The sequence below is a fragment of the Pedobacter soli genome, assembly GCF_900101435.1.
In the GTDB taxonomy this organism is placed as follows: Bacteria; Bacteroidota; Bacteroidia; order Sphingobacteriales; family Sphingobacteriaceae; genus Pedobacter; species Pedobacter soli.
In genome coordinates this window covers 1-57,671 of sequence record NZ_FMZH01000002.1, presented here as the reverse complement: position 1 = coordinate 57,671, position 57,671 = coordinate 1, and the positions used below count along the sequence as shown (strand labels likewise).

The window sequence follows — 57,671 nt, the reverse complement described above, 5'->3', positions numbered from 1 at the left end:
CTAACGGGTTCATGTGCTAAATTGGGCGCAAGTTAACCTTTCTTTAGATTTATTCCAAATAACAACGCTTTTACATTCAGAAAATAATTGATGGTTTTACGGTATCATGATTAATTTCTTTGACGGCCTCCACCAAAGCCACCACCGCCACCACGGTTTCTACCGCCGCCGCCTTCTTCGTTACCACGTATCCGGTTTCTGCCACCCATCCGGTTAAGCGAATAGGTAAACGAAAACATGAAATAACGTTGCAAAACATTGTAGCTTTCATCGCGAATGGTATTGTTGTTAGCCGTCCGGCTTACCCCCTGGTTTTCGTTCAGCAAATCGTTTACCGAAGCTTTGAAAGTACCACGGTTTTTGAAAAACTGCTTGCTTAAATACGAGTTTACCAGCGTAAAATGCGTATCGAATCCCTCGCCTCTGCCCGTATTCTGGTTGTAATCAGCATCAACAGACCAGCGGATATCGCCCGGAAACATATAACTTACACTGATATTGGGGCTGAAGGTATAATAGCGGGTATTGGAATTGGGCTGAACCGAATAGGTAGCCCGGTTAACCGAACCATTAACCCCGGCGGTTAAATCGAGTTTATCCAGGTTAGAAACCAACCTGTAGCCATTGCTGATTGACCAACTGTTGGTTATATTTTTTAAGCTGTTGGTAAAGTTTACATCGCGGTTATAACTTCCGCCAACATTGATGTGAAAATTAAGCTTATTATCGGCCATAAGTGGTAAACTTAACGATGACGACAGTGAACCTGAATAAACACCATTAACATTTACCGGTGTTACGGCCAGTTTACCCTGATCTTTTCCACTTTGAATTAGGCTGGTACTGTTTGCAATCTGGTTAGCGGTTTGCGCAAGATTAAGGTTAACAAACAGCGACCTGTTTTTACCTACGGTAAAGGTATTGTAGGCAATACGTAAGGTGTTGTTAAATTCAGGCTTTAAATCGGGGTTACCCACCGGAATACTTTGTGTATTGGTATTGTTCTGGATGGGTTGCAACTGCTGTATGGTAGGCTGGGTGGTACTACCACGGTAATTGAGCACCAAACGTTTGCTATTGCTAAAATTATACCTGAACATGGCAGAAGGCGTATAGTTGAAAACGTTTTGTTTTAATGTAAATCCTTGCGTAATGTTGTTGTTTTTACGGTCGGTATTTTGAACGGCCATCCCAACATTCCAGTTATATTTTTTAGCCATCTTGTTAAAGCTAAAACCAGCCGCATTGGTTAAAATGGTATTTTCATACGAATTACTAAAGGTTTGATCCAATAAATCGTACTGAAGCGTAGCGGGATTAAAATTATAGGTAAAACGGTCGGAAGTATTGTGATTATACCCATTCTGATAGTGAAACTCTAAACTAAGCGTCTTATCTAAGGGCTCGGTATATACCAACCGGGTGTTCTGATTAAGCGATTCACTTTCCTGATCGTTAAACTGGTTAATTACTTTTTGTGTAATTATCCCACCTTCATCACGGTTCTCGGGGTTATTGTTGTAATTATTAGCATCGTTATTGTTAATGCTGGTATTGAAATTTAGCGATAAAGTTCGCCCCCTGCGCATAAACTTCTTACGTAGTAAAATATTATTGCTGATAGACGGCGCAGTATTGTGGTTACTTAATGTCTGCGATCCATTTGTTTTGTAAGTATTGTAATCGCGATTGTAAAAACTACTGTTTAAGCTCTCATTATCGGTATAGCTTAAATTGGGCTCTATCTTAAGTGAGGTTAATGAATCGAGCTTGGTATCGACCATAAAATTTAAACGGTGATTTAAACGATCGGAAGTATTGGTTTGGTTATTATTGAAAACCGTTGTTACATTACCTAAAAGATTTTGGGTAACGCTGTTTCTTAAAATCAGATTGTCAGATTTATTGACAAAATAGCTCATGCTGATTTCGGTTTGATCGGCATATTCATCAGAGAAGTTAAATCCGCCGGCCTTGGTATCAGTAATTCCACTGCGGCCACCATTTCCTCCGCTGTTACCACCACCTAAACCACCGCCAAAGTTTTGTTTATTTACGTTGTTAAACTGGGCAATCACACTTAATCTTTTATCCTGCTTAAAATGGTTGATATTGGTATTTACATCATAACGGTCGTTAGAGCCGTAACCTGCAGAAGTGTTGCCAAAATAGCCGTTCTTTCGATCTTTTTTGGTGGTGATGTTGATGATTTTGGTCCTCGATCCGTCATCAATTCCGGTAAACTGCGCCTGATCTGAAAGCTCGTCGATAATCTGAATTTTTTCGACCATATCTGCCGGCAGGTTTTTGGTTGCCAGTAAGGGATCGTTTCCAAAAAACAGCTTTCCATCTACTTTAACTTTAGTAATGGTTTCGCCCTGGGCTTTTACTGTACCCGATTTATCGACCTCTACCCCAGGTAATTTTTTTAATAAATCTTCTACTACAGCATTTTCCACTACTTTAAAAGAGCCTGCATTAAACTCAAGGGTATCTTTTTTCACTACAATTGGTGGCACTTCTGCTTTGATATCAACAGTTTGAAGCTCGATTGCACCACCTTCTAAAACAATATCGCCTAAGCTCACATCTGGTTTTTCGGCCGTAATGGTAAAATCTTTTGTGGTATTTTTTAATCCTAAAAATGCGGCATATACCCGGTACTGACCTGGTTTCAGGTCTTTGAAAAGAAACTTTCCATCTTCGGTAGTACTCATAGCACCAACCATACTCGAATCGCTTAAATTCTTTACCGCCAATGAGGCATAATCAATTGGTTTTTTATCTTTTGACTGGAGTACCCTGCCGCTCACCGAGCCGGTTTTCTGTGCGTAAATAAAGGAAGAACATAGTAAAAGAAGTAGCGTAAAGATTAGTCTCATTCGGTTAGTTTGGTTTTTATAACATAGAGACTGACAGTGGGTTTAAAGGTTTATTTTAGTTTAAGTAACAAATGGAATACACATTAAAGTGCGCTAATAATTATATAAGCGTAACCTGAGCCAGATCAACACCCAGCCCCTTCAAAGAAGCATGGGTAAGCTTATCCATCGATGCACCGCCAAAGTGAATTGTTTTAATGGCACGATAATATTTATTGGTAAGTGCGAAGGTTGACCGGAAAGAACAATTAATTAATGTTGCTCCTTTGAAACTGGTTTCATTAAGCGCAGCATTGTGGAACAGCACATTTGCGAAAGTCTGATCATCGAGACAGAGCCCACGCAGATCAGAATAATCAAAATCTACTCCCTCAAAGCCGCAGTTCTGAAATATTGTTTCGCGAAGGTCGGTTTTGCTGAATTTTACATTTGAGAGTTTAGTGTTACTGAATTTTGCCTTAGCCAGGTCTAATGCATAAAACCTGGTATTGATTAAAATTGTGCTGCTGAATTCTGCGTTCTGTAGATTTGTTGCAGATAGATTGCAATCAGTTAGGTTTGCTCTCAGAAATACAGCCTCGTGTGCATTGCTACCCTTAAATGTACTGCCCGTAATGTCGGCATCAGTAAAATCTGATCCTGCCAGATTACTTCCATTAAAGATTAGCCCATGAGCATTAATACCTGAAAAGTCGGTTTTGGCAAGTTCTGTTCCACTAAAATTGGTTAAAAGCTGGGCTTGCCAGGCTCCAGGAATGTTTTCTTCCAAAGCTACCTTTTCCTCAATTGGCGTACTGCTTTCAGTAAAGGAAAAGTTTTCTGAAAAATAGTTGAGGTCTACCTCCAAAATCTTGGCAAGCTGATTTAAAGTTATAACATCTGGAAGAGATTCACCACGCTCCCATTTTCCAACTGCCTGAGGGCTTACAAACACCTGCGCTGCAAGTCCGGCTTGCGAGATATTAACTTTCTTTCTTGCTGAGGCAATTTTACTGCCAATCATTTTTGTATCCATAGTATTGTCTTTTATCTTTTTCGACATGACAAAGTTAGCCGGACTAACAGCAATACTCCTAATATCGAACCCCTACCAATCGTTGTAATTTAGCTACTTTTAGTTGCTATTTGACAATCGAAGGTTGTATTGAGTTTAACGGCGGCCAAACCGACAGATCTTCCCGGCACAAAAAAGGCCCGGAAAAACCAGGCCTTTAAATTATGATTTGAAATGCTCTACATTCTCATGCGTCGGCCTTCGCCACCCTGACCAGGCATTTGCATATCGCCACTCATGGTACGACCGCCAATACGGGTTAACGAATAAGTAAACGAGAACATGTAGTAACGTTTTAAAACATTATAATTTAAATCGGTAATTGAAGTGCCCGAAGTAGTTCTGGAAATACCTGTATTTTGATTCAATGCATCATTTACAGAGAATTTAAAGGTGGCCCTGTTTTTAAAGAACTGACGGCTGATATATGGGTTAAGAATAGTGTATTCCTGATTATACAAATCGCCGCCACCAAAATTCCTGAAATAATCAATATCCATAGCCAGCCTGATATTTGCCGGCAACACATAACTTACATTAAAGCTTGGGTTAATGGTATAATATTGGGTATTTGCCGATTGCTGTGCCGAAAAGGTTGAGTTGGTATAGCTACCGGTTATACCACCGGTTAAATCAAACTTATCTACATTGGTAACCAGTTTATAGCCATTAGATATGGTATAGCTATTGGTAACGTTTTTAACCAGTTGGGTACTTGCATTAGGCGCAATAAAGTTTACATTTCTACTATACGAACCATTACCCGAAATATTTAAGGTAAGCTTACGCTCAGGCATTAAAGGTAAAGACCAGGTAGCATTGGCATTACCGGAATAAACACCATTAACGTTAATATAACTCACCTGCTGAAGACCGCCAGCTATTGGAACAACTGTATTACCAATACTGTTAAAAGTTTGCGTAAGGTTTAAACCTGCAAAGAAGAAACGGCCACTTTCGATATTGAAATTATTGAAGTTAATTCTTAACTGGTTATTAAAAGATGGCTTCAATTCCGGATTACCTACATAACGGGTTTGCGAATTGGTATTATCTGGTATGGGCTGAATCTGATCAATACTTGGCTGAGTAGTAGAACCACGATAATTGATAAATAATCGTTTACGGTTACTGAAATTATACCTGAACTGTGCCGAAGGTGTAATGTTAATGAAATTCTGTGTACGTTTTAAACCTGTTGTTAAATTGGTATTTATCCTGTTGGTTTGCTGTGCTGCTACACCGATATTCCAATTGTATTTTTTCTCTGTTGTAGTAAAGCTAAAACCAGCTGCATTGGTTAAAGTACGGTTGTTATAAATATTCGAAAATGTATTATCTACCAAATCGAACTGCTGGGTAAGAGGATTAAAGTTATATACGTCACGCTGCGAATCGCTGTTCGAATAACCGTTCTGATAATTAAACTCTACGCTTAAGGTTTTGTTTAAAGGCTCGGTATATACCAACCTCGTGGTATTATTTATAGCATGGCTATTGGTATTGTTTAACTGGTTGGTTAACGAATCTCGCTTTACACCGTTTTCAGTAATATGGTCTAATCTATAGTTTTGGTTGGTACCATCATTATCATTAATACTGGTATTTACATTAAGCGATAAGGTACGGCCCCTACGTTTAAAACTCTTACGGATTAACAAATTGTTGGTAACGGCAGGAGTAGCAGCAGTAGTTGTATTTTCCTGACTACCGTCTGTTATACTCGTTACATAATTTCTGTAATACTTGGTTAAACTGTTGCCATCAGTTTCAGTATAGGTTACGTTTGGTTGAATTTTAATAGATAATGAAGGATCTATCTTCGTATCAACCATAAAATTAAACCGGTGATTGGTACGATCCGTTGTATTATTTAAATTCTGTGTAACGTCAGTCGTAACCCCTCCAAAAAGATTTTGAATGTGTGAATCCTGGATAATATCGGCAGTCGATTTATTGAAGAAATAACTGGCCTGGAATTGTGTTCCATCTTTGTAAGTATCGGCAAAGTTTAAACCTGCAGCATTGGTTGTGGTAATACCACCGCCGCCACCGCCAGAGTTACCTCCTCCTCCACCGCCACCAAAACCGCCACGGCCGCCACCTCCACCAAATCCATTACCTAAACCTCCGCCCTGGCCAAAGTTCTGTTTATTTACGTTGTTAAACTGACCAATAAAACTAATCTGACGGTCATCATCAAACTTGTTTACATTTAAACTGGCATCATAACGGTCGTTAGAACCGTAACCTATTGTACTGTTACCAAAATAGCCATGTTTCATGCCGTTTTTAGTGGTAATGTTCAGAATCTTATTTCGGGTTCCATCGTCAATACCGGTAAACTGTGCCTGCTCTGAAAGCTCGTCAATTACCTGGATTTTATCAACCATATCTGCTGGTAAATTTTTGGTAGCCAATAAGGGATCGTTACCAAAAAACTCTTTTCCATCAACCTTTACTTTGGTAACGGTTTCACCTTGTGCCTTGATGCTTCCGTCTTTTGCAACCTCAACACCCGGTACTTTTTGCAATAAATCTTCAACTACCGCATTTTCACGTACTTTGATTGATTTGGCATCAAATTCTAAAGTATCCTTTTTTACGACAATCGGAATGGTAGCGGTAACATTAACGTCTTTTAAATCAACGCCATCATCACTCATGGCAATTTCGCCGGCGTTTACTGCCGCTTTAGCCACTTCTACGTCTTTGGTTGCCGTTTTTAAACCTAAAAAGGCTGCATAAATCCGGTATTTTCCCGGAGCAATAGCTTTGAAGCTAAATGATCCATCGGGATTGGTTTGGCCAGAGGCTACCACACTCGAATCTTTTAAACTCTTAATTGCTATGGTAGCAAAGTCGACAGGCTTTTTATCTTTTGCGTTAACTACTTTACCACTTATGGCACCGGTATTTTGGGCCTGAGCAAGATATCCACAAAATAGGAGAACAATAAAAATTGCCCTCTGAACGTTCTTTTTCATCAAAAAAATTTAGGTCTTAAATACAAAACTAAGCTATCAGACTAGGTAAAAGCTTAAAGGTTTGTTAAGGAGTGTTAAAAGCTTGGTAACATTTTAAATACAGCAAATATACTGTACATCAAATCTAAAAAGGGGAAGGCGATTTGATAATGTTATTTTTGATGCGAAGGGTAACTTCTATAGTATACTTTAGGGCAGTTACAATTCTTTTTAAAAATGCCACAGCCGCTTAAACCGATGGTTAAAATAATGCAGATAATACTAACTTTCGTGTTTTTCATTGAAATTTAATTTATGGAGCAGTACATAACTGAAAACGGCCATTAACGAACCTAATATATCACAGGCAAAATCCCACCATTCGGCAGAGCGATAGGTAAAAACTTTCCATTGCAACATTTCTATTGCGCCACCAATAAGGGCATTAATCAGGAGTATTTTAAAAATTGTTAATGTTCTGAAAGCGAAAGTATGCTGATATCTTATTTTCCCATAAAAGAGCAGCACCGATAAAACAAAGAAAAAACCCAGGTGGGTCATTTTATCAAAGCCTTCAAAGAAAAATCCCGAACCTGAGGAGTCGGGCATCCTGATATTACAAAGCACTAAAATAACAACGGTCCAGATAATGGCCCATATTTGTCTTTTTAGTGCTTTGTACAAAATATGACGAATTAAGCGCCTACTAATTCCTGGTAAGCAGCAGCAGTAAGCAAGCCTTCTACTTCTGAAGCATCTGCTAAAGATACTTTTACCATCCAGCCATCACCATAAGGATCAGAGTTAACCAGCTCCGGATTATCATTTAATTCGGCATTAACTTCCAATACTGTTCCGGTAACCGGCATATATAAATCAGATACAGTTTTAACGGCCTCAACAGTACCGAAAACTTCTTCTTTAGCTACTTCATTACCTACAGTGTTGATATCAACATAAACGATATCGCCCAATTCGCGTTGTGCAAAATCAGTTACGCCAATATAAGCTTCGTTACCTTCAACTCTAACCCACTCGTGGTCTTTAGTGTACTTTAATTCTGATGGAAAATTCATTATTCTATATGTTTTGAAAATAAGTTATTTATTTTTTAATCTCCGTAAGCCAACATACCAAAGCAAATATTTAAATATTTGGTACTGTTTGCGCTTCAAAAATACAATTTAGTTTATCCATTCGCAATGGCTGAAAAATTAACTTATCAGAAAAGTTGAATGTTGCCGTTAGTGCAGCCGATTAATATTAAACTCAGAAATAATACGTATATTGAAATGTAAATTAACCCTCAATATGAAACCTTCCATTATTTATACCCTAAAAGTATGCCTCGGCACCTTGCTCGTTGCTGTTCCGCTTACTATGGCTATCGGATTTACCTATATCGGCTTGATCATGCTGATCAAACCAGCAAATTACAATTTCACGTTTAACATTCCTTTTAATCATGTATTTATCTTTGTGGGGATTATTGCGATATTTATTACACTTAGTAGCTACCTGACAGAAAAATTGGGTTATAAAAGATTTATTAACGACAGGCCTATAGCGCATTCTATTGTGATCTTTCTATTTTATCTGGTTGCAAGCAAAAGTATCTTCTTCATGGATTTCGACCATATTTTATTCAGTTACACTCCAATGTTCATCACTGCCTATGTGTTTAGCAAAATATCATCTGTACCAGTTAAGCATTATTTTTGGAACCTGTCAAATGAAAAGCACGATAATCACTTAAAGCCTTCAAGTGATCAATAGCATTTCGCCATCTGCAGCTAATCTAACTGCCAAAAAAGCCTCAGTTATCAAAAAGTAACTGAGGCTTTTTGATGTAATGGAAATAGATTAATTCAATGTAAACCTTAAACTAAAACCAAAATTACTGAACGAAGTATTAAAGGTTTGCGAGGTATAAGGTTTGGTAATGTTCGAATCGTAAAACAACTTGATATTAAACTTCTGGTTTAACACATAATCTACACTTGGCCTAAGCGTAATATTTTTCGCTCCTGATGAAACTTCAGCTTCGGTAATATCGGCGCGGTAAATAACCGTTTTATTATCGCGAATGGATACATCGAGTTTAAAATCCATGTTGTTATCCATTTTTAAACTCTTAAACCAGCCAAACGGGAAACGGAATTTATTGGTCCGGTAACCCAGGCCTAACACCATATTGTTTTCTGATAGCTGGGCCAACTGGCTGTTCGATAAACTTAAGCCTAACAAACGTGAGCGGTTTAACTCAAAAGAAGCTGTCAGGTTATTTTTAAACCTGGTATCAACCCCAACCAGTGGTGCAAAATATTCGGAGATGGTTACCTGTGCAAACTGATATTGTGGCAAAAAGTTATTGTTTACATCCCTGCTGCTCACAGCACCATTAGTTTCCTGATAACGCAATAATGAGTTATAGCCATTAATGTTGTAAGCAGAGCGGTATCCATGTCTGATATCAACCGACGAAAATTTATCGGCAATAAAAGGAATGCGCGTTAAACCGCTGTAGGTTAAGTTCCAGTTTGGAAGCGGAATTTTAGGGAAAGAATTCATTTTAACCTTACCGGCATCTTTACCAGCGTAAGCAGCCATAAAGGCTGAAATAATTACATCCTGGCTCTCTTTGCTATAACCATCGGCAAAGCCTCCGTTATTACCAGAAGAATTTGGATTTTGTGCACCCAATCTTCTCGAAATCACACTGCGGTTATTCATAAACTGCTGGAACAGGCCAGAAACCCTGGTGGCATTATTTTCTTTAAATGCAGTACCCAAAGCAATGTAAGAAATGCTGTAATCGCCGGTAGTAATTGCGCTCAGATTTTCGAACGATGATACGCTGGCAACATACCTGAAATTGGTCGAGAAATTGCGGGTTTGTGCCTTGTTTGCTTTCAAGGTAATCCGTAAATCTTTAAATGGTTCTACCTGACCGGTTAACTGTAAATCTTCGCGAAGCGTATTTACATATAACTGGGTTTGCAAAGTATCGGTAGTTAACCAACCATTGTTTAAAGCCATTTCGCGTATATCGCGCTGACTACCAAAAGCAAAGCCTAAACCAGGTGCTCCTGTGGCATTATCGATACCAAAATATCTGGTGGTTGGCAAATAACCAGGCAAGAAAATACCCTTGGTTTGCACAAAGCTGGCATTAACATTTTTTACACTGGTTAAAAGGTTGATGAAAAAATTCTTCGCCTTATTTCCGTTATCATCGTTACCGGCATTACGGATAAAGCCAAATTTATTGTACAGCGTAGTTAAGTTTAATGTTGGATTAACCTGTACGGTACGGCTGTTTTGTACGGTATTACCTAAATTGATATTTGGATCGCGCAGGGTTGCCAAAGGCTCGGTTTGCCAGTTAAAGTTGGTTCCGTAACGGGTTTTAACGGTAATCCAGTTTAAGCCCGGAATCTTGTCAATCGGCAAGTTATAGGTAACGTTTAAATTGTGGTTATAATCGGTTGTACGGCCTAAACGTTTTAAGTTTTCCCAAACGGTATCGCGTTTTAAACCTTCAATTCTACCGTCCGGTTCATCAATAATTGAGTAGTTGGTGGCATTAAAATCTAACTGTAATGAACGGGTAAGGTTCCAGGCAATACCATAAACCCTGCTCATGGTAAAGTTTTTATTAAAAGTGGTTCCGTAGCCGGTTTGGTAAACACCCAAAGTATTGTTCGGGTCGTTATTTCTTAATGTATTTTCAGCATATAAACGGTCTACGTCAATCCTGAAGTTAATGGCACTTGGGAAAATACTGAAATTAAAATCTTTCAATAATGCCAGCATGTTCGATTTTATAATCTTTTCGAATGGCGCTATGGTTTTGGCTTCTCTCGAATAACTGTATTGCAATGACGCCCTGTAAGTATTCTGAATACTGCTCTGATTAATAAAATCGCGGTGATTATACTGGGTATAAGCATAACTCGCCGAGAAGTTTTCGATATCCCATAACCTTACAGGCTTGCTGTTATTGGTACGCTCTTTTCGAACATTGGTAAAGTTAATCCCCCTTCTGATGGTATAATCCTGGGCAAAATTTAAAATCGAATCTTTTTGCTCTTTAGTCGACCGGTCTAAAGCATTTTTAAGTTCAATATCCGGCGTTCTTGGATTATACTGCGGTGTTGATACCTGTTTAGAATAACTTACAAACATGGGGATTTTAACACCCGATTTTTGTGGCAGGAATTTTCCGAGTTCCATCGCCGACGATACATCAAGCAATACATTATCGGCACGGTTACGCTCGCTTACTTTCGAATCAATTGAACCGAAACCAATAGTAGATTTGCTACCTGAAATATTTACGTCGGCAAAATCGGCCAGTTTCAGGTTTAACCTTCCGGTAGCTGCCCATCCACCTTTTTCATCAAATTCGGTTAACCGTAGCTCATTAAACCAAACCAGGGCATTTTTATCCTGTCCGTCGTCATTACCTACATCGTTAGCCAAACGCAAAGGATTTTTAATACCCACCATGTAAACGCGAACTTTACTCATATCGGGCTGTCCTTTAACCACAATGGTTCTCGCACCATCAGTATAAGTAAATGGTACGTTTATTGGCCACGGTTGTCCGTTAGCTTGTTTAGCCACGTTACGGGCAAGTTTAGCATTTTGGAAAAGTGTTAAATCGATATCCATCCTATTGGCTTCAGGCCAAATGGCATCCGGATCGCTGGTGCCTGGTGTGGTTACCTTTAATGGCATAACATATTCGTAATAGTTATCCTGATTATCAGTTCCGATCCTTAAAAAGGCAGCCACATCACCATCATTTAACAACTGATTGTTAACAGCCTCGGCATGCACAAACATTTCTAAGTGTTTATAAGACCTGAAATCGCTATAAGCAGTTTTAAATGCTGCACGGCCATAACCATCTCTTAACGATTTTACGGTTACCGACAATGATTGTTCATTTAGTCGGGTATCGCCGCGGTAGTTGCTGTAATCGCGCTCGCGCAGAATGCCCGGAGGGGTAACATAAGGAATAGGTGAACGTTTACCGTTTTCTTCGATGTTTACAGTGGATACCTCAATTGTTGAATTATCAGGGGTTAAAGCTGGTAATGCCGGATCGACAATTACCTGAGCAGCCTGGTTGGATGCATTATATTCGCGCCATTCGCCACGGATTAACTGCAATTTTGCAAAACGCATTACCGCTGTATCGGCGAAGTTAGTCATAAACATCCTGAAGAAACGAATGGATTTAAAATCCTGAATACCGCCAACTTTTTGCTGGTACTGCCCAATTGGAATCCGGAACTGGTACCAGGTTACTGCCTGGGTATTACCATTCGCCAATCTAACCTGCGAGGTTACTTTATCGGTAATAAAATTCTGGCCTACATTTAAATCGCCCGGACGTATAGAAACTTTGTACTGGAAATACTCATCACTTTGCGTCATGTTATTATCGCGGTTGATATCCTCACCATCAGGCAAAGAGGTCGAAGCCGAATTTTCCAATCCAAGTTCGGCCTGCGATTGCTGCGAAGTTTTTGAGTTGCCTTCAGTACCGTTATATCTTTCGTAGCGCTTTAAAATTCCGGCATTAATCTGATCTAAAGCCGGACCTCTGAAATAAGCATAGTTATCTGAAGCCGGGTCGGCATCTAATGTGGCGGCTGCGTTAGCATTTAATTGCGATTTAATTTGATTAATTTCGGCAGCGAATTTTGTTTTCTCATCTGCATCTGATAAACCATCTAAACCAACATCCTGTGCTTTACGCGAATCGGGATTGTTATCAAAAGCCTGCACCACGGGTTGTAGTTTGGGTACACGACCCCAAACGGTTTCATCATATTTAGTCGGATCGTTCGTAGCAGGCAAACCGTTCTCTAACGATTTTCTGCCATCTTTCAGAATATCTTCCGAAATGTTTCCAAGGTTGAAATAGATATCACCCCCGCTTGAATTTGGTTTGTAGATAAAAGGATCCATCATCCAAAGCTCAATAAAGCCCACGTTTAAGGCTTCGAAATCGTTGGTTTCGATTTTCCGCTGAAAACCTGCCCAGTTATTTTGTGGTTGCAGTAATGATCCATCAGGTTTAAAGCCAGTAGTACGGAAGTTGTACGGCCCCCTAACGGTTGGATAGTAGGCCACATCGAAGGTGGTAATATTCAATGCCTGTCCGGTTGCCGTTTCTTTGAATGGAAAAACCTCCTGCTCGATTACTTCCCTAACATAGTGGTTAGAAAGTTCGGCCCGGTTATTTCTGATATTAGCAGGCGTTGTTGAAGCAGCAGAATTGTAAAAAGTCGGGTCGATATTATAAAAGGCTACCCTTGCCCGGTTGTAACCATACGAAAGATCGTTAGACCGGTCGTACTCCTGGAATAACTGCGGCGTACCGGACAATTGCCACGCAATGGCGCTTTTTAAATCGATAACCGAACGCGATGCTTCAAAATCATCCAGATAACTCACCCCGTTTTTACTACCGGCAAAATTCAGCGCCCTCGGGTGACCCGGAATTAGTTGCGCGAACTCGCCATAAAAAGTAACACTTGATGGTGCTTTGGTAGAGATAAGCGGAATTTTATCAACCAGTTTGGTTAAAAACCGTGACGGTGAACTATAGTTGATATCGGCCCCCCAAATGGTATTCGAAATGGGTTCTTCGCCTATATTTACCTTTTGCGTAAGCGGCTTTTCGGTCAGGTTCATAATGGTACCACCCAAATTCAGTTTGTTGTTTACGCGATAATCTAAACGCGTACCAAAAAGCGAACGTTGCTGTAAACCAAAGAGCTCATTATTCTCAGTTGTAATGCGAATAGGCTGTCCGGAAATCAAAAGTGCCTGGTTAATTACGCTCACGCGACCACCCTGATAATCTACAGTAAAATCTACCCCTTCGGTTAAAGGCATGGTACCTGCAAACACCTTTACCGATCCTTCTGGAACGTTGATGGCATTTAAACTAAATTCAGAAGAAATATCAGACTGGTAATTAACTTTAATGACGTAACGGTTCTGGTTTTGGAACAATTGTTTGGCAATGGTTTGTGTCGAATCGTAAAGCGCCGTAAAAGTATATTTATCAATCAAAGCCTGCTCGCTTGGCAAAAATCTTGCGGCTAAATCCTTTCCAAAAGGTTCAATTACCGGGAATATAATTCTTCCGTTTGCCGGGTCGATGGTAATATAGCCGGTGTTGGTATTGGTTACCAGTGAGGTTTGACCGTTACTGCCGGTTCCGAATAAGCTAGGCGTATTGGCATTGCTGGCAGTAGAATAAGCACCAAAAGCGTTATTTGCCGCCACAAAATCGAAAACTCCATCGGGTTTACGTTCATTTTGCTGGTTTAAACGATCAAACTCGGTTAAGGCAATCCATTGTTTATTGGCTGTATTCTGGCCCTCAGTCATTACCGGATTATCAACACCGGTTTGGTTGTCGATACGGTAAATATCCAGTTTAAAATTCTGACTGCTGATCTGATACCCACCTATTGAATAGATGTTTTTCATCATCAAATCCCAGGTTGGCAGCGAAATTTTGTTGGTTTCGTTCTTTAATAATTTGGTATAAAGTACTTTTGGGTTAGCAGCATCGAAAGGCACATCGGTAGAAAACTCACCCACCTGATACTCTACTCCATTATAAGTATAACGGTAGGCAACTGTTAAAACTTCATCAGCATTGAGCGGATTATTTAACGATAAATAGCCTAATTGCGGCTGAAAGGTAAATTCTCTTTCGGTTAATCTCCTTGCGTAGGTTAATTTGGCAAAGTTATCGGTACCGGCCATGTAGGGTGGACTTGACTGGAAGAAAGAAATAACCGCGTTAGAATTGGTTTGCCTGATGGCGCCACCCTGATAAGCATTTATTTGCGCCAGCAAGTTGTTCGATTGCTGTGCAAAACCTGTAGCCGTAGTTCCTGCAGGTAAACCAGAGGTACCTCCGGTAATTAGGTTGTTGTATGGTGTATTTTCACCCAAATCCAGTAAACCCAAAACATCTCGCGAATCGGCAGTATTACCGGCCTTATTGGTAATCCATACCTCAATTTTAGTAATCTGGATCGGTGATGTAATAATCGGGGCGTTGGCCAGGTTTTTATTGTAATTATTTCTGAAATACTGCGAAAGGAAATAGTGCTTATTGGCCTCGTAGCTATCGATATTTACTGTCGTGGTATTTTGCTGCGCCCCATTGGTAATTTTAATTTCGCGCGATTCGGATTTTTGTTGCGTGTAAACACTTGTTACATTTAAACGCCCGAATTTTAGCTGGGTTTTAATACCAAAAAGGGCCTGTGTACCCGTAATTAAAGAAGTATTTAAAGGCAAACTTACGTTACCGGCTTCAATTTTCTGGATAATGTCATCCTTGCCACCGGTATAATCGAGTTTAATCTGGTTTTCGAAGTCGAACTGGGCTTCGGTATTGTAATTACTCTTGATTTTCAGTTTTGTTCCGATATTTCCAACCAGATCCATCTGAATCCTCTGGTTAAAATCAAAATTGGTTTGTACCCTTTGCCTTTCGTTAAAAAGCGGGTTTTCATTTTTATTTACGCGGCCCAAAAAAGTAAGTTCGGCCTCGCCGCGTGGCTGAATATCAATAGTAGTACCGCCAAATAATTTTTCGAAGGCTTTGCTGTTTACCTGTATCTGCGGAATAATCCCGGTACTCCGGTAATCGCTCACTTCGGCATTAGAAATACTGCGCCAGTTGCCACGTTTAATTTCACTGTCTACGAGGCGCTGATACTCATCGATAGTTAAATATTGGGTATTGAGTACAAATTGCTCGCCAATCAGCTCTTTTATGATATAGCGTTTGTTTTTAGCATCGTATTCTACCACACGCCTTAAATTACTGGGCGCAGGATAAAACGGATTAACAGATGGCCCAAGGCCTAATCGTTCCTTTTCGCGTAAACTGAAGTTATTTTTTTTAACAACAGTATCCGTTTTGCTTGGAACAACTTGAGAGAAGGCGTTTTGAGTAGCAATTAATAAAAGTGGGATGAGAAACAGAAAGGTAGATATTCTCTTCAAAGGCGTTAGATCTTATAAGGTTTTCAAGGCATGTTTAATTAGTTGTTCAACCGAAAGTGTTCCCTCACTCACTTTTAATATCTGATCTATAGTTTTTTCGGCGGTTTGTTTGGCAAATCCGAGCATTACCAATGCTGATAACGCTTCATCTTTAACAGTATTGTGTAAAGGCATAGAAATTAATGAATCTGCGCCTTCTTTTTTTAATTTGTCCTGTAATTCTAATACCAGACGCTGTGCTGTTTTCGCGCCCAGTCCCTTAATGCGTTGAATTAGTGGCAAATCGGCCTTTATAATGGCCGTTTGAATTTCAACAGGTGTGATGGATGATAAAATCATCCTTCCGGTATTTGGTCCGATCCCTGATACCGAAATCAGGTGTAAAAATAAACGGCGTTCGCCTTCATCGGCGAAGCCGTATAATGTATGTGCATCTTCTTTTACATGCAGCCAGGTATAAATTTTACACCTTTCTGCATCGCCCAAAGCGCTGTAAGTATTTAATGAAATATTGATATGATAGCCTATACCTCCGGCCTCTACCACAACATAAGCTGGGTTTTTAAATGTCAATTTACCGTCGATATAGGCGTACATGTAATGCTTACTTCTTAGTTGTTTTTGTAAATATACCTTTTCGTTTCGAAGTTCCGGCAATTTCTTCTTTGGCCTGGACATCTACTACTGCAATAGTAACCATATTTACGATCTCCCGCACCGAACTTCCTAACTGAACAATATGAACAGGTTTGTTTAAACCCAATAAAATAGGTCCAACCGCCTCTGCCCCACCCAGCTCTTGTAACAATTTGTATGCAATGTTACCAGACTCTAAATTCGGGAACACCAAAGTATTTGCAGGCGCATCAGCCAGGGTGCTGAAAGGGAAATTATCTTTCAATAATTCGTTGTTAATGGCAAAGTTTCCCTGCATCTCGCCATCAACCACAACATCGGGGTGATTTTTATGCAAAAGATTTACCGTTTCTCTTACTTTATTTGGTGTTACCCCATCGTTTGAACCAAAGTTCGAATAAGATAATAAAGCAATACGTGGTTTGATGTTAAACTGTTTAACCGATTTATCCAGTAATAAGGTAATATCTACCAGTTCTTCGGCCGTTGGATCAACATTTACAGTGGTATCGCCAAAGAAAACCGGGCCTTTTTTGGTCATCATCATGTACATACCAGCCACACGTTTTACACTTGGATCAACGCCAATTACGTGTAATGCAGGCTTAATGGTCGATCCGTAATTTTTGGTTAAACCAGAAATCATGGCATCAGCTTCGCCAAATTCCACCATCGATGCACCATAATAATTACGGTCTCTCAACAATTTAGTGGCATCGGTTAAAGAAACACCTTTACGCTGACGTTTTTTGTAAAGTGCCTCGGCATATTGTTTGGTCTTATCAGGGTTTTGCATCTGATCAATGATCTCTACGCCCTCAAGCTCCAGACCATGTTCATCAATAATGGCTTGTATTTTATCTTTATTTCCTAAAAGGATTGGAATAGCAATATTTTCGTCGTTAACGATTTGTGCTGCCTTTAAGATTTTATAGTTATCTGCTTCGGCAAAAACCACACGTTTCGGATCGGTTTTGGCTTTGGTGGTAATGGCGCGCATAATGGCATCATCCAAGCCTAAACGTTTTCTCAGTTCTTCGGCATAGGCATCCCAATCGGTAATGATTTTACGGGCAACACCACTTTCGATAGCTGCTTTGGCTACTGCGGTAGAAACCTCGGTAATTAACCTGAAATCGACAGGTTTTGGAATGATATAATCTTTACCAAATTTAAGGTTACGAGCGTTGTAAGCCAGGTTTACCGATTCTGGAACCGATTTTTTAGCCAGCTCGGCAATTGCTTTAACCGCAGCAATTTTCATGGGCTCGTTAATGCTGGTTGCACGTACGTCAAGCGCTCCACGGAAAATATAAGGGAAACCTAAAACGTTGTTTACCTGGTTCGGATAATCAGAACGGCCGGTAGCCATAATGATATCTTTACGGGTTTTAATAGCCAGATCGTAAGCAATTTCCGGATTTGGGTTCGACATGGCGAAAACGATCGGGTTTTTAGCCATCGAGTTCAGCATATCTACACTCACACAATCGGCAGAAGAAAGACCAATGAAAACATCCGAATCTTTCATGGCTTCTTCTAAAGTGTTGATTTTTCTGTCGGTAGCAAACTCTGCTTTAATCTCGTCAAGCGATGCGCGGTCTTTGCGGATTACGCCAGAACGGTCGCACATCACGATATTCTCTTTTTTAGCGCCTAAAGAAACGTATAATTTGGTACAAGAAATTGCAGCGGCACCAGCACCATTAACTACAATTTTAATTTTATCCATTTTTTTCTTGATGATTTCGCAGGCATTTAATAAAGCTGCTGCCGAAATAATGGCTGTACCGTGCTGGTCGTCGTGCATTACCGGAATGTTCATCTCTTCCTTTAAACGGCGTTCGATTTCGAAACATTCTGGTGCTTTAATATCTTCGAGGTTTACGCCACCAAAGGTTGGCTCTAAAGCTTTAACGATTTTTACAAAATCATCAACATTTTTGGTATCCAGCTCTAAATCGAATACGTCGATATCGGCAAAGATTTTGAAAAGTAAACCTTTACCTTCCATTACCGGTTTTCCGGCTTCAGGACCAATATCGCCCAAGCCTAAAACGGCTGTACCATTACTGATTACCGCAACAAGGTTTCCTTTTGCGGTGTACTTATAAACATCTTCTGTATTTTCTGCTATTTGCAAGCAAGGTTCGGCTACTCCCGGTGAATACGCAAGGGTTAAATCTCTCTGCGAATTTGTAGGTTTTGTTGGAATTACCTGTATTTTTCCCGGACGGCCTTGTGCGTGATAATCAAGCGCATCTTGCTTTCTAGTGGTTTTACTCATTACGTAACTTATTAGTGACGGCGCAAAGGTACAATTCTTTTCACGAGGCATAAAATAAAAAGCCGCCCAAAAAAGTTCAATCCGAACTTAGTAAAAAATTGAGTTGACGTAACAAGAAGGGCTACAACAATCAATATCAAATGATTTCAAAAACCTACAAATCAACTATTTGCAGGTTTTTCATTAACATCAAACTACAAAAGCATCAAAGCACAATAAAAAAGTGTGTATTCGGTGTGTAATAAAATTAGGAGGCACTACGCACCTAATTTCAGACAACTAACTGAAGAACAACCAGTTTACACAGTAAACATCTTGATAAGTGAAACTTGCAATCTTATTTTTGTTTCACGCTAAGTAAGTAATTATGAAAGGTAATTTTCACCTGCTTTTTTATCTAACAAAGCAAAAAAGCACAAAGGAGGCCCATGTAAACCATAGTCCGTATAATTTTTCGGATTAGTTGCAGTTTTTTTATATTTGTCAACTCATATAAGGGTTACAATTGTTAGTTTTTACCAGCCTAAAAAACTGTAAACATTTTTCAGTATCGGACAAAACGATAAGTAAATTCACGACGGCACACTGAATACGATACTTAATAACCTTAACAGCAAGCAGGCCCTGAAAGCACAGTTTACTTTCATTTTAGATAGCTTTATCAGGTCAAGGGATTCGTTCGGCATGATGACTTCTGCCAGGGAAGAAGAAGATCTTATTGCCCTTAACAAAGAACAGATCAGGTTATTATAGATAATTAAATCCAGTTGTATATTTATCAAAATCGCAGACAATAAACAGGCGAATAATAAAGCCAGCAGCAGTGGTCTGGTTCACTATCTGGAAAAAGAGAACCGTATCCATAATATTGCTAAATTGGGCAGGGATGATGCAAAATTCTTTTTGATAAATATCAGTCCCAGTCAGAAGGAAATAGCATTTTTAAAGCGGCAGTACCGTGAAGATGGTGTGAAAGATCAGCTGAAAGCATTTGCCGTTCGCGTAATGGATGCTTATGCACAGAATTTCAAAAGGAAAGGGGTTGAAAGCTATTGTGGTCTTGTCTGGTTTGGCAAACTGGAAAACTATCGTTATTACTGCTATAATGATCCCGAAGTCAAATAAAGCTTTAAAAAAAGAGGGACCGTAGACCTGGTGACCAGATACATCTGCAGATTATTGTCAGCCGGAAAGACGCCACCAATAAAATCAAGCTCAGTCCCCCAGAATACTTCATGCGGAAAGAATGCCGAGCACTCAAAGAAAATGGGCCAGTTTGACCGCGTAGCCTTTAAACAGAGTGGTGAAAATTTATTTGATGATTTGTTTGGTTTTAATAGACAGCTGACTGAAACAATAGCTTACTCCAATACATGGAAGAACGGCACGCTTAAAGAGCGCATGGAGATGAAAGTTCAGGAAGAACAGTTGGAATCGGCAGCAACTAATATCAAAAAAGTACAGGCAGGTACAGAAACGTTGCAAGAAATCTATCAAAGTCAAACTGATCTTGTCCAGATGGAAAATAGCTATGTATTTTCTCTGGATATAGATATCCAGGATGATATTGATGACGAAGCGATTAACGCGCGCAACCGCCAAAGAAAGAAACAGGCAAGAACAAATACACGCTAGCAGGTGCCAATAATATCAGGACGATTGATCCAATTCCCCAGCGCGCATTTTCGGCCTGCAAAACCTAGCTCCTTTCCCTTACCTGTTTTTTCTTATTTTTTGCTTCTACGGAATAAAACATATCGAATGTGATTTATAAAACGGTAGTCAGACTATGCAGGCAGCTTTAGCTTATCATTCTTGATTCCATAAAGCCTTCGTATCTTGTCAGTGAAAACCTTAAAGTGACTATGGTAGTGTTTCTTCAAAACAGGCAGGCTGAAGTTTATTCTTGCGAAAAAACTGACAAGTTCCGCGTCTTCCGGTGATCCAAGAAGGTAAAATCTTTTTGGATCGATATCGGAGGCAGCAAAGTAATGCGTTGTAAGATGACTGGCGAAATTGAAGATCTTTTCGTTGACCGAAAACTTGATTTCTAGCGTGTAGTAATCGCCTTTATCTTTCAGAAAAAATTTAAGCGTTGGTATTTCCGGTGAAAATTCACAGGAACTGATATCTTTTTTGGTCGGTTTTCCCTTTATATAACGTAGGCCATATATGGGCTGATAATAGACAAACTTCTGTCCGGATACCAAGGGAAAAGCCTGTTCCCATAATTTGAATTGGGTGAGGTTTCTCTCAATATATTTTTTTGATAGTATTCCTGTCTTGGCATTTTTGTTCTGGAAAAACAGCGTGTTTTTCCACATCTCTTTACATATATTATTTAGCAAGTATTGATCATCATCCTCTACGGTTAATTCATAACTGTTACTTGGGTTCATATAACGTAACATGGATTTGAAGGATCTTTGATCCTTATTGAGTGTGATCTTTATTGGAATTAATAGCGTCAGCTCTTTGTTATCCTGATTTTGTATATGGAGGCTTAAAGGATCCAGAACGCAATATGCAGTTACCTCAGTTTGGTTTTTATGTTTACTGGCTACAGAACATCCTTGAACCTCACTCCTTCTGACCCAATATTTACCTGAAATTAGCGGAAGCGCAAGGCCCGGTTTATAAAAAAACTGGTATTTGGTTCTCAGTTTTATCTCAAAGGTATTTCCCTTATTTTCAATTTCAAGAAATTTCGATTTTCCTGTAGCATCAAAAAAATCCGGCCAGTAGAAATTATCCATATCCTTTGCCGGATAAAAATTCAGGTATTTATCCAGAAGGAAATATGCGTACCTACTCAGATAAGTCTTATCGGTATCTACACTGCAGCTTACCAGGAGATGTGTCTGTGTAACCTTTAAATATACCTTTTCTTCATTTTCGTTTTCAATGTTTACCGAGAAAGTTAGGATATTATTTAAAATTGAAATCAGTCTGGTTGCAACATAAAGATAGGTTCGTCTGGGCTTCCTGAATTCAGAATGTGAATGGAGAGTACTTCTTGTCAGTTGCTGTGTTCCACATTCAAAGGGAAGCATGAAAAACCTATGTTCGGGGATTTCAACAATGTTGTTATTCAAAACTTACCTCTCTTTCTTTCAACAGGGCATTTTCGGCCTTAAACTGCTCTATTTTATCCATGCAGATTTTCTTGGTCAGCTCAAAGAAAGCATAGGCTTTTGTTACCAGCTTATCCGCATCTTCCTGATCGATCTTAAAATTATCCTTATACCTTGCCTGTGAGTAGCTTCGCAGCAATATTTCGAAGAGCCGGAGATCTTCATTGGAAGTCCTGAATATTTCTGATGGTTTCGCAGAAAAGCACTGGCATAAGTCTAGTTGCCTGCCTAAGTTATGAATGTCGGAGCGGTACCCAAGATTAACCCTAATAAGTCCTATCGTACATTGCTCAATAACCTGATGCACCATGAAGACTGCTACGGAATAATGCCCGCTACCATAACTATTCTCGGCTCCGTCTAGAAAGCCCTGTGCCAATCTGATCCGATGGCTATAATGCCTTTCTGCTTTTTCCAAATTTTGACTGGGATCGAACGGAAGATTGTCTTTTGGTTTGACAAATCCGGTATGGTCATAAAGCGGTTTACCATTGTTCAGTATACTGATAAAAAATCTGTTATTTTTTCTGGCACTTTCTTGAACGGTCTCGAGGCTATGCGATAGAATTGTTATTTTTCCATAGCCAAACTTCACCCTGCAAAAATCCTGAACCTCGTGTTCATTACGGGTTGGGCCTTCCATGATCATCATCAAAAAATAATGGACCTTTTCTCTATTGACCTTTGGTGTGAAGCATCCTTCTTCAGTGTTAGTTTTTACAATTTTTGAAAACAGATAGATCTGCATTGGCTTGAACTTGTAAACCAATGTTTCTGCGAAAGATATTAGCCTATCTGGGCTAATTTTGCTTTGGTTGATGGTTTCTACATTCATAATCTGGGATTTGAGTTTACTCTAATTTCGGTTTGAGATTTCGAGTAGCGAACCAATCAGTGGGGTAAAAGACAACAAGCCGGTTGTTTTTTACCATCAAAAAAAAAGATATATTTGGATATGGAAACCTCAGAAAAAAACACACGTATGCATTTAGGTCGTAAAGTCTCCAGAATCCGTGAACTAAGAGGCATGAAACAGGAGACCTTGGCCATGGAATTGGGAGTTAGTCAACAGACTATCAGCAAATTGGAGCAAAGTTCAGAAATAGAAGATTCGACATTAGAGAAAATTGCTGCTGCCTTCGGATTACCTACTGAAGCAATAAGAAATTTTAACGAAGAGGCTGTGTTTAATATTATTGGAAATACTTTTACAGACAGTAGTTCAAATAACAACAATTACTTGTGCACAATAAACCCACTTGAAAAGATCATCGAGCTATACGAGCGCCTTCTTGCAAGTGAAAAAGAAAAAAATGACCTTTTAAGAAAACGATAAATTCTATTCATTTAAAAAAAATCGTTTCTTCAAAAACTAAAACAGCCAAAAAAAAATGATCGTTAATTTATATTCTTTTTGAAAATAACATTAACAATACTTAATCTTTGGTAAACAACTTAAATAATGCTTTCAATATCTAAACAAACCGCTCATGTCTCTTGAAAAATGGTAAAAACTTTTATGCAATAATACTTTCAGAAATCGAAGTGCTACAATCGATTCGGATGGAAGAAATATCTTTGAACAAGATTATGGAAGGTTGATTTCAAGCTCTCCAGTAAGGCGCTTACAAGATAAAAACAAAGTATTTCCATTAGAACAAAGTGATTTTATAAGAACACGTTTAACTCACTCTTTAGAAGTCTCCTATATTGGAAGTTCAATAGGTACAAGTATTGAAAAATATTTAATAAAAAAAAAACACTTAACAATTGATCAAAAAGGCTATCTAAGTTCTTTATTAAGGGTTGTATCCGTCCTACCAAGTACATGTTTTTTAACGTTCATCTAGTTTCGATCTTTGTTGGATGAGCATACAAGAAAGAAAAGACTATATGTTATCGATGATAGCAGACTGGCAGCAGAGTGGAAAAAGCAAGAAGGCATATTGTGCTGAAAACGGGGTTGATGAGGCCAAGTTTTATTATTGGATTTCCCGAATTAAAGAAAGCGATAAATCCGCTGTTGGTTTTCTAACCATCGATAAAGATAAAGCAGGTAAACACCGTGATGTTGAAATTATCTATCCCAATGGTGTACGCATTAAGGTAGGAAATGACCTTGGTCTTCTCTCTCAATTGGTTCGTTTATACTGATGTTTTCGTTAGGCTCATCGCATAGGTTTTATCTTTATGATGGTTTTTGCGACATGCGGAAGTCTTTTGATGGACTTTGTGGATTAATCGGTTCAAGGATGCAGCGGCAGGCTACTAGTGGAGAGGTGTTTGTGTTCCTAAACCGTAGCCGTACACACGTGAAGCTTTTGCATTGGGAAAAGGGAGGCTTTGTATTGTATTACAAACGTTTGGAAAGTGGTACTTTCGTGTCACCACATACAAAAAATAACGAGATGTCCTGGAGTGATCTGGTACTAATGATTGAAGGGTACAGGTTGTAAAAAGCATTCAGAAAAGACGTTTTTATTTGACTTAAAAGCGGTTTATTATAGGGTAAAGGCCGATTTTTCGTATATTTACGCTATGGAAAAAGCGCTGGAAAATCTCTCAAAAGAGGACCTTATCAAGGTCATTTCCAGCCGTGATGAAAAGATAGATTACCTGGAGTCCCAACTTGCGATGTACAAACGTATGCAGTTCGGACAGAAGCGTGAGCGCTTTGAAGGCGATCCTGATCAGACTATGCTCCCTTTTAATGTGGAGTCTGCTAAAATAGAGCAGCAACAGGAAGAAATCAAAGAAAAAATCGAGTATGTCCGTAAACGTCCTAACCATAAGGGACGTGCTAAATTGCCTGCACACCTTCCTATGGAAGAGATTGAAATACATCCCGAAGGGGATCTATCCCAAATGGTTTGTATCGGTAAAGAAATTACGGAAGAATTAGAATGCGAACCTGCAAAGTTCTATATCAAACGTTACATCCGCTATAAATATGCTGCCAAAGATAAATCTGCTGTGGCCATTGCCGAGCTTCCTGAGCGTGTAATTGACAAGGGAATCCCTGGAGCGGGCCTGCTTGCAATGATTCTTACCGGGAAATATCAAGATCATCTCCCGCTATACCGACAGAAACAAATCTTTGCCAGAGAAAATATACAGATAGCTTCCTCAACCATCGAAGGATGGACCAGACAAGCGCTGGAGAAACTGGAACCACTCTATGAACAACTAGTCTTCCAGACCAAATCACACGGTTATTTACAGGTTGATGAAACCCCAATAAAAGTATTGGACAGCGATAAAAAAGGTGCTACCCATCAGGGCTACTATTGGGTGTACCACGCTCCATTGGAGGGAACCGTTTTATTTGATTATAGTCCTACCCGTGGTGGCATCGCCGCTGTACCAATATTGGGGACCTTCAAGGGGTATCTCCAGACAGACGGCTATGGAGTGTATGAAAAATATGGTAAAAAGAAAGAGGTAACACATCTGGCTTGTTGGGCGCACGCCCGTCGTGAGTTTGAAAAAGCATTGGATAATGATCAAGCAAGAGCACAAAAAGCCCTGTTGATGATACAGCAACTATATGCCGTTGAACGTCGGGTCAAAGACGCTAAACTGAATGCTGAACAGACAAAAGAATGCCGTTTAGCCGAATCCCTATCGGTTATCAACGAGCTTGGAAAATGGATATTTGAGGAAATAAAAAACACACTCCCTAAGAGCCAGATCGGAAAAGCAATGGCCTATGTATACGCCAGATGGGATGCGCTGTCAGCATACCTATATGATGGAAATCTACACATAGACAATAATCTTGTCGAAAATGCTATTCGTCCTGTTGCACTCGGACGAAAAAACTACCTCTTCGCAGGAAGCCATGAAGCAGCACAGCGTGCAGCGATGATCTACTCATTCTTTGCTATCTGTAAAAAAATCGAGTGAACCCTTTCGAGTGGTTAAAACATATATTGGAAAACATAATGTCAACAAACCATAAAAACTTAGAGGATCTTTATCCTCAGAACTTCAAAAAATCAGCGAACCTGTAGTTCATAGGCCGGATACCATTAAGGTTAGTGATGTAAAAACCTGTTATTTAGTTAAGACGCTATAGTAAAGGCTGTACGCCACCAATATTTAAGCTAAGAAAGCTGTGATAAAATCCTAAACCTTACAAATGTGGTAGCAAATCTACCTCCCTCTTTTACGTGGTTGGAAATTCATCTCAAAATTATTAGTGAGGTTTCTTTTTTGATCAATCTCTGATTGCATGCGTTTTATGCTCAATTCTGCAAAATAGTTTGTCAAAATACTGGTATCTCTATATTTTTCTGAAAGTTTGAGTGCATTAATGTAAGCTGGTTTATCTGCCGCTGTGACAATCACATGGGGCTGTGACAATCTAGCTAAAATATAATTGGATATTAACCTACCCACTCGACCATTGCCATCTGGGAATGGGTGGAGATAGATAAAAAACTTGTGGAAACGCGCACTGATTTCCAATGGATGCAAACTTGATTTGAGAATTGCCTCCTCAGTAGACTGCATTAGCTGAGGCATTCTTTTAATACTGATCTCGAAATCCCCAAAAACTGTGTCCCCAGCTGCCATCTGGGTCCTTGTATATTCCCCAGGTTCATATCCTTTTGCGAATTTAATTGTATTTCTGGTAAGCAATTCCTGAGTTTGTTTTACAAAGAGTTCTGTCAAAGGCCTATCAAGATTGTCAAAAACAAATTCATATGCATTAAAATGGTCTAAGATTTCGAAAGCTTCAAAAAGCGAATGGTTTTGGAGTTTAAGGCTCATCCCTTTCTCTCTTAATTCCCTTGTCTCATCAACTGTAAAAGAATTGCCCTCTACGGCACAGCTATGCGCAGAGAAAAGGATCTCGTTGTACTCCCGAAAGTCATCAACATTAAAACTATCTGAAATAATTTTTTTATACTCGGTTACTGTATTGTCGTAAGTTTGGAGAAGTTGATCCATTTTGTAAAATTACAAAAGAGATTTCACAAATGACATTCGATTTATGAACCACACCAATTTAGTACAGAATTAATCTGACTGAATAACAATAGGCGAATTATTTTTTCAAGCCAAATCTTATCATTTACTGATCTTCAGAATCATTCCAGCTTTCAACTCAGCCTTGTTCAGGTTATTGTCAAATCTTATGCTCTGAAAAGTTGCTCCCTCGAACTTCTCTGTAATTTCTGACAAGGTATCGCCTATTTTTACTTTATGCTTTTTTCATAACGATTTGATTGTATAACGTGACCGTTAAATCGCTTTCCCCATAGCCGGATCGGTATAACCTTCTTTACCTGTTTCTATCCTGCCGGCAAAGCGCTGCATAAATAGACGACCGCTGGTTTTAACTTCAAAATCATACCAGCCATAGCTCGATTTTAAATCTAAAACAAATGTTGCTTCTTCGCCAGAGGCAATGTTTTTTTCTACATTGTTGAATTTATAGCCCAAATCCTTTATCAAAACCTTTAGCGTATCTTTCCCCGAATTTTTAATTAACAATTTAATGTTCCCGGTCGCAGCTTTTGTCAGTCGGTTTACATCATTTTCGGCAGTAATGGTTAATAAAGGATCGTTCACCGAACCCATAAATTCCCGATAAAAGCCATTTGGCCCATTTAACCGCAGGTGATACTGGTTATTATCAAATGAAGCCAATGGCCAGTCGTATTGCAACTCATCATTTACCTTAACTGCAAACGACCAGTTTCTGCAAATTTCTTCACCTCCTCCAGCAGCCTTAAATTTACCTGGTGCATAAACCGTAAACGGAGCACCTACAGCCTTACTACCAAACAGCTGATCGCTGCTTGACATTTTAATCTGAAAGGCTTTTTGATCCGTATTAAGTCTTCCATTCACTGCCAATTGATAAGGCAAAGCACAAGATTTACGGATTCCCTTTTCCTGTTGAGACATCAAGCCTGTACTGCCACTCTTAATCTCCTGATCGGTGATTGCCTTAAAACCTTTTGGTTCATCTTTAAATTTGGCATTAAAAATCCCTTCCACAAAAGTATCACGGCTAAGGAAGGGCAGTTTTTCCGATTTAGCATCGAAAGGTGTAAATGCTGATGTCAGGTTACCTGAAATAGTGCGGCGCCACTGGCTGATGTTTTCCAGGTGGATATTCTTATTATATTTTTTATTTACAAACTCTTCTAAAAACTGTAAGGTAGAAGTATGCTCAAAAAGCTGCGAACATACCTTGCCACCACGGCTCCAAGGCGAGGCAATTAACATGGGTACACGGAAACCCAAACCAATCGGAGCCTCTCTCGCTCCCTTCTCGGGTACACCTTGTTTCAATTCGTTGGCCAGGCGTACATGTTCTATTTCCGTATCAATTCCTTTGGATACCCTCCCTGTTTCTGGCTTATTTTCATCCGGAATCGAATATGGTGGAACGTGGTCATAGTAACCATCATTTTCATCATAGGTAACAATAAATATGGTTTTTTTCCAAACCTCAGGATTTTTGGTCAAGATATCCATCACTTCCGAAATGTACCAGGCACCATACCAGGGTGCACTCGGATGATCGGAAAAGTTTTGGGGGCCAGCCAACCACGATACAGTGGGTAGTTTACCCTTGTTTACATCGTCCCTAAACTGATGCAGTACATCTCCTTTGGGCACAGTTGCTTCACGGCTTTGCCCGTTATCATCATATTTAATGGAACTAATGCTCCTGAAATCGGGATCATTTTTATTGACAACGAAAGCACGGTAAAACAACTGTTTTTCGTGACCGGATAACTGCTCAAAGTTTTTCTTGCTCCATTTTTCCAGTTCAGAAGCTGCATCATCTAAGGCTTTCATCTTATTGGCCAGATCGGCTTTGATCTTCTTCGCCGCGGCATCGCTTGATGGGCTCGCTTCCTGCAACTTGTTAATCTGACCTGGCAAGGTTTCTACCTGAGCCTGCAGGCTTTCAATATATTTATCTTTGAATTTAACATTGTAGGCTTTAAAAAACTCGAGCAGGTTACAACCAAAATTAGCTAACCAGGCTCTTTCTTCGCCTTTGAAACCGCCGCCGCAGCTGGTTTCGTTCTGATAAAATTTCCAGTTGACCTGATTTTCTTCCAGCAGTTCCGGAAAAGTTTTCCAGGGCTGTTTGCCATAGGCAAAATCATCATTCCGGATATTGGCTTTGGGTATTCCGTTTTCTTCGTGGGTAATTTTCCCCGTCCAAAAAAACGAACGGTTTGGCGTGGTACTGGTCATAGCCGAACAAAAATTCTGATCACAAATCGTAAATGCATCAGCTAATGCATAATTAAAAGGAAGATCTTCGCGGATATAATGCCCCAAAGTAAGTGGCATGTGGACATAAAGCTTATTACCCGACTTTTTAGCTGTTAGCCATTGATCGTATTTACCGTTGTTATTGGCATCGACCTGGCTGGCACGCGAATGTGGCAAAGAGCCCATCCAGGTAACTTTAGTATCTTTAATATTTAATCTAAATGGTGCATAAGTACTTCCAGTGGCATCTGTTTGAAACCAAACTGGTTTTTGATTGGGCAGTGTAATGGCCCGGGGATCGTTAAAACCACGTACACCTTGTAAAGTGCCAAAAGTATGATCGAAAGACCGATTCTCCTGCATCAGAATTACCACATGCTCGGCATCTAAAAATGTACTGCCAACAGCCGGATCAATTGCTAAAGCACGTTGTATAGAGGCTGGCATAACAGTAGCTAAACCTGTTGTGCCTGAAAGTAATAAAGATTTACGGAGGAATTCTCGTCTGGTGTCCATTTTAAAATAATTTGGCGCAAGTTTAGTCTGTGTTAAATTATTTCAAGTTAAGTAAATATTAACTAAACGTAAACCAATATTATTGTTACAGGTCTTGAACTCTTGTCATCCTCAAGGGTGCGCTTTGGAAAAACAAAGGAGCTTAGCTGGCAGAATCAGCTCTATGTGTCGTCATTTCGAACGGACCTGATAGCTATCGGGTACAATGGAGTCGAGAACCACCGAGTGCTCAGGGTAGCTAAATCTTTTCTGATAGGTTTCTCCCTGCCCAATGCAGGCGGACGTTTCGCCACCGTGTAAATTGGCTGGTCCCAGTCGAAATGAGGATCAAATTATTAGCTCAGCCATTGCCAGTGTACACAATGATCTTCGACAGGCTTAGAGTGACAGCAATATTTTAAATTAACCTAGCCCTTACTAATTTTTAAAATCATGCCGGCCTGTAAACCAGCTTTGCTGAGTTTATTATCCCTTCTGATACTCTGTACGGTGGCGCCATCAAATTTCTCGGCAATTTCTGATAGGGTATCGCCTGTTTTTACTTTATAGCTTAAAAACGATGCCGGAGCTTTTAATGCTACGCGGTTTTTGGCGTAAATTTTAAGCTTTTGTCCAGGTACTATATTCTTACTTTTTAAACCGTTCCAAACCCGTAAATCCTGCACTTCAACCCCATATTTATTGGCAAGGGTGGTTAAATTCTGTCCGCTGGTAACATTATGGTAAACCACTGCCGATGCCGCACTTTTCGCTTTTTTCTTTCTTAAGTCGCGAACGTCGTCGGTACTGGCTTCAATTACGCGCATGTTTACATCAACATCTAAATTATTCAGCACCTCATAAACACCGGCAAAATCGATATCCTTTAACTTCGGCATTACAATGCGCTTGGGCTCATCGTCGGTACCGTTAACAATCTTCTTCTTATACGAGGGGTTTAGGGCAAACATGGCCGATTCTTCTACATTCAGTGCTTTGGCCAGCGTAGCGAGCGATACAAACCTGGTGGTTTGAACGGTATCGGTTTTTAAAAACAGGTTACAGGCCTGACTGGTAATCTGGTGCTTGTTCGAATAATTCATTACGTACACCGCCGCAATAAATGCAGGCACGTAGTTCCGGGTTTCTTTAGGTAAAAATTGTCTGATTTCCCAAAAATCACGCGATCCGGCTTTATCAATAGCACGGGTTACATTTCCTTTGCCGCAATTATAGGCTGCAATGGCCAAAAGCCAGTCGCCCAGTTCTTCAAAAGCATCTCTAAAATAAGCAGCAGCTGCATAACTGGCCTGAATCGGATCTTTGCGTTCATCAACAAAGTTATCCATCTTTAAGCCATAAGCTTTTCCGGTACCAAACATGAATTGCCAGATACCAGTTGCGCCTACTCGAGAAATAGCATGCGGATTCATCTGCGATTCTACAATAGTAAGGTATTTTATCTCTTGCGGGATGTTGTAGTCTTTCAGTGCTTTATCAAAAATCGGGAAATAATAGCTTGATAAGCCGATCATTTTACCGAACATGTCTTTACGCTTGGCATAAATATCGATGTATTGCTGTACGTACTCGTTGTAAGGAAGCGGAACGGTTTTGGTAATGGAATCGAGCCGGAGTTTATAGATAAAGTTCTGGCTCATCATTAACGGATTCTCAGTAACCAAAGGAACGGCTACGGTATCGGTATTAATGAAAATGTTGTTTTGAGCTTTACGAAGGCTATCTAACTGGAGGTTTTGCTGTGCCGAAACGGAAGAAATCAATCCGAAGCAAACACAAACTGAAGCAAGAAGTAATTTTTTAATCATGGGCTATTGGTTTTAACTTCCATTGGCCGTGGTTTGTGTCGTCACAAACCTTATACAAATCCCTTCTCTTTTTCCGCTAAACGAACCCAGAACAGCAATTTGATAATTTCTAAACGATGTTTAGAAAACAACTCATGAAATGCCATTGCCATACTTAACGATAATGCTTTTGCATTAAGATTGCTTCGTACCTCGCAATGACGATAATACTATGATAAAAATGCCTGAGAAAAAGCCAGAAGCTTATCTTCCTCAAAATGTTTGGCTGTAAATTGTATACTTAACGGTAAATCTGCTTCGTTATTGCCCAAAGGCAGTGCAATAGCCGGATTACCACTTAAAGATGGCAACACAGTAAAAATATCAGCCATATACATTACCAGCGCATCCTGAACGTTATCGCCGATTTTAAAGGCTGCTGTAGGTGCTACTGGCGATAAAACAAAATCATATTCTTCGAAAAGCTGATCCATTTTTTCGCGGATTAAGCGGCGAACCTGCTGTGCTTTCTGGTAATAAGCATCGTAATACCCGGCACTTAAAACAAAAGTTCCTAAAAGGATACGGCGTTTTACCTCTTCGCCAAAACCTTCTGCACGCGATAATTTGTAGAGTTCGTTTAACGATTTTGCTTCCGTATTACGGTGTCCGTAATGCACACCATCATAACGCGAAAGATTGGACGAAGCCTCAGCCGTAGTTAAAATATAGTAAGCCGGAACAAGGTAGTCCAGCAAATCAAAAGAAACATACTCAATTGTATGGCCTTGTGTTTCTAAATCGGCAATCGACGCTAAAATGGCCGATTTGATTTCAGGATCAAGCGCCTCGCTTTCAATCGTTTCTCTTAATACAGCTATTTTCTGTTTTTTAGCCTGGTTTAAATGTGCCGGATAATCCGGAACAGCTAAAGCCGAAGCAGTAGAATCATGATCATCGCTACCAGCCAATACCTGAAGCAAGATAGCAGCATCTTCTACCGATGAAGTAATGGGGCCTACCTGATCAAAAGAAGAGGCATAGGCAATTACCCCATAACGGGAAATACGTCCATATGTGGGTTTAAGGCCTATCTGACCACAAAAAGCAGCCGGTTGCCTTACCGAACCACCTGTATCGGTACCTAAAGCAGATAAACACATATCGGCCTGAACTGCAACCGCCGAACCACCAGAAGAACCTCCCGGAACAAGCTCATGATTGGCTGCATTTCTTACTGCACCATAAAAAGAAGTTTCGTTTGAACCGCCCATGGCAAACTCATCGCAGTTTAAGCGGCCAATAATAACGGCATCTTCCTGCAATAAACGCTCAACAACGGTAGCCGAATAGGGAGAGATAAAACCTTCGAGCATTTTTGACGATGCCGTTACCTCATGGTCTTTATAGCAGATATTATCTTTAATACCGATGACCATTCCCGCAAGCTTGCCGGCAGTACCAGCTTCTATTTTCTGTTGTACCGCTTTGGCTTGAACTTCGGCCGTATAAAAAAACACCTCATTAAATGCATTGAGGTGTTCATTATCTTTAATCTGCTTAAAATAATAAGCTAATAAATCGGGTAAAGTTAACTGCTTTTGCGAAATGAGCGATTGAATCTCTTTAAGAGAACTGTATTTCTTCAAAACAAAAAATTATTGCAATTAAACAGTCTTATCGCGGTTAGATGGATCTACCTGATCGCCATCAACGCCATCTTTACCATCTTTAAATTCCTTAACACCTTTACCTAAACCTCTCATTAGTTCAGGAATTTTTTTACCACCAAATAATAACAATACCACTACCGCAATAATGATAATTTCTGGTGTTCCAAGCATTGCTGCTATTGTTGTATTTAACATAATATTTTTTGATTAAACTTTTTGATTGTCGCTAACATTTTTTTCGTCAACAGGAGTACTTTCAGGTGTGTGCGCTGTTTGTGCTTCTACCTTTTCATCTACCGGTGCTTCTTCTGTTGGGTGATGACGTTGACTGTGGTTTACTGCTGTTTCTTCCGCTTCTTCTTTATCCAGATCCATGGCGTTAATATTTCTGTGGATTTCGCGCTTCACACCATCCGAGGCATCTTTGAACTCTCTGATCCCTTTCCCTAATCCTCTTGCCAGCTCAGGTAATTTTTTACCTCCAAATAACAAAAGAACTACCACTAAAATGAGTACGATCTCCGATCCACCCATGTTTAAAAACTCTAATAACGTGCCTTGATACATCACTAATATAATTTATACAAATATAGACATTTTAACTTGTCTTCAGTTTATTTACTAATCCAGGCCTCGGGGTTTAGTTTTGTCTGGCCTCTCATAATTTCAAAATGCAGTTCTGCAATATCTCCTGTATTGGCCAAAACCCCAATGGTTTGGCGGGTACTTACTTTATCGCCTTTGCTTACGCTCGCCGACCTCAGGTTCTGGTAAATGGTAAAATAATTACCATGCATTAATATCACCACATATTTACCATAAATAAGGCTTACACCTAAAACTTCGCCATCAAATACAGCTCTTACAGCAGCACCTTCTGAAGCGGTTATATTTACCCCTTCATTATTCATTGTGGCCTGATCTACCTTGTGTACACCAAAATGTTCGGTAATGGTGCCCGAAACGGGGTAAGGTAAACGCCCTCTGTTATTTTCAAATCCTGCAGCCAGTTTTGCCGATCCGGCATCGCTGGTAAGCAGTTCGTTGGTATTCTTTTCTTTGGCTGCTGGTGGTGCCACCGGAACAGGTTTGTTTTCGGCCTTTGCCCTTGCCGCTGCTGCCTTAGCCTCAGCCGCTGCTTTTGCTGCTGCTATACGCGCCTCTTCAGCTGCTTTTCTTCTAGCTTCCTCAATTGCGCGTTGAATAGCCAAACGAATGGCTTTATCAATCTGCGCCTGTTGTTTTACACGGGTGCTAATATCTTGTTTAAACTGCTTTTCCTGCTTGCTTAGTTTATTAAGCACCACAGATTGCTCACTTTTATCTTTCCCTAAACGCTCACGCTCTTTTTCCTGTTCTTTTAACAGCTCACTTTTTTCCCTTAAAGTTTTATCCAGCACTTTAATTTTACCGTTCAGGTCTTGCTGCGTATTTTCAATATAGCCGGCCTGTTTTTTACGGTACTGACTAAATTGTTGTAAATATTTTATCCGCTTATAGGCTTGGTTAAAATCTTTAGCTGCAAAAATAAACATCATCTTATCGTAAGCATTTCTGTTACGCTGTGCAAAACGGATCATGCCGGCATACTCTTTTTTAAGATCGCCTAACTGACCTTGTAGAGTATGTACGGTATTGGTGTTCTGTGAGATTTGGTTATCAAGATTTTTTATTTCAGAATTGATTGTACCGATTTTATCCTGGCGTAACCGAATCTGGGCATTGATAGTGTTAATCTGCTGTATGGTAAGTTTTTTACCACTGGCAGCTTTGTTTAAATTTTTCTGAAGTTGTTCAATTTCGCGCTGTATGGCTTCTTTTTTCCTTCTAAGTTGGCTTTCAGTTTGTGCTACCGCCGAAAGGGTAAGCACGCTTAAAAAAAGGATAAATAGATATTTGTGTAGCTTCATTAAGCCAAAAGTATAAAAATTTTGGAGTAAAAAATATTAAAATTGAGATACTCAGCTCATAATTACTTATAACAGAACTGTCTTCACTTAATCTTCATGCTCCAGGCGGGCCTGAAGCCAAAATGGATTAATTTGTTTGGTAATTACTTTACTACAGTAAATCTCTTTGGTACACTAAACGGAAAATCGACCGGAACATTGCCATCAATTTTCACAAACTGCATGTCGATATTGATTCGCTTTGCTTTTGATAAGGTTTTGATTTGCAAAGCACTTGGAAATAAATATTCGTTTAATTTCTGATAATCGGTATAGGTTACTTTTAAGGCCTGCCCATTTTGCGAATCATTTAAATTGGTTTCTGATACTTTAAAAAGAGTATTGAAAAACAATTTATAATCGAGCGATTGTTTGCTGCCAGAAACTACCCAGGCGCCATTTTCATTTTTAACATCTGATTGATCTGTTAAAAATTCGCCCATGGCATTGCCGGTTAAAATAGATTGTAAAGTGTTAAAATTAACCTGTTTATTGGTAAAATTATAAATGTAGCTGAAAGGCTTTTTCAGGTATTCGCTTTTCATGCGGTTCATGATTTTAATACTATCTGGCGTAATTAAAGCCCTGGCTACTTCGGCCATTCCGCCTAGTGCCGTAATGCTTACCCAAATGGTCTCCTTGTCTTTCATTTTGAAATTCATAGTAACATCATTGGCATCGCCTGCAATATCGAGCGTAGCTTTGGCTTTAAGCGAAAGGGTATTAAATTTAAGTTGTTTGCTGTTTAATAAAGTTAAGGCCTCGGCTTTAGAATTATCGGTTTTGGTTTCTGTTTTGGTTGGCGGAGCCACTACAATTTCCTTTTTAGGCTTACATGCCGAAACAAAAACCAGAGTGCCTAATACGAACAGGCTATTTAAAATATTTCTTCTCATTTATTTTTTTATTTAATACTTCCGAGCTGTTTCCAGCTTCTTTTGCTTTTTGCCATTGAATTAATGCAGCATCTTTCTCACCCTTCATATACAGGATATCGCCATAACGCTCCAGATAAACACCGTTCTTGCTGCTATTGTTTTGTAATGCCTTTTCAATCCAGCTTTTGGCCAGATCGTACTTTTGTTGTTTAAACAGGATGAAGGCATAAGTATCCGTAATCGACGAATTACCAGGCATGGCATTGGCGGCAGTTTCGGCATATTTAGCCGCTTTATTTAAATCATCATTTCTTAAAGCCAGATAATAGGCATAATTATTCATGATGAGGTAATTGTCAGGCTCAACTGCAATAGCTTTTTCAAAAGCCGTTTTGGCCAATGCAAAATTATTCTGATTGATATAGATATCGCCTTGCAGGGCATAAACCTGTGCCTGCAAACTTTTATTCTCCACATCTAATTGAAGCGCAGTTTTGAGGTTGCTTAGCGCCGTATCGAATTTACCGGTTTTAAACAGGGCATATGCCACATAGTAGTATAAACTAGCCTGGTTAGGATAAATGCTTAAAGCCTCATCTCCCACTTTTACAGCTTCATCGTAATGCCCCAGTAAAGTGTGGATATTAATGATCTGCTCCCAAACTACATAAACCTGCTCGTTAAGTTTTAAGGCTGCCTGATATTGTGTTAAGGCTTCTTTTAAATTGTTTTGCTGATAAAGCACATCGCCATAAAGCGCCAAAGCTTTAGCATCCGAAGGATTTTTCTCGGCAATCAGCTTACTGAGTTCGGTTACATGTTTAGCCACAACAGGCTGGCTGAGTTTTGGGAAAAGGGCTGCAATGATTTTTATTTTCTCATTTATTGGCATTTCGGCACTCTCGAAAGCCATTTTTAAAGACGCAAAGGCTGCTTCGTCATTTTTCTGTTTGCGGTAAATATCGGCCAGCCCTAAATTCACTTCAAAATTTTGAGGTTCCAGCTGCTGCGCTTTTACCAGAACCTTTAATGCTTCAGGATCATTGCCTTTTTGCAAGAGCAAACCCGCAGCATATAAATAGTTTTTTACATCGGCCTGGTTGCCTTCAAGCAATTTAATAATATCGCTTTCTTTGGCACTACTGTTCTGGTCCATCCTCCTTTTGGCTACCTGTAGCTCTTTCGACTCGCCAAATTTGGCTTCGATTTCGCTATAAGTTTTCTTAGCTGCATCGAGCTGATTGGCTAAAAACTGGGCATTAGCCTTATCAAAATAATAAGCATCGTTTTGCGGATCCAGGCGGATAAGTTGATTAAACACCTCAACCAGCTCGGGCATTTTATTGTTACGTTTGTACACCTCGCCTAATAAACGCCAGTACCAGAGGTTATCCTGATTTATTTTTAACGCCTGCTTAATATTTTGTTCTGCTTCAGTAAGTTTATCTAAACGTAAATTTGCATTGGCCAGTTCGAAATAGGCCGCATGGTTGTTGGGATCTAAACTTACAATCTTGTTAAAATTGGTTGTGGCAACGGTATAATTTTCAGACATTTTTTCGCGCAGCCCCGCAAAAAACAATTGTTTTACCATATTGCTATCGCGGTTGGTAGCTGGTGTAACCGTTCCCTGACCAAAAGCCTGGAAACCAGTAAAAGCAAGCCCGAGAAGAAAATGCATGTTGTACTTCATATCATCCAAAAATTAACACCAAACTGAAAACTGCGAACTCCAAACTTACTTTCCGGTATGCCCGTAACCTCCCTCGCCACGGTCGGTTTCGCCAAGGGCATCAACCGCCTGCCAGCTCACTGTTTCGTGTTTTGCAATTACCATCTGCGCTATTCTGTCGCCATTAACAATTTTAAAATCTGTATCGGATAAATTTACCAATAAAACTTTGATCTCGCCACGGTAATCGGCATCAATTGTACCGGGAGCATTCACAATACTAATGCCATGTTTATAAGCCAGTCCGCTCCTTGGTCTGATCTGTGCCTCGTAACCAACTGGCAATTCAATAAACAAACCTGTTGGCACCAATAAGCGCTGCAAAGGTTTAAGGGTAATTTCTTCGGTGATTGCAGCCCGCAAATCCATACCTGCTGCATGTACAGTTTCGTATTGCGGCAGCGGATGCCCTGATTTATTGATGATTTTGATTTCCATTTTGTTAGATATGGGATTTTAGACAATGACGGATGAAACCTGATTACTTCTTTAAGAGTTTTAACAAATTATTTTTTTCGAAATAAAACATGCCCAGTAAAAAGATAATCAACAATCCGTTACCGAAGTAATTATTTTGTTTAAATACCCAAAAAGAAAGGTAAACTAAAAAAATAGAAACCACAAGATAGGCAACCATTCGCTTTAAATTATAAGGAATAGGATAGTGCTTTTGTCCCAATACATAAGAAATAACCATAATAATGAGGTAAGCAAACATCGATACCCAGGCCGAGCCCATGTAACTGTACTTCGGAATCAAAATGATATTCATTATAATGGTAAATACCGCACCTACCAGCGAAATATATAAACCGAAACGTGTCTGATCCGACAAACGGTACCAAACAGATAAATTCATATAAATCCCCAGGCAAACGTATCCAAATAACAGGTACGGAACAGCGGTAAGACCGACCCAATATTTATCTGAAATAAAATGTTTAATAATTTCGATGTTTGCGGTTAAGCCAACAAACAGGATAGACAAGGCCAGCACAAAATAGTACAGGATGGTTGCATAAGTTTGTTTTGCATTGGCATTTTTAGCATGACTAAAAAAGAAAGGTTCAGCCCCAAGTCTGAATGCGGTATTGAAAATACTGATGAAAATAGCCAGTTTACAGACTGCCCCATAAATACCAATGTCATGATCGGCTATATTGGTTGGCAGGTATTTACTCAATAAAATTTTATCCAGGTTTTCGTTAATGATAAATGACAGGTTGGCAACCAGCACTGGCCAGCTGTAACCAAACATATTACCAAATAAGGCTTTGTTAAATTTAAATTCGATTTCCAAAAACTGGGGCAAAAGCATCACGAAAGTAACAATGCTCGCAATTAAATTGGAAATAAATACGTAGCCAACCCAACGTCCTTTGTACCATGAGGCCAACCAGTCACTTCCCACATCGTTTTTAATTAACCAGGGAATAACAAAGATGAATAACAGGTTGAAGCCTACAAATACGCCAATATTTAAGAATTTAATCAGGCTATATCGAAACGGTTTTCCATCAGCCCTGAGTTTGGCAAATGGAATTACGCTGATGGCATCCACAAATAATATCCAAACAAAATATTTAACATACAATTTTTGATTCGCAAGCTCTGTTAAACCTCCATTTATGGTGTATCGCGCCAGATAATCAGAAAAAACTAATCCGGTTATTAAGAAAAGGGTAGAAATAAAGGCAATAACCAGAAAGCTATTGTTATATACTTCCTGTTTTTTATCCTCATGTTTATTCAGATACCGGAAGTAGGTAGTTTCCATCCCAAATGCCAAAATTGGATTGATAATGGAAACGTAACTGAACATTTTGGTAAATATTCCGTACACACTTGTTGGGTAAACCCTGGTGTAAATGGGAGTCAGAATAAAATTGAATAAACGCGAAAAGATGGTACTTAAACCGTAAATCAGCGTTTGTCCGGCGAACTTTTTATATACAGACATTAATATCGGGATTTGAGCATTGCGTATTGAGACAAGTTCCTTACCGGAACAATATAACAATTCGGCAATTTACTTCCTTAAAACTTCAAAATTACGATAGTTTTTCACTTCGGCTTCGCTTACCGCAACATTTTCTACGCGTGAACGATCAGGCCCTTCGTGGCACCAGTTTACAAATTCTTCGAGAAAAATGGCTTCTCCTTCTGCCTCGATATATACTGAGCCATCTTTTTCATTGCGCACAAAGCCATTTACCATCATCTGGTTGGCGATAATTTTGGTGGTTTCCCTAAAACCAACGCCCTGCACTTTACCTGTTACTATTATATTGAGGTGTTTCATTTATTGTTGTAAAGTTGAAATGTTTTAAAGCTGCAAAGTTAGTAAACCAATTTAGGTTCAGGCGTTCTAAAGTTGAAATGTTGTAAGGTTGAAACCGTCGTGTGCCATTAAGTTTATAAATCTAATTCACCTTGTAAACGGTCAATTTTTTGTACTGCTGACTTAAAATCCGACCAGATTTCTTCTAAAATGACTTTAGCTGGTCTAATTTCTTTGAGCATTGCAGAAACCTGGCCTATTTCCAATTCGCCATTTTCCAGATCTCCTTCAAACATGCCCAGCCTTGCCCTTGCCCTGCCCAAAAGTTCCATTAAACGCCCCCTATCTGCCCCTTCGGCTTCTGCTATCGATATGGCATCGGCAAATTCATTTTTCAATAACCTTACCGGAACCAGTTTTTTCATTGTTAGCTTGGTATCGCCTTCAGCTGCTGCTATAATTTTGTGTTTAAATGCCGGGTGCGCCGACGATTCTTCGGCCACAGCAAAGGCTGAGCCTACCTGAACGGCATCGGCACCTAAAGCAAAAGTAGCCAGCATGGCTTTTCCACTACCAATGCCGCCTGCGGCAATTACCGGAATATTAACCGCTGCTTTAATCATTGGAATTAGACACAAAGTAGTAGTCTCTTCGCGGCCATTATGCCCACCAGCTTCAAAGCCTTCAGCCACAATCGCATCTACCCCGGCTTCTTCTGCCTTTAAAGCGAATTTGGTATTGGCAATAACATGCACTACAATAATGCCCCTTTCCTTTAAAGTCTTAGTCCAGGTAGCCGGATTACCAGCTGAAGAAAAAACAATTTTTACTTCTTCTTCAATTACGATATCAATAATTTCCTGAATATTGGGATAAAGCAGCGGAATGTTAACCCCAAAAGGTTTATCGGTAGCATTTTTGCATTTTTGAATATGCGTCCTCAACACTTCCGGATACATGGACCCTGAACCAATAATGCCTAAACCACCTGCATTTGATACCGCCGAAGCTAATTTCCAGCCGCTACACCAAATCATGCCCGCCTGAATAATGGGGTATTTAATGTTAAAAAGTTTACAGATTGGATTCATATAGAAGTTCTGAGATTTTTTATTGGTCGTGAGTAATCATATTTAATCGCGCTAATTTTTATCCTTCTCTTCAAAACTTTCCAACTCTTTACTTACTTCTTCTAACAGTTGTTCTTCCGTTGGCAAATAAAGCTCATATTGGCTGGCAATAATCTGTTTCTGATTTTCAGGAAGTGTAAACTTCACTACTGCATCGTTCTTATTGGCACAAAGCAAAATGCCTATAGTTGGATTTTCATGCGGAAGCTTCTCCATACGATCATAATAATTCACGTACATTTGTAATTGACCAATATCCTGGTGTGTTAATTTGGTTGTTTTGATTTCAATAATTACAAAAGATTGTAGTAAGCGATTATAAAACACCAGATCTACAAAAAAATTCATCACCTTCAATATGTATTCGTTTTTGCCTGGCGATGAAGGAAAATCCATTGCCTAATTCTAATAAGAATTCCTGTAAATGTGTAATAATGGCATTCTCCAAATCTCTCTCGTAATACGATGCCTCACGTTTTAATCCTAAAAATTCCAAAAACATTGGATCTTTAATTATTTCTTTGGCATCAGAAGGCTGCTTTTCATTTTTAGCAATAGCCAACACGCTTTCTTTATCATTACTCAAAAGCAGGCGTTCGTATAAACTGCTGTAAATTTGTCTTTCTAATTGGCGCACCGTCCAATTATTTTTTATAGTTTCAGCAATATAAAACTCTCTTTTGTTTTGATTATCAATGGTTAACAATAGCTTGTATTGACTCCAACTTAATTGTGCATACAGTGTGTGCACATTTTCAAATATGCGATAAAACTGACGATAAAGATTAATCTGCCTAATAGAAAACCCACTTCCAAATAGAGGCTGCAGTTGTTCTGACAGGTATTTAATCAGGAAAGTACCATAATCTGCACGATTTTTCCCCTCTTGTTCTTCTTCAAAAATACGCTTACCAATATGCCAGTACATTAAAGTTCGTTGATGATCAACAACCCTTATAGCATTATCTTTTGATTGGTCTATAATGGCTTTTATATCAGCTACAACAGATTGGTTTACCAGCATATTATTCAACTATATTTAAAAAAATCTTAAATTCAACTAGTAAATGTAGCATCATTCTAAATCTATTTCAAAATAACCAAGCACTGTTTTATAATTATCCTGAGCGGTAAGGCAAGTATCAAACAAATACTCTTTTACGACAAAAGTGATTAGCGGTTTCGATAATATCATCAACATTTACAATTTCGTTGGATACTCCTATAGTATTGGTTTCGAAAATGTATTTGGTATGGTCATGAGTAATCTTGCTTCGTTCAATACGGTTTGAATTATATGCCGCTATCGCTAAAAATACAAAAAAACACTCCCGAATTCTATCAAAATTTGCCTATAACCGCAGGATTTATATCAATCGTCCTACTTGGTCACTTTCAATTGTAAAATCTTCTCCCAACTGAATAAGATTTAAGCCCGGTGTTTTACCAATTGCTATTGAACCCAACTGTTTATCCAATCCGAGAAACTCGGCCCCATTAATGGTGCCCCATTGTAAAAGTTGCTCAAAGCTTACCTTTTTTTGCTGCTGAAGGGTAATCATTTCAGCCAAAATACTTAACTGATGATTACTGGCCAAACTATCGGTTCCCAAAGTAATTTTTACACCCTCTTCCATAAGCAGATCAACATCGGGCAATGTATTCTCTATATATAAATTGGCCTGTGGACATAGGCACCAATATAAATTTGGATTGCTTTGTTTAGCAAATTCAATATCTGCCCGGCTCGAAACCGTATTGTGTACCAATAGCGTTTTTTGTTCCTTAACATAAGGTAGCCAGGTTTTTAACGAAGTTTTGTGTGTAGGCTCAAAAAAAGAGATATCCATCCCTAAAAACTCATAAAGCTTTAGAAATCCACCAGTTTTGCTTTCGAAAAAAGCATTTTCGTCGACAGTTTCCTGGTTGTGTACACTAATAAAAATATTTGCTTTTTCGGCTTCCTGCCTAATTAATTCAAATAGTTGAGGCGAAACTGTGTAAGGCGCGTGCGGAACAATAGATGCAGGAAGGGGTTGAAAATCCTGTTTAATCTCCTTCAGATAATCCATTATGGCAGCTGCACGTTCAGGGTTAAATCCCAATGCCTCTATAAAGGTGTGATAATGGATCTTACTTTTTTCTTTTATTTTTTTAGAAGCAATCTGGTTAGCAATATCACCAACAGCCACAATCCCGTTATCGAACATTTGCTGATCGGCTTTTTGCATGGCTAAATCAATCTGGCTGGCTTCGCTATGCCTATTTTTAATAATATGCTGAACAAATTCTACCAGGCCAGTCTTTTCGGGAATTTGCCCCAACATGTGCGAAAGCTCCAAATGACAATGCGTATTAATAAAACCGGGAACAATTGCACCTTTATAATGCGTAACATCAAAGTTTTTGGCTTCACCGGCAGTTAATATCTGTTGTATTTCACCAGAGTCATTTACTGCAACCACGCCATTTTTAACCGGCGAACTACTTACGGGAAAAATCCAATCGGCAGAAAAGTATTTAAGCATACCCGCAAATTAAGGTGATTAAAGCAAGGCATCAAAATATTTTGTGGAAAATAGAATGGTAAGGGAAAAGGAAAAGAGCCTCCTATCGGAATCGAACCAATGACCTACTGATTACAAGTCAGTTGCTCTACCAGCTGAGCTAAGGAGGCTTTTAATCGGGCTGCAATGATAGAAAAAATTTCTCTTTTAAAAAAAATAAATAAAAAAATACCTGAAAGCTGGCCTGCTTACCACAAACATTTATTGTTTAAATGCAAAAGTTGACTTTTTGTGTAGTTATTCTCCCCAATGTGTGGAGGAACTCCCCAATCTGCAATATCACATAAAAACATAAATCACTCACAACCAATACATTAATTAGTCGTGCCAGTTTTGGCACCATTATGAAACCTTAGCAAGTATTGTTACACAAATTAAAATTTAAAAAATCATACTATGAAAAAGTTCGTATTAGCAGCAACAGTATTAGCATTAGCAGGATTCTCAACCGTAAAAGCAAGTGAAGTTAAAGATTTAAAACCTACTGCAATTGTAGCAGTTCAAGATAGCGCCGTAAAAACTCCGGTTAAATTAGAAGAATTACCTGAGCCAGTTACAACAGCATTGAAATCTGATGCTTACAAAGGATGGACTGCTACCGAAGCTTGGTCAGTAAAAGAAGGTGCCAAAGAGTATTACCTAATCAATGTTAAAAAAGAAGCAGAAACCGGTTCTGTGAAAATTGACAAAGACGGGAAACCAGTTCAATAATTAAAATTTGTATAAACGCCGTTCAGGCATAATTAACATAAGCGTAGCCTCAGCGCTACGCATCACCTTAAAATTAAAAACAAGATGAAAAAATTAATTTTATCAGCTGCGTTCTTAGCTTTTGCAGGATTCTCAGCAGTACAGGCAAGTGAAGTAAATACAATGAAAAATACTGCAATTGTTGCAGTTCAAGATAGCGCAGTAAAAACTCCTGTTAAATTAGAAGAGTTACCTGAGCCAGTTAAAACAGCATTAAAATCTGATGCTTACAAGGGCTGGACTGCTACCGAAGCTTGGTCAGTAAAAGAAGGAACCAAGGAGTATTACCTGATCAATGTTAAAAAAGAAGCAGAAACTGGTTCTGTGAAAATTGATAAAGACGGTAAACCCGTACAATAAAAACCCAAATATTACATCTACCTAGTATAAGAAAGCCGGATTATGTCCGGCTTTTCTTATTTTTGTTACATGGCGAGAATCCTGATTTTAGAAGACGATACTACTTTTGCTCAATTACTTGAAGGTTTTTTAACAAAAAACGGTCATGCAGTTACACTCGTAACCCATGTAAAACAATCTTTTAAACAACTCGAAAACAGCGAATTTGAACTACTATTAATCGATTACCGCCTTCCTGACGGAACAGGTTTTGAAGTGTTAGAACACTTGCGTGACCGGGGACTTTCTATTCCGGTAATTGTTATGACCAGCTTTAACGATGTGCGCACCGCCGTAAAATCGATTCAGTTAGGTGCTTTTGATTACATTACGAAACCGGTTAATCCTGATGAGCTTTTAATGGTGATTAAAAATTCTTTAGCCAAAAAGGATTTAAAAAGCACAGAGCCAAATGAGGTAAATAGCGATTTTATTAAAGGAAAAAGCGCCATTGCCGATAAATTATACGGGCACATTAACCTGGTAGCCCCTACAGATATGTCGGTAATTATACAAGGTGAAAGTGGGACGGGGAAAGAATTTGCCGCCCGGACTTTGCATCAGCAGAGCAAACGCGCCGATAAACCTTTTGTGGCCATAGATTGTGGTGCGCTATCAAAAGATTTAGCCGCCAGCGAATTATTTGGTCATGTTAAGGGTGCTTTTACTGGTGCCTTAAACGATAAAAAAGGACAATTTGAAGCTGCAAATGGCGGAACCTTATTTTTAGACGAAGTGGGTAACCTGAGCTACGAAGTACAGATTAAACTACTCAGGGCTTTGCAGGAAAGGGTAATCCAGCCGCTGGGCAGTACCAAACAGATTCCGGTTAATGTGCGCATTGTTACTGCAACAAATGACGACCTGGCCAACAGCATACAGCAAGGCGAGTTCCGGGAAGATTTATACCACCGTTTAAACGAATTTAAAATCCAGCTTCCACCATTGCGCGAGCGCGGGGGAGATTTAGAGTTATTCATCAATCATTTCATACAACTGGCTAACCGCGACCTGGAGCGCAATGTGAAGAGCATTTCGGCTGAGGCTAAATCACTTCTACTACAATACGATTGGCCTGGTAATCTGCGCGAGTTAAGTAATGTAATTAAGCGTATGGTTTTGTTGAGTCCGGGCGATGTAGCACAGGTAGAGGCATTGCCAGATGAAATGATGATTGCTGTTCATCAGCAAACACAGCCCGGAAATTCTTCTGATTTAAAAGCTGTAAATGAGCAGAATGAAAAAACACTCATAACTGAAACCTTAATTAAGGTAAAACACAACAAATCAAAGGCAGCAAAAATGTTAAACATTGATCGTAAAACACTGTATGCCAAGATGGAGCGATACGGCATTGAGTAATCTTCATTTCAAATGAGTTATACTGCGCCGTTCTGATCTTACACTCAAACAAGAAAAAGTCAATGAGTATATAAAAAATATACTCATCCTTCCGCTGTATAGGTAGCATCTTATAGTCTAAAAATGTTCACCATACTATTTACGTTTTTGCTTTTTACATGCTCACATGAAGTCCGCCATTGCATTGCTTAATTTTTCAGCTCGATGAGCATAATACCTCACCCTACGGTTCTGCAAAAAACCTCTTTTTTTCTTATTCAACAATCACTTGTATACCTGCTTTAGCTGCCTTATAGCTAATCTTTGCCTTTAAACTGTAATAGCTCCAGTTCTGCAACAGATGATGATCCTCCCTGGCTATTTCCTCTTTTTCCTGCTGGTTGACCAAAAGCAGGGTTGCGGCCTGGTTTTTAAGACAAAAATCGATCAGCATCTTGCTGTAAACATGCAGTTTTTGTTCAACATACCGCCTTTCCATATGCCGATAATCCTCTACACTTTTCATTTTCTTCTTTCTTCCATGTCCACCGCTGTTAAAATGACTGCTTTTTTGACCCTATTTACTGCCGCCTGTATGGCAAGCCTTCGGTGGAGAAATTCCTCCTTATTCCCTATAGCATATTCCTGGCTACCGACCTTAACAGTTACCGGATGTTCTATCGATAGCGAGGCTTCGGCTATTATAGTCGGGTCGAGTACATGGTACTCCTTCTCAATCCGCATTGCAGCCAATAGAAATATTTTTCCTCTGTCCAATTGGATATGGCTGGCACAAAGCTTCAATGCACCACTTATAACCTTATCAAACATGGCCTTCTTATCCGACCTGTCCTTTCCAAGGTAAGTTCTAAAAGGAATCTGAAAAAGCCTGAAAGTGAAATTTTTATTGTCAACTGCCCGGGTTAGTTTGGAGATTACCTCTGCACCAAAGGGTAAGGGGATATTACGTTTGTAGTTCCTTAGTGATTTTTCGCCTTTCCAATAGGCATCCTTTTCCTTATTGAAATTGGATATTAGCGTATTGTTGAGGTTGCTCAAAATATTTGCAGGAATCTGCCCTTTGAAATGATTGAAGAGCAAACGGTAGGTTGTATTCTGACGTGAGGATTTCAAAATACCGTTCGCCTCTTTCTTTTCATCAGCTATCTTTAACTTGATATCCTCGGTCAAATAAAAGAAATCCTTCACCCGTTCCTGCACGAAATGATGGCTCATGATCGTATTCGCTGCCCGGAAACAGATCCATTGCCAGTTATACAACTGATCAATCGCATTTTTGACCACCTCCCGATCTTCGGAATCGATCATTAACTGTATTTTGCGCGTAACGACCATAGTACTATTTTCCATATCACCTGATTTTTATTTTCCTTATTTTCAATGAAGCAGCAGCGAAAGCCTGCTGAATGTATCCCTGATTGAGGTTTAAGGCCTCCGCAATCTCTGTAAAACTATACTGAAGCTCATAACGCATTTGAAGGATCTTAGACTGCTCTTCGCTCACATCTCCTTCAAACCTGAATCTGCTTGTTTTTTCAATTTGATCAAGTTTTTGCGAATCGGTGATTACTGCCTTTAAGCACTCGAGCGTCCGTTTCACTTTTCGCGCAACCTGATAATCAGAAATTCCTCCAATATGCCAGGCCATCTGGCCATAATCAAACGAATACTTGATGCAGAGCCTGATAAAAAGCTGCTGGTCCTGGCTCAGGTTAGGAATTACCGCTTTTACTTGCTCCCATTGTTTTATTTCCTCTTCTCCTGGTGCTTGATGATAAACAAACTCACCTTCATCCTCCTGGAAAGGATCATGACCTGCAATAAATTCCTGGTAGTTTTCAATTTCGTCTAGTCGAAGCATATTGCGGTGGAATTTGTTGCAAGATGTTTTAAAGTACGCCCTGCAGCCCTCAGAAGTCAATTTTCTGACAAAAGTTTCAATATGTTCTGGAGAGGTTATATTTTTTCTGCATAACCAAAGCCTTAGGAAAGCTTCATTTACAATACAATCCGCATTAACATCATCCTTTATATATTTAAAACCATAGTAGTATATAGGGCGATATAAAAGTTTGTAGAAAAATTCAAGCCCTTCCTCATTCCTTGCTTAAACCTGGTGAAATTTATGTTACGATTTGAGTTTGATTGCGTGTATTCCATGATGAATATATTTAATTTAGATATGATGTGTTTTCCGTCGTGGCAGATTATAAGGTCTGATCGTGTACATTTTTGAGCCTTTCTCCACATATGAACGTATCCAATATTTAGTGGTTGCTCAAGATCTAGCCTTTTAAACCAGCCTACCTATCCTTGCAAAAAAGGCATAACAATACCATTACGATGGTTTTTATCGTTTTTCAATTGACTAATCGACTCAATATCGAAAAGTAAAGAAATTAATGCGGGAGGGCTATTAAACAACTTGCCTAAAATCGCCCAATAGAAATTACCTCCTCAAATTAAAACTATTCAGGCGCACAGATTACCACCGAAATGAGGCAATTGAAAAGATGGTTTGATTTTAAAATCATACTCGTATGGGTTATACGAGTCCTGCATAAATGGATGCAATACATGTGAGGCTGCAAACCACGGCTGCCATAAAAGTTCTGACCCCTTAAGCTAACATGGATTTACAGCAGCCTCACATCTATTCGGACGTGCTAATATAGCACATCTTTAAATAGACGTGAGTATTAATCTGCTGTCTTGCACTAGCGGGGTCAGAAAAAGCAGCTACAAGACTCTTATTAATACACAATTATATAATCAAATATAAAAAAATACCCAAGAAGTCAACATAAATATTGACTTATTATTTTTTTTATATTAACAGTTTGCCAAATGGAAAATTTGGATGTTAAAGATTTTAAAGTTTCTTTGGCAAAGCGTATAAAACAAAGAAGAGTGGAATTAGGTTTAACCCAAGCCTCCTTAGCTTTAAGGATAGGTTTTAAGGACAAACAAATTGTTAATAATTATGAAATACAGGGAGCGAACCCTACAGCTTACAACCTTGTACTGATTGCAAAGGCACTAGATATAACGGTGAACGATCTACTTGATTTTAGCCAACTTGAAAATTTCAAGTAAGTTCTAAAATATTTCGCCATAAAGTTTTATTGAAAGTTATTCCGTTTTAATTTTCCAATTCAACCCTATTTTAGCATCTTACATCGACCCCGAATAATTCATTTCTTCCATCACCGCAATTAAGCCTTCCAGCTTTTTAATTTGCAGGGAAACATCAGACTTAACAACATCCGTTAACCCGTTTTTGGAAATATCAATTTCCAGGAGTCTGAGTGCATTAGCCAGGGTTTTAGCACCCAATTGTCCGGTTCGGCCTGCAAGGCGATGCACAATCAACCTGCTGTTATCCTGATCATTTTTTTGCAGGTGAAGCTTTAACTCGGCTGCATCATCAATAGAATCTTGCTTAAACCGGTTCAGTATTTTTTCCAGCATCTGCTGATCGCCAAAAGTCATTTTTTCTATTGTGGAGAAATCGAACTCTGGTTGCTCGGCTAAAATCGCTGTTTTCTCAAAAATGGATAAAATATCTGCTGCTCTGAAAGGTTTCATAATCAATCCGTCAAAACCCTCGCTTAAAACCATTTCACGTTCTTCGGGTAAAACCTGCGCGGTTATGGCGTAAAATTTAACTGATTCGGGTAGTTTTTTCTTCAGCAAATGGCAAAGCTCAAAACCCGTCATTTCAGGCATGCGCATATCCATTAATACATATCTTAAATCATTTTCGGGTGTAGCCTGCAAAATATCGGCTATCTGGTTAAAACTCCTGAAAGTAATATTGTTCTTTTCGAAAATTATTTCGCAAAGATCCAAAATCAGTTTATCATCATCAATTACCCATACTGTTCCGGGATTTACTATCGCGTAATGTTCCAAATCGAGCTCATTTTGCACCCGCTCTTCTGTATATTCGTACTTAAGGTAAATGTTAAACGTAGTACCTGCACCCGGTTTGCTCTTTACATAAATCCGTCCGCCCTGGGTTTCAATTAACGATTTAACAATAGGTAAACCCAAACCTGTACCTGCCTGGTTGATGATGTATTTTTCTGGCGATTCAATCTGCTCAAACTCATTAAAAATTTTAGCCCGGTCTTTTTCTTCAAAACCAATACCTGTATCCTTTATGATAAAATGGAAATGCAGATCGTTGCCTTGTTTTTTATAAGAAACCCCTAATTTAATTTCGCCTTTAAGCGTAAATTTTACCGCATTACCCAATAGGTTAAATAAAATCTGTTTCAACCTGAAAGCATCGCCCTTAACCGATTCGAGATGATCGAGACCTAAATCGACATTTAATTGCAAGGATTTCTGCTCGGCCAACGGGCGCATAACTGAAACCACTTCGTCTAAAACTTTTTTAATATCGAACACCTGATGATTGAAACGGAATTCGCCTGAAATGATGCGGTTATAGTCCAATACTTCGTTAACGATCTGCAGCAAATGGATGGATGATTGATAAATCGCATCGATATCCTTTTTCTTCGGAACATCCTGCTGGGTAATGAGTTCGGCATAACCCAGTATAGATTGGAGGGGCGTTCTGATCTCATGGCTCATATTCGAAAGGAAGCGTTGCTTCGCTTTTCCGTGGTATTCGGCCTCATCTTTGGCCTGCTCCAATGCTCTACGGTATTTATTGCTCCGGGTAATATCGGCCAGAATTAAATAGAGCAAAATAACAGTAAGCAGAAAAAATGCAAGGATAATGATGGTAATTTGCGTAATCCCATCGTTCACCACTTCTTTTGCCTGTATACCATTTAAATCAACCTGCGCTACCGCTTCGCCTTCTACTTCGCGTAAAATCTGTAGCATTTGTGCGGTTAATGCGTTACTGGCATTGGACAAGTCAGCCTCTCGTTTTAAAAACTTCTGGCTTTTCTGTCGCTGTTCCTGTTCGATATTTTTTAACGAACCGGTCATGCTTTTCATAATGCTATCCTCAGCCTTAGCATTTAAGGTATCACGTTTAACTTTAAATTCTTCGTTAATAATCTTATAGGCTTCTGATTTTTTCTTCCCGAAAAGTTTGGCAAAAAAATTACGTGATTTCTTATCTTCTTCGGGAGCAACGGTAGTGGTAGAAGTGGTGGTTTCGGTTGTCAGTATTGCACTATCCGTTTGCCTGGTACGCGTAGCAACCAACTCGTTTAGCTTCTTCACTTCTTCCGAAAACGACTTGGTATTTACCAGCGTTTCGCGCACTTTCAGGTAATTTATAAATTGCTTATCGCGATCAGAGAGCAGGTTTTTAATCGATTTTATTCTCACCAGCTGGGCCGAATCGCCACGGTATAATTTCCGAAGGGTATCCAGGCTTGATCTTAATTTACGCGATTCTTTTAAAAAACTATAATTGCCTTGCTTATTAAATGCCTCATCGCGCTGCAGCTGATCGAGCCTTGCAATTTTATGCGAAAGATCATTCACAATCCGCAGGCGGTCGTTGGGTGCCGAAATTTCTTCTACCGTATCCAACATACGGGTAAAGGCAAATTTACTAATGCCCCATGCCATCAACAAGGCAAAACAGGCCAATAAGAAACCTATAATTACTTTACTTTTTACTGCCCGGAAAAAACGTTTTTGAATAACGGCCGCCATCTAATTCAGATTATATCCCCAACACCTATATAACGGTTTAAGAGGTAAATTGATATCTTTTTATTGTTTACAAATAACGTACCACAAGAAAATCTGCTCAAAAAACTTTAATTTTATAAATCGCCTAATCAAACAAAAACATGAACCGTATCGATCGCCTTTTCGGCATATTAACACTCCTTCAGTCTAAAAAATATATTACTGCTGAAAAAATTGCTGAACGCTTTGATATGAGTATCCGCACGGTTTACCGAGATATTAAAGCCCTCGGCGAACAGGGTATTCCGGTAAGTTTCGAGCAGCACAAAGGCTATTATTTGGTACAGGGCTATTTTCTGCCTCCTGTTTCTTTTAACATGGAAGAAGCCAATGCGTTGCTTCTGGTAGAGAGTCTGGTAAATGGCTTTGCCGATCATTCCATCCGTGCGCATTATTCTACTGCACTTACCAAAGTTAAATCGGTGCTCAAAAGCAATCAGAAAGAAAAGCTCGAAACCATGAACCAGCACATTAAGCTGCAGATCCCCGAAAGACTTAACTTTAATTTCGAGTACTTATCGCTCATTCAACAAGCCATTGCTGAGAAACACATTATTGCCCTCGATTACAAGAATAACAAGGAGGAAGTAAGCAAGCGAGAGGTAGAACCCATTGGTTTAATTTTTTATGCTTTCAGCTGGCATTTAATTGCCTGGTGCCATTACCGGAATGAGTACCGCGACTTTAACCTCACCCGGATTATCTGCATCAAAAACCTGGGAATTTCTTTCAGAAAAGCAACTCATATGCCTTTAAATGATTATATGCACCTGTTGCCGGTAAATTATTAAAAATATTTTTTTTACACTGCCATAGGGTTGTCAGTCGGCCACATTTTCTTTGTTTAAACAAACATCAAAATCATGAGCATCGCCGATTTATTACTGATGGACTTACACACAGCAGAAAAAACAAAACAAAAAAATATGGATATTATTAAAGCATTATTGAAAGAGTTAGCGGCAGAATTTAACACCACTAAAAAATTTCTGGCCCTGGTACCAGTTGATAAATTTGATTGGGCTCCGCACGAAAAAAGCATGAAAATGAAATCTTTGGCCAGCCATATTGCCGAACTACCAAGCTGGGTTTCCCTCGCCCTTACCACCGATGGACTTGATTTCGCAGCTGCACCATACGAGGAAAAGCACATCGAAACTACCGATGATTTACTGAAACTATTGGAAGAAAGCTATGCTGGTGGAAAAGCAGAACTGGAGAAAGCAAATGAAGAATTGTTAAGCGAAAAATGGATACTGAGAAACGGTGATCAGATTCTGGCAGATTACACCAAATACGAAACCATTCGCCATTCGTTTAGTCAAACTGCACACCACCGTGCTCAATTGGGCGTTTATTTCAGGTTATTAAACATCCCAGTACCTGGCAGCTATGGCCCGAGTGCCGATGATCAGAACTTTTAAGTAACTCTCTCGTATAACCGTCATTTCACTAGCAACAGATTTGGTGCATTTCTCTGTTCTTTTGAAATGACGGTTGTATTACCTGTCCATATTTGTATTACATTTCTGCTTTGCTAATTTTAGCCATGAAGAAAATTTTTGCCATTTGCGGTAGTACAAAAGCATCATCTACCAACCTGCTTTATATTGCAGCCATTACTAAACTTCTCGGAACAGGATACGAAGTAGTTACGCTCAGCTCTATAGCAGATCTTCCACATTTTACCCCTGATTTGGATACTGATGATGCACCTCAATCTGTTTTGCAGCTCCGGAAAAATATCAACTTAGCCGACGGAATTTTAATTTGTACCCCTGAGTATGCCATGGGCTTGCCAGGCAGTTTAAAAAATGTATTAGACTGGACAGTAAGCTCGGCTTCATTTTCCAAAAAACCTGTCTTGGCTATTGTGGCCTCCTCGCAAGGTGAAAAAGCCTATCAATCGCTCATCGATGTATTAACTGTTATTGAGGCTAAAGTTTTTCCTTTACTGGTGCCTTTCGCCAAAGCTAAAATCACTCCCGAAGCCAGTATCACCGATTTAGCAACTTTATCGGCCATTGAAGCAACTCTTAAGCAATTTGTTGCCAGCCTATCCAATGAATAACACAATTTATTTGCGTAAAATTGCAGCATGAACAACAACTCTGCCACCCGTTTAAATAAATTCATCAGCGAAAGCGGATTATGCTCGCGGCGCGAAGCAGACCGTTATATCGAAAAGGGAACAGTTTTTATTAACGGAAAAAGGGCTAAAGTTGGCGATCAGGTTTTTGCCGGCGATAAAGTGATGGTTAATGGGCACAACATTGAGCCTAAAGAAGAAAGCAGTTTTGTGCTTTTGGCTTTCAACAAACCTGTGGGTATTACCAGCACAACCGAAAGTGGTGTACGCGATAATATTGTCGATTATGTAAACTATAGCGAAAGAATTTTCCCGATTGGCCGCTTAGACAAAGATTCATCAGGTTTAATTTTCCTGACCAATAACGGTGATATCGTGAACAAGATTTTGCGAGCCGGAAATAAGCACGAGAAGGAATATATCGTTACGGTTAATAAACCCATTACCGAAGATTTTATTTTCGAAATGAGCAATGGTGTCCCCATTTTAGGGGTGAATACCCGCAAATGTAAGGTAAGGCAAGTCAGTACCTTTGTATTCAATATTATTCTTATTCAGGGATTAAACAGGCAAATCCGCCGAATGTGCGAGTATTTTGGTTATGAAGTTACCAAATTAGAACGTACGCGGATCATGAATATTAACCTGAAGGGCATCCCAACAGGCGAATTCAGGGAGCTTACCGAAGAGGAAATGAAAAGCATTACCAAAAGTATTGAAAATTCATCTTCGGAGGCCAAACCAAAAGCTAAAAGCACCCCAAAGAAAAAACCAAATGCCTGGGAGGAAATTCCAGAACTTCGCGAAGAACAACCTAAAAAGCAGTTTAAACCGAAACCGGCAGGTAAAAAATATTCCTCGCAAAGCGGATCAAAAAATACTGCTAAAAGTAACTCAGGTAACAGAAATACCCGGTCTTCAAAACCCAAATCAACGGACAAGTCACATTCACGCAAACGCGGACGCTAATGAATAGCATCATTTACCTCAATACCACTATCTTTCTCTTTCTGGCAGGTGTTCACTTTTACTGGATGTCAGGAGGTAAATGGGGCATCGATGCCGCTTTACCAACTACAGCAGAGCATCAGCTTGTTTTTAATCCCGGCAAAGCCGGAACATTCCTCGTAGCCCTGGGTTTGCTTGCTTTTGCTGCCATTACTTTTGCACATAACTTTCATTTTGAAATCGATGTACCTCATTACCTGCGATATGGCATTGCGGCTATTTTTCTAATCAGAACCATTGGTGATTTTCGGTATGTAGGTATTTTCAGGAAGATAAACCACACAGTATTTGCCAGATACGATCAAAAGTATTATGTTCCTTTATGTGCTTATCTGGCCTTATCAGAATTGTTTCTTGCCGCGTATTAATGTAAAATTTGTTCATTTATAGGCTGTTGCAGGTACAACACTTCTACCTTCCAGCTTTTTTAAGTACCTTTGCAGCAAATGGTAACAGCAAAAAAAACCGATATCCGTGCGTTAGATCTGCCACAATTGCAACAACATCTTACTGCAATGAAACAGCCTGCATTCAGGGCTAAACAGATTTATCAATGGCTATGGGAAAAATCGGCAACGAATTTCGAGCAAATGAGCAATCTTTCTAAAGACCTAAGAAAAGCTTTAGACGATACTTTTACTATTAATGCTGTTCAGGTTAACAACTCTCAGTTTAGCAACGATCAAACCATTAAAAATACCTTTAAGCTTACCGATGGCAACATTGTAGAAGGTGTTTTAATCCCTTTAGACGACCGGATGACAGCCTGCGTTAGTTCACAAGTAGGATGCAGTTTAACCTGTAAATTTTGTGCAACCGGCTATATGGACCGTAAGCGCAACTTAAACGCAGACGAAATTTACGATCAGGTGGTATTGATTGATAAGCAGGCAAAGGACAACTATAACCATCCGCTTACCAATATCGTATATATGGGTATGGGCGAACCGCTTTTAAACTATGCTAACGTATTAAAATCCATTGAGCGCATAACTGCACCAGATGGCTTAAATATGAGCTATAAGCGCATTACCGTTTCTACAGCGGGTATTGCTAAAATGATTAAGAAACTGGGCGATGATGGCGCTAAATTTAACCTGGCACTATCATTACACGCCGCTAACGATGAGAAGCGTAACGAAATTATGCCGATCAATGAGGCTAACTCACTAAAATCGCTTGCAGAGGCCTTGAAATACTATTTTGCCAAAACCAAAAACCCGGTTACTTACGAGTATATTGTTTTTAATCATTTTAACGACGAAATTGCTGATGCCATGGACTTGGCTAAGTTCTGTAAACACATCCCTTGTAAAGTTAACCTGATTGAGTACAACCCGATTTCTTTTGCCGCATTTACCAATGCCGAAGGCGATAAGATCGATGCCTTTTCAAACTACTTAAAAAGCCAGGGAATCAATACCAACATCCGCCGGAGCAGAGGTAAAGATATCGATGCAGCATGTGGCCAATTGGCCGTTAAAGAGGAAGCGAAAGCTTAATTCATCGTTATTTCTACTTCAGTAGCACAAAGCCAAGGCCAGCATTCATGCTCTTTCCTTTTATCATTAAGGGATTAAGGGCGTTAAGAAAAAACATATTGGTTTAGTGCAAAGTAACCTTAATTACCTTAATTCCTTAATGGTTTTAAAGCTTAAAGGTGAAAGACTAATGCAGTTATTTTTTGAAGCGCAAAGCCAGTGCAGGGAATCAGGGTTCCGTCCTGCTGTCCGTTACAATCCTTTTGGAGGGCTTATGCAAGCTTTGTGGTGTCTGTTCCAGCCAAAAGGGATTTCCACTGCCATCAGGGCTATTAGCGTAAAGCCTGTGGATAAAGCCCACCGTTTCATTTTATCATTAAGAGATTAAGGCCATTAAGAAAAGACCTTTATGCTTTTGTCCAAGCAAACCTTAATTACCTTAACTCCTTAATGGTTAAAAAAAGCTTAAAAGATAAAAGACTAAAGCTTTGTATCCCGCTTTCTGCTTTAGTCTTTAAGCTTAAAAAAAGCCTGTAAACAAGAAAACCCCTCAGCTTTTGCTGAAGGGTTTCTTTAAGATTTGGCACCGACCTACTCTCCCACGTGTTACCGCAGTACCATTGGCTCTGGTGGGCTTAACTTCTCTGTTCGGAATGGGAAGAGGTGGACACCACCGATATAGGCACCTAAATATTTTTATTTAAGACCAAAGGTAAAAGCTTAAAGCTATTTGTATTTCGCTTTAGTCTTTTGTCTTTACGCTTTTAGCTTAAATGACATATTATTGAAAGAAGTTAGTTTGAAGAACAAACAACAGTCTGTTTGCTTTGAAAGCTTCGGATGATTAGTACTACTCGACTGTGCTGTCGCCAGCTTTACATCTGTAGCCTATCAACGTAGTAGTCTGCTACGGTCCTATATGGAATTCTCATCTCGTGGCTAGTTTCGCACTTAGATGCTTTCAGCGCTTATCTATTCCCAGCGTAGCTACTCTGCAATGCCCCTGGCGGAACAACAGATTCACTAGAGGCTAGTCCAACCCGGTCCTCTCGTACTAAGGTCAGCCCCACTCAAAATTCCTACGCCCACAACAGATAGGGACCGAACT

General features: G+C 39.4%; 46 protein-coding genes, 1 tRNA gene, 2 rRNA genes and 1 pseudogene. 17 read left to right on the top strand and 33 right to left on the bottom strand.

The features are described from left to right. Positions 1-110 precede the first annotated feature (110 nt). The 5 genes from BLR37_RS04135 to gcvH all read right to left on the bottom strand — a co-directional run bounded on the left by BLR37_RS04135 (position 111) and on the right by gcvH (position 7,978). Complete coding sequence (locus BLR37_RS04135) at positions 111-2,882, bottom strand: outer membrane beta-barrel family protein (protein WP_090765012.1); 2,772 nt, start codon at positions 2,880-2,882, stop codon at positions 111-113. 100 nt (positions 2,883-2,982) lie between these two features. Beyond that, positions 2,983-3,924 (bottom strand): pentapeptide repeat-containing protein, encoded by a 942-nt coding sequence (locus tag BLR37_RS04130; RefSeq protein WP_208599593.1) that lies wholly within the window; start codon positions 3,922-3,924, stop codon positions 2,983-2,985. Between the two features lie 191 nt (positions 3,925-4,115). Further along, positions 4,116-6,923: an outer membrane beta-barrel protein gene (locus BLR37_RS04125; RefSeq protein WP_090765006.1), complete on the bottom strand. Its 2,808-nt coding sequence runs from the start codon at positions 6,921-6,923 to the stop codon at positions 4,116-4,118. Positions 6,924-7,184: 261 nt separating this feature from the next. Beyond that, entirely contained in the window at positions 7,185-7,586 is a 402-nt protein-coding gene (locus BLR37_RS04120; protein WP_090765003.1) for a VanZ family protein, read from the bottom strand. A gap of 11 nt (positions 7,587-7,597) precedes the next feature. Then, a complete protein-coding gene (gene gcvH / locus BLR37_RS04115) occupies positions 7,598-7,978 on the bottom strand; it encodes a glycine cleavage system protein GcvH (protein ID WP_090765001.1) in 381 nt (126 codons plus the stop codon). A gap of 235 nt (positions 7,979-8,213) precedes the next feature. Between gcvH and BLR37_RS04110 the strand changes: the two genes are divergently transcribed. Then, positions 8,214-8,678: a hypothetical protein gene (locus BLR37_RS04110; RefSeq protein ID WP_090764998.1), complete on the top strand. Its 465-nt coding sequence runs from the start codon at positions 8,214-8,216 to the stop codon at positions 8,676-8,678. Positions 8,679-8,765: 87 nt separating this feature from the next. Here the strand turns inward: BLR37_RS04110 and sov are convergent, their stop codons facing one another. The 3 genes from sov to BLR37_RS04095 are packed head-to-tail and all read right to left on the bottom strand — an operon-like array spanning position 8,766 to position 18,885. Further along, complete coding sequence (sov, locus tag BLR37_RS04105; RefSeq protein ID WP_090764996.1) at positions 8,766-15,962, bottom strand: T9SS outer membrane translocon Sov/SprA; 7,197 nt, start codon at positions 15,960-15,962, stop codon at positions 8,766-8,768. Positions 15,963-15,974: 12 nt separating this feature from the next. Next, positions 15,975-16,559 (bottom strand): Holliday junction branch migration protein RuvA, encoded by a 585-nt coding sequence (ruvA, locus tag BLR37_RS04100; protein WP_090764993.1) that lies wholly within the window; start codon positions 16,557-16,559, stop codon positions 15,975-15,977. 7 nt (positions 16,560-16,566) lie between these two features. After that, a complete protein-coding gene (locus BLR37_RS04095; RefSeq protein WP_090764990.1) occupies positions 16,567-18,885 on the bottom strand; it encodes an NADP-dependent malic enzyme in 2,319 nt (772 codons plus the stop codon). A gap of 753 nt (positions 18,886-19,638) precedes the next feature. Here BLR37_RS04095 and BLR37_RS25725 point away from each other — a divergent pair. Together BLR37_RS25725 and BLR37_RS25720 are read left to right on the top strand one after the other, a co-directional pair. Beyond that, a complete protein-coding gene (locus BLR37_RS25725; RefSeq protein WP_425262015.1) occupies positions 19,639-20,010 on the top strand; it encodes a DUF5712 family protein in 372 nt (123 codons plus the stop codon). Between the two features lie 54 nt (positions 20,011-20,064). Next, positions 20,065-20,520 carry a DUF5712 family protein gene (locus tag BLR37_RS25720; protein WP_425262013.1) on the top strand — a complete coding sequence of 152 codons (456 nt, stop codon included), beginning with the start codon at positions 20,065-20,067 and terminating at the stop codon, positions 20,518-20,520. A gap of 152 nt (positions 20,521-20,672) precedes the next feature. Here BLR37_RS25720 and BLR37_RS04085 read toward each other — a convergent pair whose 3' ends face one another. Beyond that, positions 20,673-21,980 (bottom strand): hypothetical protein, encoded by a 1,308-nt coding sequence (locus BLR37_RS04085; protein ID WP_143009531.1) that lies wholly within the window; start codon positions 21,978-21,980, stop codon positions 20,673-20,675. Continuing rightward, complete coding sequence (locus BLR37_RS04080; RefSeq protein WP_090764984.1) at positions 21,973-22,854, bottom strand: HEPN domain-containing protein; 882 nt, start codon at positions 22,852-22,854, stop codon at positions 21,973-21,975. Before BLR37_RS04080 ends, BLR37_RS04085 begins: the two co-directional genes overlap by 8 nt. Before the next feature lie 120 nt (positions 22,855-22,974). On the opposite strand from BLR37_RS04080, the gene BLR37_RS04075 reads away from it, so the two are divergent. The 4 genes and pseudogenes from BLR37_RS04075 to tnpC all read left to right on the top strand — a co-directional run bounded on the left by BLR37_RS04075 (position 22,975) and on the right by tnpC (position 26,032). Next, positions 22,975-23,355, top strand: coding sequence for a helix-turn-helix domain-containing protein (locus BLR37_RS04075; protein ID WP_090764981.1), 381 nt, complete (start codon positions 22,975-22,977; stop codon positions 23,353-23,355). Positions 23,356-23,885: 530 nt separating this feature from the next. Continuing rightward, complete coding sequence (tnpA, locus tag BLR37_RS04070; protein ID WP_244154590.1) at positions 23,886-24,173, top strand: IS66 family insertion sequence element accessory protein TnpA; 288 nt, start codon at positions 23,886-23,888, stop codon at positions 24,171-24,173. Next, positions 24,173-24,475 carry an IS66 family insertion sequence element accessory protein TnpB gene (tnpB, locus tag BLR37_RS25715; protein ID WP_090764978.1) on the top strand — a complete coding sequence of 101 codons (303 nt, stop codon included), beginning with the start codon at positions 24,173-24,175 and terminating at the stop codon, positions 24,473-24,475. The genes tnpA and tnpB overlap by 1 nt, the downstream gene beginning before the upstream one ends. Positions 24,476-24,557: 82 nt before the next feature. Further along, positions 24,558-26,032: pseudogene (tnpC, locus tag BLR37_RS04060) on the top strand (IS66 family transposase). A 142-nt stretch (positions 26,033-26,174) separates the two neighbouring features. Here the strand turns inward: tnpC and BLR37_RS04055 are convergent. From BLR37_RS04055 to BLR37_RS03970, 17 genes are all read right to left on the bottom strand, one after another. Beyond that, a complete protein-coding gene (locus tag BLR37_RS04055; protein WP_090764975.1) occupies positions 26,175-26,975 on the bottom strand; it encodes a Fic family protein in 801 nt (266 codons plus the stop codon). A 294-nt stretch (positions 26,976-27,269) separates the two neighbouring features. Further along, positions 27,270-29,786, bottom strand: a complete 2,517-nt coding sequence (locus BLR37_RS04045; protein ID WP_090764969.1) for a phosphocholine-specific phospholipase C — start codon at positions 29,784-29,786, stop codon at positions 27,270-27,272. 407 nt (positions 29,787-30,193) lie between these two features. Further along, a complete protein-coding gene (locus BLR37_RS04040) occupies positions 30,194-31,594 on the bottom strand; it encodes a lytic transglycosylase domain-containing protein (RefSeq protein ID WP_090764965.1) in 1,401 nt (466 codons plus the stop codon). A 209-nt stretch (positions 31,595-31,803) separates the two neighbouring features. Next, on the bottom strand, positions 31,804-33,222 hold the full coding sequence (gene gatA, locus BLR37_RS04035; RefSeq protein ID WP_090764962.1) for an Asp-tRNA(Asn)/Glu-tRNA(Gln) amidotransferase subunit GatA: 1,419 nt from the start codon (positions 33,220-33,222) through the stop codon (positions 31,804-31,806). A gap of 18 nt (positions 33,223-33,240) precedes the next feature. Beyond that, on the bottom strand, positions 33,241-33,441 hold the full coding sequence (locus BLR37_RS04030) for a Sec-independent protein translocase subunit TatA/TatB (RefSeq protein WP_029986031.1): 201 nt from the start codon (positions 33,439-33,441) through the stop codon (positions 33,241-33,243). A gap of 12 nt (positions 33,442-33,453) precedes the next feature. Next, on the bottom strand, positions 33,454-33,813 hold the full coding sequence (locus tag BLR37_RS04025) for a Sec-independent protein translocase subunit TatA/TatB (RefSeq protein WP_090764959.1): 360 nt from the start codon (positions 33,811-33,813) through the stop codon (positions 33,454-33,456). Positions 33,814-33,860: 47 nt separating this feature from the next. Next, the gene (locus BLR37_RS04020) at positions 33,861-35,156 is read right to left on the bottom strand and encodes a murein hydrolase activator EnvC family protein (RefSeq protein ID WP_090764956.1); all 1,296 of its coding nucleotides are present in this window, start codon (positions 35,154-35,156) and stop codon (positions 33,861-33,863) included. Positions 35,157-35,299: 143 nt separating this feature from the next. Next, the gene (gene lolB1 / locus BLR37_RS04015) at positions 35,300-36,091 is read right to left on the bottom strand and encodes a lipoprotein insertase outer membrane protein LolB1 (RefSeq protein WP_090764954.1); all 792 of its coding nucleotides are present in this window, start codon (positions 36,089-36,091) and stop codon (positions 35,300-35,302) included. Next, positions 36,069-37,766 (bottom strand): tetratricopeptide repeat protein, encoded by a 1,698-nt coding sequence (locus tag BLR37_RS04010; protein ID WP_090764951.1) that lies wholly within the window; start codon positions 37,764-37,766, stop codon positions 36,069-36,071. The genes lolB1 and BLR37_RS04010 overlap by 23 nt, the downstream gene beginning before the upstream one ends. Positions 37,767-37,811: 45 nt before the next feature. Next, a complete protein-coding gene (gene dut / locus BLR37_RS04005; protein WP_090764948.1) occupies positions 37,812-38,243 on the bottom strand; it encodes a dUTP diphosphatase in 432 nt (143 codons plus the stop codon). 43 nt (positions 38,244-38,286) lie between these two features. Then, positions 38,287-39,765: a lipopolysaccharide biosynthesis protein gene (locus BLR37_RS04000; protein ID WP_090764944.1), complete on the bottom strand. Its 1,479-nt coding sequence runs from the start codon at positions 39,763-39,765 to the stop codon at positions 38,287-38,289. A 69-nt stretch (positions 39,766-39,834) separates the two neighbouring features. Next, positions 39,835-40,107, bottom strand: a complete 273-nt coding sequence (locus tag BLR37_RS03995; protein ID WP_090764941.1) for an acylphosphatase — start codon at positions 40,105-40,107, stop codon at positions 39,835-39,837. Between the two features lie 113 nt (positions 40,108-40,220). Next, positions 40,221-41,177, bottom strand: coding sequence for an NAD(P)H-dependent flavin oxidoreductase (locus BLR37_RS03990; protein WP_090764938.1), 957 nt, complete (start codon positions 41,175-41,177; stop codon positions 40,221-40,223). 51 nt (positions 41,178-41,228) lie between these two features. Continuing rightward, positions 41,229-41,564, bottom strand: a complete 336-nt coding sequence (locus BLR37_RS25635; protein WP_279615715.1) for a PDDEXK nuclease domain-containing protein — start codon at positions 41,562-41,564, stop codon at positions 41,229-41,231. After that, complete coding sequence (locus tag BLR37_RS03985; RefSeq protein ID WP_279615714.1) at positions 41,533-42,240, bottom strand: PDDEXK nuclease domain-containing protein; 708 nt, start codon at positions 42,238-42,240, stop codon at positions 41,533-41,535. Before BLR37_RS03985 ends, BLR37_RS25635 begins: the two co-directional genes overlap by 32 nt. Before the next feature lie 343 nt (positions 42,241-42,583). Further along, positions 42,584-43,744: an amidohydrolase family protein gene (locus BLR37_RS03975; RefSeq protein ID WP_090764935.1), complete on the bottom strand. Its 1,161-nt coding sequence runs from the start codon at positions 43,742-43,744 to the stop codon at positions 42,584-42,586. Between the two features lie 76 nt (positions 43,745-43,820). Continuing rightward, a tRNA-Thr gene (locus BLR37_RS03970) sits at positions 43,821-43,893 on the bottom strand. 286 nt (positions 43,894-44,179) lie between these two features. Here BLR37_RS03970 and BLR37_RS03965 point away from each other — a divergent pair. The 3 genes from BLR37_RS03965 (at position 44,180) to BLR37_RS03955 (ending at position 46,294) form a co-directional block, all read left to right on the top strand. After that, positions 44,180-44,494, top strand: a complete 315-nt coding sequence (locus BLR37_RS03965; protein ID WP_039481280.1) for a hypothetical protein — start codon at positions 44,180-44,182, stop codon at positions 44,492-44,494. An 84-nt stretch (positions 44,495-44,578) separates the two neighbouring features. After that, the gene (locus tag BLR37_RS03960; protein ID WP_090764933.1) at positions 44,579-44,893 is read left to right on the top strand and encodes a hypothetical protein; all 315 of its coding nucleotides are present in this window, start codon (positions 44,579-44,581) and stop codon (positions 44,891-44,893) included. A gap of 69 nt (positions 44,894-44,962) precedes the next feature. Further along, the gene (locus BLR37_RS03955; protein ID WP_090764930.1) at positions 44,963-46,294 is read left to right on the top strand and encodes a sigma-54-dependent transcriptional regulator; all 1,332 of its coding nucleotides are present in this window, start codon (positions 44,963-44,965) and stop codon (positions 46,292-46,294) included. 253 nt (positions 46,295-46,547) lie between these two features. Here the strand turns inward: BLR37_RS03955 and BLR37_RS25490 are convergent, their stop codons facing one another. From BLR37_RS25490 to BLR37_RS03945, 3 genes are read right to left on the bottom strand one after another with little or no spacing between them, the layout of a single operon-like run. Beyond that, the gene (locus BLR37_RS25490) at positions 46,548-46,772 is read right to left on the bottom strand and encodes a hypothetical protein (protein ID WP_208599592.1); all 225 of its coding nucleotides are present in this window, start codon (positions 46,770-46,772) and stop codon (positions 46,548-46,550) included. Positions 46,773-46,795: 23 nt separating this feature from the next. Then, positions 46,796-47,644 (bottom strand): hypothetical protein, encoded by an 849-nt coding sequence (locus tag BLR37_RS03950; protein WP_208599591.1) that lies wholly within the window; start codon positions 47,642-47,644, stop codon positions 46,796-46,798. A 1-nt stretch (position 47,645) separates the two neighbouring features. Continuing rightward, positions 47,646-48,155 (bottom strand): sigma factor-like helix-turn-helix DNA-binding protein, encoded by a 510-nt coding sequence (locus BLR37_RS03945; RefSeq protein WP_090764927.1) that lies wholly within the window; start codon positions 48,153-48,155, stop codon positions 47,646-47,648. Positions 48,156-49,141: 986 nt separating this feature from the next. Here BLR37_RS03945 and BLR37_RS03940 point away from each other — a divergent pair. Next, positions 49,142-49,390, top strand: a complete 249-nt coding sequence (locus tag BLR37_RS03940) for a helix-turn-helix domain-containing protein (protein ID WP_090764924.1) — start codon at positions 49,142-49,144, stop codon at positions 49,388-49,390. Between the two features lie 78 nt (positions 49,391-49,468). Here BLR37_RS03940 and BLR37_RS03935 read toward each other — a convergent pair whose 3' ends face one another. Further along, entirely contained in the window at positions 49,469-51,946 is a 2,478-nt protein-coding gene (locus tag BLR37_RS03935; protein ID WP_090764920.1) for a hybrid sensor histidine kinase/response regulator, read from the bottom strand. Positions 51,947-52,086: 140 nt separating this feature from the next. On the opposite strand from BLR37_RS03935, the gene BLR37_RS03930 reads away from it, so the two are divergent. The 6 genes from BLR37_RS03930 to rlmN all read left to right on the top strand — a co-directional run bounded on the left by BLR37_RS03930 (position 52,087) and on the right by rlmN (position 56,584). Next, positions 52,087-52,776, top strand: a complete 690-nt coding sequence (locus tag BLR37_RS03930) for a helix-turn-helix transcriptional regulator (RefSeq protein ID WP_090764917.1) — start codon at positions 52,087-52,089, stop codon at positions 52,774-52,776. A 135-nt stretch (positions 52,777-52,911) separates the two neighbouring features. After that, positions 52,912-53,409, top strand: coding sequence for a DinB family protein (locus BLR37_RS03925; RefSeq protein WP_167356546.1), 498 nt, complete (start codon positions 52,912-52,914; stop codon positions 53,407-53,409). Between the two features lie 125 nt (positions 53,410-53,534). After that, on the top strand, positions 53,535-54,056 hold the full coding sequence (locus tag BLR37_RS03920; RefSeq protein WP_090764912.1) for an NADPH-dependent FMN reductase: 522 nt from the start codon (positions 53,535-53,537) through the stop codon (positions 54,054-54,056). A gap of 27 nt (positions 54,057-54,083) precedes the next feature. Then, positions 54,084-55,043: a 23S rRNA pseudouridine(2604) synthase RluF gene (gene rluF / locus BLR37_RS03915; RefSeq protein ID WP_090764909.1), complete on the top strand. Its 960-nt coding sequence runs from the start codon at positions 54,084-54,086 to the stop codon at positions 55,041-55,043. Continuing rightward, positions 55,043-55,450 carry a DUF3995 domain-containing protein gene (locus BLR37_RS03910; protein ID WP_090764906.1) on the top strand — a complete coding sequence of 136 codons (408 nt, stop codon included), beginning with the start codon at positions 55,043-55,045 and terminating at the stop codon, positions 55,448-55,450. The genes rluF and BLR37_RS03910 overlap by 1 nt, the downstream gene beginning before the upstream one ends. A gap of 78 nt (positions 55,451-55,528) precedes the next feature. Beyond that, entirely contained in the window at positions 55,529-56,584 is a 1,056-nt protein-coding gene (rlmN, locus tag BLR37_RS03905; RefSeq protein WP_090764903.1) for a dual-specificity RNA methyltransferase RlmN, read from the top strand. A gap of 557 nt (positions 56,585-57,141) precedes the next feature. On the opposite strand, the gene rrf is transcribed toward rlmN, so the two are convergent. Both rrf and BLR37_RS03890 read right to left on the bottom strand, forming a co-directional pair. Further along, positions 57,142-57,253: ribosomal RNA gene (gene rrf, locus BLR37_RS03895) — 5S ribosomal RNA — on the bottom strand. A gap of 134 nt (positions 57,254-57,387) precedes the next feature. Further along, a 23S ribosomal RNA gene (locus BLR37_RS03890) occupies positions 57,388-57,671 on the bottom strand; the annotation flags it as partial.

Bases quoted from the DNA above. Each gene is read 5' to 3' on its own strand.
- BLR37_RS04135 (WP_090765012.1), bottom strand. From the start codon at position 2,882: ATGAGACTAATCTTTACGCTACTTCTTTTACTATGTTCTTCCTTTATT.
- BLR37_RS04130 (WP_208599593.1), bottom strand. From the start codon at position 3,924: ATGTCGAAAAAGATAAAAGACAATACTATGGATACAAAAATGATTGGC.
- BLR37_RS04125 (WP_090765006.1), bottom strand. From the start codon at position 6,923: ATGAAAAAGAACGTTCAGAGGGCAATTTTTATTGTTCTCCTATTTTGT.
- gcvH (WP_090765001.1), bottom strand. From the start codon at position 7,978: ATGAATTTTCCATCAGAATTAAAGTACACTAAAGACCACGAGTGGGTT.
- BLR37_RS04110 (WP_090764998.1), top strand. From the start codon at position 8,214: ATGAAACCTTCCATTATTTATACCCTAAAAGTATGCCTCGGCACCTTG.
- ruvA (WP_090764993.1), bottom strand. From the start codon at position 16,559: ATGTACGCCTATATCGACGGTAAATTGACATTTAAAAACCCAGCTTAT.
- BLR37_RS04095 (WP_090764990.1), bottom strand. From the start codon at position 18,885: ATGAGTAAAACCACTAGAAAGCAAGATGCGCTTGATTATCACGCACAA.
- BLR37_RS04080 (WP_090764984.1), bottom strand. From the start codon at position 22,854: ATGAATGTAGAAACCATCAACCAAAGCAAAATTAGCCCAGATAGGCTA.
- BLR37_RS04075 (WP_090764981.1), top strand. From the start codon at position 22,975: ATGGAAACCTCAGAAAAAAACACACGTATGCATTTAGGTCGTAAAGTC.
- tnpA (WP_244154590.1), top strand. From the start codon at position 23,886: ATGAGCATACAAGAAAGAAAAGACTATATGTTATCGATGATAGCAGAC.
- tnpB (WP_090764978.1), top strand. From the start codon at position 24,173: ATGTTTTCGTTAGGCTCATCGCATAGGTTTTATCTTTATGATGGTTTT.
- BLR37_RS04055 (WP_090764975.1), bottom strand. From the start codon at position 26,975: ATGGATCAACTTCTCCAAACTTACGACAATACAGTAACCGAGTATAAA.
- BLR37_RS04045 (WP_090764969.1), bottom strand. From the start codon at position 29,786: ATGGACACCAGACGAGAATTCCTCCGTAAATCTTTATTACTTTCAGGC.
- BLR37_RS04040 (WP_090764965.1), bottom strand. From the start codon at position 31,594: ATGATTAAAAAATTACTTCTTGCTTCAGTTTGTGTTTGCTTCGGATTG.
- BLR37_RS04030 (WP_029986031.1), bottom strand. From the start codon at position 33,441: ATGTTAAATACAACAATAGCAGCAATGCTTGGAACACCAGAAATTATC.
- BLR37_RS04025 (WP_090764959.1), bottom strand. From the start codon at position 33,813: ATGTATCAAGGCACGTTATTAGAGTTTTTAAACATGGGTGGATCGGAG.
- BLR37_RS04020 (WP_090764956.1), bottom strand. From the start codon at position 35,156: ATGAAGCTACACAAATATCTATTTATCCTTTTTTTAAGCGTGCTTACC.
- lolB1 (WP_090764954.1), bottom strand. From the start codon at position 36,091: ATGAGAAGAAATATTTTAAATAGCCTGTTCGTATTAGGCACTCTGGTT.
- BLR37_RS04010 (WP_090764951.1), bottom strand. From the start codon at position 37,766: ATGAAGTACAACATGCATTTTCTTCTCGGGCTTGCTTTTACTGGTTTC.
- dut (WP_090764948.1), bottom strand. From the start codon at position 38,243: ATGGAAATCAAAATCATCAATAAATCAGGGCATCCGCTGCCGCAATAC.
- BLR37_RS04000 (WP_090764944.1), bottom strand. From the start codon at position 39,765: ATGTCTGTATATAAAAAGTTCGCCGGACAAACGCTGATTTACGGTTTA.
- BLR37_RS03995 (WP_090764941.1), bottom strand. From the start codon at position 40,107: ATGAAACACCTCAATATAATAGTAACAGGTAAAGTGCAGGGCGTTGGT.
- BLR37_RS03990 (WP_090764938.1), bottom strand. From the start codon at position 41,177: ATGAATCCAATCTGTAAACTTTTTAACATTAAATACCCCATTATTCAG.
- BLR37_RS25635 (WP_279615715.1), bottom strand. From the start codon at position 41,564: ATGAATTTTTTTGTAGATCTGGTGTTTTATAATCGCTTACTACAATCT.
- BLR37_RS03985 (WP_279615714.1), bottom strand. From the start codon at position 42,240: ATGCTGGTAAACCAATCTGTTGTAGCTGATATAAAAGCCATTATAGAC.
- BLR37_RS03975 (WP_090764935.1), bottom strand. From the start codon at position 43,744: ATGCTTAAATACTTTTCTGCCGATTGGATTTTTCCCGTAAGTAGTTCG.
- BLR37_RS03965 (WP_039481280.1), top strand. From the start codon at position 44,180: ATGAAAAAGTTCGTATTAGCAGCAACAGTATTAGCATTAGCAGGATTC.
- BLR37_RS03960 (WP_090764933.1), top strand. From the start codon at position 44,579: ATGAAAAAATTAATTTTATCAGCTGCGTTCTTAGCTTTTGCAGGATTC.
- BLR37_RS03955 (WP_090764930.1), top strand. From the start codon at position 44,963: ATGGCGAGAATCCTGATTTTAGAAGACGATACTACTTTTGCTCAATTA.
- BLR37_RS25490 (WP_208599592.1), bottom strand. From the start codon at position 46,772: ATGGAAAGGCGGTATGTTGAACAAAAACTGCATGTTTACAGCAAGATG.
- BLR37_RS03950 (WP_208599591.1), bottom strand. From the start codon at position 47,644: ATGGAAAATAGTACTATGGTCGTTACGCGCAAAATACAGTTAATGATC.
- BLR37_RS03945 (WP_090764927.1), bottom strand. From the start codon at position 48,155: ATGCTTCGACTAGACGAAATTGAAAACTACCAGGAATTTATTGCAGGT.
- BLR37_RS03940 (WP_090764924.1), top strand. From the start codon at position 49,142: ATGGAAAATTTGGATGTTAAAGATTTTAAAGTTTCTTTGGCAAAGCGT.
- BLR37_RS03935 (WP_090764920.1), bottom strand. From the start codon at position 51,946: ATGGCGGCCGTTATTCAAAAACGTTTTTTCCGGGCAGTAAAAAGTAAA.
- BLR37_RS03930 (WP_090764917.1), top strand. From the start codon at position 52,087: ATGAACCGTATCGATCGCCTTTTCGGCATATTAACACTCCTTCAGTCT.
- BLR37_RS03925 (WP_167356546.1), top strand. From the start codon at position 52,912: ATGGATATTATTAAAGCATTATTGAAAGAGTTAGCGGCAGAATTTAAC.
- BLR37_RS03920 (WP_090764912.1), top strand. From the start codon at position 53,535: ATGAAGAAAATTTTTGCCATTTGCGGTAGTACAAAAGCATCATCTACC.
- rluF (WP_090764909.1), top strand. From the start codon at position 54,084: ATGAACAACAACTCTGCCACCCGTTTAAATAAATTCATCAGCGAAAGC.
- BLR37_RS03910 (WP_090764906.1), top strand. From the start codon at position 55,043: ATGAATAGCATCATTTACCTCAATACCACTATCTTTCTCTTTCTGGCA.
- rlmN (WP_090764903.1), top strand. From the start codon at position 55,529: ATGGTAACAGCAAAAAAAACCGATATCCGTGCGTTAGATCTGCCACAA.